The 55670-nt window shown below is 62.3% G+C and carries 54 protein-coding genes and 3 pseudogenes (1 of these 57 running past the window's edge); 15 read left to right on the plus strand and 42 right to left on the minus strand.

Features of this window, described 5'->3' with window-relative positions; all coding sequences use genetic code 11:
• Window positions 1–335 precede the first annotated feature (335 nt).
• Window positions 336–536: pseudogene (locus tag AC0ZT5_RS30770) on the plus strand (TetR family transcriptional regulator); the annotation flags it as partial.
• 18 nt (window positions 537–554) lie between these two features.
• On the opposite strand, the gene AC0ZT5_RS30775 reads toward AC0ZT5_RS30770, so the two are convergent.
• Window positions 555–2705, minus strand: a complete 2151-nt coding sequence (locus tag AC0ZT5_RS30775; protein WP_488499585.1) for a mechanosensitive ion channel family protein — start codon at window positions 2703–2705, stop codon at window positions 555–557.
• Between the two features lie 277 nt (window positions 2706–2982).
• On the opposite strand from AC0ZT5_RS30775, the pseudogene AC0ZT5_RS30780 reads away from it, so the two are divergent.
• Window positions 2983–3892: pseudogene (locus AC0ZT5_RS30780) on the plus strand (agmatinase).
• Window positions 3893–3919: 27 nt separating this feature from the next.
• Here AC0ZT5_RS30780 and AC0ZT5_RS30785 read toward each other — a convergent pair.
• From AC0ZT5_RS30785 to AC0ZT5_RS30815, 7 genes are all read right to left on the minus strand, one after another.
• Window positions 3920–4573, minus strand: a complete 654-nt coding sequence (locus AC0ZT5_RS30785; RefSeq protein WP_488499506.1) for a glutathione S-transferase family protein — start codon at window positions 4571–4573, stop codon at window positions 3920–3922.
• A gap of 56 nt (window positions 4574–4629) precedes the next feature.
• Window positions 4630–5502, minus strand: coding sequence for an aldose 1-epimerase family protein (locus AC0ZT5_RS30790; protein ID WP_488499507.1), 873 nt, complete (start codon window positions 5500–5502; stop codon window positions 4630–4632).
• A 174-nt stretch (window positions 5503–5676) separates the two neighbouring features.
• The gene (locus tag AC0ZT5_RS30795) at window positions 5677–6393 is read right to left on the minus strand and encodes a Bax inhibitor-1/YccA family protein (RefSeq protein WP_488499508.1); all 717 of its coding nucleotides are present in this window, start codon (window positions 6391–6393) and stop codon (window positions 5677–5679) included.
• A gap of 23 nt (window positions 6394–6416) precedes the next feature.
• Window positions 6417–7190: an anti-sigma factor family protein gene (locus AC0ZT5_RS30800; RefSeq protein WP_488499509.1), complete on the minus strand. Its 774-nt coding sequence runs from the start codon at window positions 7188–7190 to the stop codon at window positions 6417–6419.
• A complete protein-coding gene (locus AC0ZT5_RS30805) occupies window positions 7187–7720 on the minus strand; it encodes a sigma-70 family RNA polymerase sigma factor (protein WP_488499586.1) in 534 nt (177 codons plus the stop codon). Before AC0ZT5_RS30805 ends, AC0ZT5_RS30800 begins: the two co-directional genes overlap by 4 nt.
• Window positions 7721–7889: 169 nt before the next feature.
• Window positions 7890–8705: a phosphonoacetaldehyde hydrolase gene (gene phnX / locus AC0ZT5_RS30810; protein WP_488499510.1), complete on the minus strand. Its 816-nt coding sequence runs from the start codon at window positions 8703–8705 to the stop codon at window positions 7890–7892.
• Entirely contained in the window at window positions 8702–9859 is a 1158-nt protein-coding gene (locus tag AC0ZT5_RS30815) for a TIGR03364 family FAD-dependent oxidoreductase (RefSeq protein ID WP_488499511.1), read from the minus strand. Before AC0ZT5_RS30815 ends, phnX begins: the two co-directional genes overlap by 4 nt.
• Before the next feature lie 201 nt (window positions 9860–10060).
• On the opposite strand from AC0ZT5_RS30815, the gene AC0ZT5_RS30820 reads away from it, so the two are divergent.
• The gene (locus AC0ZT5_RS30820) at window positions 10061–11245 is read left to right on the plus strand and encodes an amino acid aminotransferase (RefSeq protein WP_488499512.1); all 1185 of its coding nucleotides are present in this window, start codon (window positions 10061–10063) and stop codon (window positions 11243–11245) included.
• 89 nt (window positions 11246–11334) lie between these two features.
• Window positions 11335–12159, plus strand: coding sequence for a nucleoside triphosphate pyrophosphohydrolase (mazG, locus tag AC0ZT5_RS30825; RefSeq protein ID WP_488499513.1), 825 nt, complete (start codon window positions 11335–11337; stop codon window positions 12157–12159).
• Between the two features lie 6 nt (window positions 12160–12165).
• Here mazG and hflX read toward each other — a convergent pair whose 3' ends face one another.
• The 8 genes from hflX to dusB form a co-directional block, all read right to left on the minus strand.
• Window positions 12166–13557 carry a GTPase HflX gene (gene hflX, locus AC0ZT5_RS30830; protein WP_488499514.1) on the minus strand — a complete coding sequence of 464 codons (1392 nt, stop codon included), beginning with the start codon at window positions 13555–13557 and terminating at the stop codon, window positions 12166–12168.
• Window positions 13558–13803 carry an RNA chaperone Hfq gene (hfq, locus tag AC0ZT5_RS30835; RefSeq protein ID WP_006202172.1) on the minus strand — a complete coding sequence of 82 codons (246 nt, stop codon included), beginning with the start codon at window positions 13801–13803 and terminating at the stop codon, window positions 13558–13560.
• 145 nt (window positions 13804–13948) lie between these two features.
• Entirely contained in the window at window positions 13949–14812 is an 864-nt protein-coding gene (locus tag AC0ZT5_RS30840) for a D-amino-acid transaminase (RefSeq protein ID WP_488499515.1), read from the minus strand.
• Window positions 14813–14913: 101 nt separating this feature from the next.
• Window positions 14914–16275 carry a nitrogen assimilation response regulator NtrX gene (gene ntrX / locus AC0ZT5_RS30845; RefSeq protein WP_095091615.1) on the minus strand — a complete coding sequence of 454 codons (1362 nt, stop codon included), beginning with the start codon at window positions 16273–16275 and terminating at the stop codon, window positions 14914–14916.
• On the minus strand, window positions 16265–18550 hold the full coding sequence (locus AC0ZT5_RS30850) for a sensor histidine kinase NtrY-like (RefSeq protein ID WP_488499516.1): 2286 nt from the start codon (window positions 18548–18550) through the stop codon (window positions 16265–16267). Before AC0ZT5_RS30850 ends, ntrX begins: the two co-directional genes overlap by 11 nt.
• A 129-nt stretch (window positions 18551–18679) precedes the next feature.
• On the minus strand, window positions 18680–20140 hold the full coding sequence (gene ntrC, locus AC0ZT5_RS30855; protein ID WP_184874312.1) for a nitrogen regulation protein NR(I): 1461 nt from the start codon (window positions 20138–20140) through the stop codon (window positions 18680–18682).
• Complete coding sequence (locus AC0ZT5_RS30860) at window positions 20137–21279, minus strand: two-component system sensor histidine kinase NtrB (protein WP_477288486.1); 1143 nt, start codon at window positions 21277–21279, stop codon at window positions 20137–20139. The genes ntrC and AC0ZT5_RS30860 overlap by 4 nt, the downstream gene beginning before the upstream one ends.
• Window positions 21276–22301 (minus strand): tRNA dihydrouridine synthase DusB, encoded by a 1026-nt coding sequence (gene dusB / locus AC0ZT5_RS30865; protein WP_488499517.1) that lies wholly within the window; start codon window positions 22299–22301, stop codon window positions 21276–21278. Before dusB ends, AC0ZT5_RS30860 begins: the two co-directional genes overlap by 4 nt.
• A gap of 231 nt (window positions 22302–22532) precedes the next feature.
• Here dusB and AC0ZT5_RS30870 point away from each other — a divergent pair, with 231 nt between their 5' ends.
• Window positions 22533–23762 carry a bifunctional 2-C-methyl-D-erythritol 4-phosphate cytidylyltransferase/2-C-methyl-D-erythritol 2,4-cyclodiphosphate synthase gene (locus AC0ZT5_RS30870; protein WP_488499518.1) on the plus strand — a complete coding sequence of 410 codons (1230 nt, stop codon included), beginning with the start codon at window positions 22533–22535 and terminating at the stop codon, window positions 23760–23762.
• Window positions 23759–24247, plus strand: coding sequence for a CinA family protein (locus AC0ZT5_RS30875; protein WP_488499519.1), 489 nt, complete (start codon window positions 23759–23761; stop codon window positions 24245–24247). The genes AC0ZT5_RS30870 and AC0ZT5_RS30875 overlap by 4 nt, the downstream gene beginning before the upstream one ends.
• A gap of 87 nt (window positions 24248–24334) precedes the next feature.
• Here the strand turns inward: AC0ZT5_RS30875 and AC0ZT5_RS30880 are convergent, their stop codons facing one another.
• The 11 genes from AC0ZT5_RS30880 to eno form a co-directional block, all read right to left on the minus strand.
• Window positions 24335–24793 (minus strand): type II toxin-antitoxin system RatA family toxin, encoded by a 459-nt coding sequence (locus AC0ZT5_RS30880; RefSeq protein ID WP_184874317.1) that lies wholly within the window; start codon window positions 24791–24793, stop codon window positions 24335–24337.
• Between the two features lie 114 nt (window positions 24794–24907).
• Window positions 24908–25873, minus strand: coding sequence for a lipoyl synthase (gene lipA / locus AC0ZT5_RS30885; protein ID WP_488499587.1), 966 nt, complete (start codon window positions 25871–25873; stop codon window positions 24908–24910).
• A 138-nt stretch (window positions 25874–26011) separates the two neighbouring features.
• Window positions 26012–26269, minus strand: a complete 258-nt coding sequence (locus AC0ZT5_RS30890; protein ID WP_095091622.1) for a GlsB/YeaQ/YmgE family stress response membrane protein — start codon at window positions 26267–26269, stop codon at window positions 26012–26014.
• 90 nt (window positions 26270–26359) lie between these two features.
• Entirely contained in the window at window positions 26360–27805 is a 1446-nt protein-coding gene (gene lpdA / locus AC0ZT5_RS30895) for a dihydrolipoyl dehydrogenase (protein ID WP_488499520.1), read from the minus strand.
• 15 nt (window positions 27806–27820) lie between these two features.
• The gene (locus tag AC0ZT5_RS30900; RefSeq protein WP_488499521.1) at window positions 27821–28459 is read right to left on the minus strand and encodes an SGNH/GDSL hydrolase family protein; all 639 of its coding nucleotides are present in this window, start codon (window positions 28457–28459) and stop codon (window positions 27821–27823) included.
• Complete coding sequence (locus AC0ZT5_RS30905) at window positions 28456–28878, minus strand: hypothetical protein (RefSeq protein ID WP_488499522.1); 423 nt, start codon at window positions 28876–28878, stop codon at window positions 28456–28458. The genes AC0ZT5_RS30900 and AC0ZT5_RS30905 overlap by 4 nt, the downstream gene beginning before the upstream one ends.
• 14 nt (window positions 28879–28892) lie before the next feature.
• Window positions 28893–30269 (minus strand): pyruvate dehydrogenase complex dihydrolipoamide acetyltransferase, encoded by a 1377-nt coding sequence (locus AC0ZT5_RS30910; protein WP_488499523.1) that lies wholly within the window; start codon window positions 30267–30269, stop codon window positions 28893–28895.
• Between the two features lie 18 nt (window positions 30270–30287).
• Window positions 30288–31673, minus strand: a complete 1386-nt coding sequence (locus AC0ZT5_RS30915; RefSeq protein ID WP_488499524.1) for a pyruvate dehydrogenase complex E1 component subunit beta — start codon at window positions 31671–31673, stop codon at window positions 30288–30290.
• Between the two features lie 15 nt (window positions 31674–31688).
• The gene (gene pdhA / locus AC0ZT5_RS30920; protein ID WP_477227108.1) at window positions 31689–32726 is read right to left on the minus strand and encodes a pyruvate dehydrogenase (acetyl-transferring) E1 component subunit alpha; all 1038 of its coding nucleotides are present in this window, start codon (window positions 32724–32726) and stop codon (window positions 31689–31691) included.
• A 194-nt stretch (window positions 32727–32920) separates the two neighbouring features.
• Window positions 32921–33244, minus strand: coding sequence for an FtsB family cell division protein (locus AC0ZT5_RS30925; protein WP_184874323.1), 324 nt, complete (start codon window positions 33242–33244; stop codon window positions 32921–32923).
• A 162-nt stretch (window positions 33245–33406) separates the two neighbouring features.
• Window positions 33407–34681, minus strand: coding sequence for a phosphopyruvate hydratase (gene eno / locus AC0ZT5_RS30930; protein ID WP_184874324.1), 1275 nt, complete (start codon window positions 34679–34681; stop codon window positions 33407–33409).
• A gap of 287 nt (window positions 34682–34968) precedes the next feature.
• Between eno and AC0ZT5_RS30935 the strand changes: the two genes are divergently transcribed.
• Window positions 34969–35094 carry a hypothetical protein gene (locus AC0ZT5_RS30935; RefSeq protein WP_488499525.1) on the plus strand — a complete coding sequence of 42 codons (126 nt, stop codon included), beginning with the start codon at window positions 34969–34971 and terminating at the stop codon, window positions 35092–35094.
• A gap of 55 nt (window positions 35095–35149) precedes the next feature.
• Here the strand turns inward: AC0ZT5_RS30935 and AC0ZT5_RS30940 are convergent, their stop codons facing one another.
• From AC0ZT5_RS30940 to AC0ZT5_RS30965, 6 genes are all read right to left on the minus strand, one after another.
• A complete protein-coding gene (locus AC0ZT5_RS30940) occupies window positions 35150–35515 on the minus strand; it encodes a PRC-barrel domain-containing protein (RefSeq protein WP_095091630.1) in 366 nt (121 codons plus the stop codon).
• Window positions 35516–35598: 83 nt separating this feature from the next.
• A complete protein-coding gene (locus AC0ZT5_RS30945) occupies window positions 35599–35802 on the minus strand; it encodes a dodecin family protein (RefSeq protein WP_019858016.1) in 204 nt (67 codons plus the stop codon).
• 121 nt (window positions 35803–35923) lie between these two features.
• A complete protein-coding gene (gene kdsA / locus AC0ZT5_RS30950) occupies window positions 35924–36769 on the minus strand; it encodes a 3-deoxy-8-phosphooctulonate synthase (protein ID WP_488499526.1) in 846 nt (281 codons plus the stop codon).
• Complete coding sequence (locus AC0ZT5_RS30955; RefSeq protein WP_488499527.1) at window positions 36766–37656, minus strand: VOC family protein; 891 nt, start codon at window positions 37654–37656, stop codon at window positions 36766–36768. The genes kdsA and AC0ZT5_RS30955 overlap by 4 nt, the downstream gene beginning before the upstream one ends.
• A 44-nt stretch (window positions 37657–37700) precedes the next feature.
• The gene (locus AC0ZT5_RS30960; protein ID WP_488499528.1) at window positions 37701–37991 is read right to left on the minus strand and encodes a Dabb family protein; all 291 of its coding nucleotides are present in this window, start codon (window positions 37989–37991) and stop codon (window positions 37701–37703) included.
• A 186-nt stretch (window positions 37992–38177) separates the two neighbouring features.
• Complete coding sequence (locus tag AC0ZT5_RS30965; RefSeq protein WP_280952844.1) at window positions 38178–38312, minus strand: hypothetical protein; 135 nt, start codon at window positions 38310–38312, stop codon at window positions 38178–38180.
• A 106-nt stretch (window positions 38313–38418) separates the two neighbouring features.
• Between AC0ZT5_RS30965 and AC0ZT5_RS30970 the strand changes: the two are divergent.
• Window positions 38419–38598: pseudogene (locus AC0ZT5_RS30970) on the plus strand (DUF1365 family protein); the annotation flags it as partial.
• 59 nt (window positions 38599–38657) lie between these two features.
• Window positions 38658–39914: a class I SAM-dependent methyltransferase gene (locus AC0ZT5_RS30975; protein ID WP_477290583.1), complete on the plus strand. Its 1257-nt coding sequence runs from the start codon at window positions 38658–38660 to the stop codon at window positions 39912–39914.
• Window positions 39915–39952: 38 nt separating this feature from the next.
• Here AC0ZT5_RS30975 and AC0ZT5_RS30980 read toward each other — a convergent pair whose 3' ends face one another.
• Together AC0ZT5_RS30980 and AC0ZT5_RS30985 are read right to left on the minus strand one after the other, a co-directional pair.
• Entirely contained in the window at window positions 39953–41932 is a 1980-nt protein-coding gene (locus AC0ZT5_RS30980; RefSeq protein ID WP_488499529.1) for a bifunctional 2',3'-cyclic-nucleotide 2'-phosphodiesterase/3'-nucleotidase, read from the minus strand.
• A gap of 148 nt (window positions 41933–42080) precedes the next feature.
• Window positions 42081–43346 (minus strand): NAD(P)/FAD-dependent oxidoreductase, encoded by a 1266-nt coding sequence (locus AC0ZT5_RS30985; protein WP_488499530.1) that lies wholly within the window; start codon window positions 43344–43346, stop codon window positions 42081–42083.
• A gap of 165 nt (window positions 43347–43511) precedes the next feature.
• On the opposite strand from AC0ZT5_RS30985, the gene AC0ZT5_RS30990 reads away from it, so the two are divergent.
• Both AC0ZT5_RS30990 and AC0ZT5_RS30995 read left to right on the plus strand, forming a co-directional pair.
• Entirely contained in the window at window positions 43512–44162 is a 651-nt protein-coding gene (locus AC0ZT5_RS30990) for a 5-formyltetrahydrofolate cyclo-ligase (protein ID WP_488499531.1), read from the plus strand.
• Between the two features lie 201 nt (window positions 44163–44363).
• The gene (locus AC0ZT5_RS30995) at window positions 44364–44777 is read left to right on the plus strand and encodes a hypothetical protein (protein WP_488499532.1); all 414 of its coding nucleotides are present in this window, start codon (window positions 44364–44366) and stop codon (window positions 44775–44777) included.
• Here the strand turns inward: AC0ZT5_RS30995 and AC0ZT5_RS31000 are convergent.
• A complete protein-coding gene (locus AC0ZT5_RS31000; protein ID WP_488499533.1) occupies window positions 44774–45247 on the minus strand; it encodes an Lrp/AsnC family transcriptional regulator in 474 nt (157 codons plus the stop codon). The genes AC0ZT5_RS30995 and AC0ZT5_RS31000 overlap by 4 nt on opposite strands.
• Before the next feature lie 155 nt (window positions 45248–45402).
• Between AC0ZT5_RS31000 and ald the strand changes: the two genes are divergently transcribed.
• The gene (gene ald, locus AC0ZT5_RS31005; RefSeq protein WP_488499534.1) at window positions 45403–46518 is read left to right on the plus strand and encodes an alanine dehydrogenase; all 1116 of its coding nucleotides are present in this window, start codon (window positions 45403–45405) and stop codon (window positions 46516–46518) included.
• Window positions 46519–46738: 220 nt separating this feature from the next.
• Here ald and AC0ZT5_RS31010 read toward each other — a convergent pair whose 3' ends face one another.
• The 5 genes from AC0ZT5_RS31010 to AC0ZT5_RS31030 all read right to left on the minus strand — a co-directional run bounded on the left by AC0ZT5_RS31010 (window position 46739) and on the right by AC0ZT5_RS31030 (window position 50701).
• The gene (locus AC0ZT5_RS31010) at window positions 46739–47206 is read right to left on the minus strand and encodes a DUF1203 domain-containing protein (RefSeq protein ID WP_488499535.1); all 468 of its coding nucleotides are present in this window, start codon (window positions 47204–47206) and stop codon (window positions 46739–46741) included.
• 100 nt (window positions 47207–47306) lie between these two features.
• Window positions 47307–47870, minus strand: coding sequence for a GNAT family N-acetyltransferase (locus AC0ZT5_RS31015; RefSeq protein ID WP_488499536.1), 564 nt, complete (start codon window positions 47868–47870; stop codon window positions 47307–47309).
• Between the two features lie 5 nt (window positions 47871–47875).
• Window positions 47876–48727, minus strand: a complete 852-nt coding sequence (sseA, locus tag AC0ZT5_RS31020) for a 3-mercaptopyruvate sulfurtransferase (protein ID WP_488499537.1) — start codon at window positions 48725–48727, stop codon at window positions 47876–47878.
• Between the two features lie 196 nt (window positions 48728–48923).
• Complete coding sequence (locus tag AC0ZT5_RS31025) at window positions 48924–49667, minus strand: alanyl-tRNA editing protein (RefSeq protein ID WP_488499538.1); 744 nt, start codon at window positions 49665–49667, stop codon at window positions 48924–48926.
• A complete protein-coding gene (locus tag AC0ZT5_RS31030) occupies window positions 49667–50701 on the minus strand; it encodes a cysteine synthase A (RefSeq protein WP_488499539.1) in 1035 nt (344 codons plus the stop codon). The genes AC0ZT5_RS31025 and AC0ZT5_RS31030 overlap by 1 nt, the downstream gene beginning before the upstream one ends.
• Window positions 50702–50928: 227 nt before the next feature.
• Between AC0ZT5_RS31030 and AC0ZT5_RS31035 the strand changes: the two genes are divergently transcribed.
• Window positions 50929–51750, plus strand: a complete 822-nt coding sequence (locus AC0ZT5_RS31035) for an SDR family oxidoreductase (protein ID WP_488499540.1) — start codon at window positions 50929–50931, stop codon at window positions 51748–51750.
• 96 nt (window positions 51751–51846) lie between these two features.
• Window positions 51847–52821 carry an alpha/beta hydrolase gene (locus tag AC0ZT5_RS31040; RefSeq protein WP_488499541.1) on the plus strand — a complete coding sequence of 325 codons (975 nt, stop codon included), beginning with the start codon at window positions 51847–51849 and terminating at the stop codon, window positions 52819–52821.
• 110 nt (window positions 52822–52931) lie between these two features.
• Here the strand turns inward: AC0ZT5_RS31040 and AC0ZT5_RS31045 are convergent, their stop codons facing one another.
• On the minus strand, window positions 52932–54344 hold the full coding sequence (locus AC0ZT5_RS31045) for a DEAD/DEAH box helicase (RefSeq protein ID WP_488499542.1): 1413 nt from the start codon (window positions 54342–54344) through the stop codon (window positions 52932–52934).
• A gap of 408 nt (window positions 54345–54752) precedes the next feature.
• On the opposite strand from AC0ZT5_RS31045, the gene AC0ZT5_RS31050 reads away from it, so the two are divergent.
• Window positions 54753–55670: the 5' portion of an acyl-CoA carboxylase subunit beta gene (locus tag AC0ZT5_RS31050; RefSeq protein WP_488499543.1), read on the plus strand. The gene runs 615 nt beyond the window's last position; only the first 918 of its 1533 coding nucleotides appear in the window; its start codon is at window positions 54753–54755; the stop codon falls past the right edge of the window.

A 55670-nucleotide genomic window follows, 5' to 3' on the forward strand; every position in this document is an offset into this window, starting at 1 on the left:
TGATCTCGCGTGGACTCACCAGCAAGCGCGCTGGCAGAGGCTGTCGCCGCCCGACAGAGATTGGAATCTCTGGGCGTCGCTCTCAAAGCTAAAGCCGCAGAGATCTACTGGATCGCCCCCGATCGGGCTGCGCAATCCCGACCAGCGGCGCCCGATCGGGCGCTTTCGTCCGCGCCAAGACGGTGCGCTTTCACGTCGAAGCGACATTTCTACTTTGCTAGGAATCGAACGCCCCTACCCTATGAGTGTCGCATTTCTAACTTGCCAGCGCTGTCTCAACTCTAACTTGCTTTAACATCTGATGTGCGGTAATGCCACCCGGCTAGAGCAATTGGGACGCAAATCTGAACGTCGCGATATGGTCACTCCGGACGAGCTTTGACCTTTCGGACGACAACAGGGCCGCCGCGCAGCAGCGCCTTGCGCATCTCAGCTACCCGACAATCGAACGCTCTCGTCTGCTGCTGGATGACGATTGGCTCGGCGCTTTCAGGAAAGGCCTCGACTTCCTGCTCGATGGCCTCGCTCCACGATAAAGTTCCGCCGGCCGACTTTTATTCCTCGCCTTCCTTGGCCTTAGCTTCCGCAATCTGTTTGCGTACCACCGCATCCCTGGCGGCAGCCGCACTTGCCCCATGGTCCTCATTGCCGGCTGCGACCTGCACTGTGGGCGAAGCAAACTCGATCCCGTTTGCCGCGAACGCTTCGCGGATCATGACATAGGCCCGGCGACGGATCGTGAATTGGTGTCCCGGCTTGGTCGTCATCGCGAAACTGAGGTTGATGCCATAATCGCCGAAAGCCTCGACGCCCTTCATCTTCAAGGTCTCGATGATCTGCGGACCGAATTCCTCATCTGCCAGCAGCTCGGCGCCGACCCCCTTGACCAGCTTTTTGACCTTGGCAATGTCCGTCTCGTAGTTGACCGAAATGAAGAACTTATCGATCACCCAGTCGCGGCTCATGTTCTGGACGGCGCCCAACGAGCCGAATGGAACTGTGAAGATCGGGCCGCGGTGATGGCGCAGCTTGACCGAGCGAATGCTGAAGGACTCGACCGTGCCCTTGTAGGTGCCGCTCTGGATATACTCTCCGACGCGAAACGCATCGTCGGTCATGTAGAACACACCGCTGATGACGTCCTTTACCAGCGACTGCGATCCGAAGCCAATGGCAACACCGAAGATGCCCGCGCCCGCGATCAATGGACCAATCTCGACGCCAAGGCCGGAGAGAACCATCATGATCGCAATGGCGGCAATGAGTGCGGCGAGAAAATTCTTCAGGATCGGCAGCAGCGTTAAAAGCCGCCCGCTGCGGGCAAGCGCTGCCTCGTCGCCGCCCTCCGTGCGGGCGCGATCGATGCGACCGCCAATGAGACCCTTCACAAGTTGCCAGATGAGATCGGCGGCGAGCAGCACCACGATACCGCTCAATACACCTCGGACGATGCGGTCTACACTTTCGTCGCCCATCATTCCGCTGGCGCGCAAACGCACGACGGTCGCAAGCCAGGCGACAGCGAGCCCGATGACGATCGCCCTCGCCCCACGCTCAACGAGCACTTCGAAGATGGCATTGATCGACTTCGTCGTCTCGTCGGAGCTGGCGAAAAACGACTTGGTGATTGAGCTGGTGGATCTCAGGATTGGTGGGAGGATCAAGCCATAGATGCCAATCCACAAAAGCGTGCTCATCCCCACGACCCACAAGAGCCAGAGCATGCAAAGGAAAAATGTCAGCAGCCATTCCTTGAGCCGATAAACCTTGGAAGCCCCGACCGCCGCCGGCCGCCGCCATACGGATTCGATCGACACCGCGAGGAGACCGAGACCGAGTATGTAGACGATGAGATTCCTGACGTTCGGCGTGAAGTGGAGGATGTTCATCTCGCCTGCGAGCGCCCATCCAAGGAAGAATACGCCAGCAAACAACGCGACGCGGCGGCGCCAGAAAGCCGCGGTGACATCGTCCATCGGAATGAGCCGGACCTTCGGCTGGTCTCCAAGGTTCAAATTGCCGTCCGCCGTGCCGAGAATAACTGACGTGATCCGCATGATCACGCGCCAGGCGATGACAGCGATCAGCAAAGGCAGCACCAGCGCAGAAAGCAGTGGTGGCCAGGTAAACGCCAGGAAGGCGCCGACACTGGCCATTGCGAACACGACGAGCGGCGCGATGGCGACGAACAACGTTCGGGCGATCACATGATGTCGGGCGGGTGCGCCCGATTCCGGGCTTTGAACTGGGTTGCGGCGGTGAGCCCTGCCGACGATCCGGCGGAAGATGAACTCGGCACCTAACCCAAGCGCCACAAAGGCCGCGAACAGGACGAGGATCGCTCCCGGCCCTCGCCCGTGAATCTCGGTCATTATCGTCGAGCTTGCGCCGGAAATCTCGTCGGGGACCTCAGGAACCGCATTGCCAATGCCCTGCAAATGCTCGCGAATGGCGTTGGACCAGACCATGAAGTCAGTGGCGGAAGCGCCCATTGGCATTGCCGAATCGGCCGCGGGTGCCGCGCCCTTCTCTGCGATCCACGCCTTGACTTCGGGATCGTTCAGCAATTTCAGCAACTGCTCGACTTTTTCAGGTGGAGGGGGCGGCGCCGCAGTCGTCTGCGCCCGGGCGATCGCAGTGAATGCGATCAGGGACGCCATCAGCATTGCAAACAACACGCCGGTTCTGCCAGCCCGGAAAACCATCACACTCATCTGCTGACCCCCGATGGACTCACTTTCACTATGCCCACAACATACTGCCTCACGAACAAAATAATGTAGCGATGCAATACGCCCGAACAGGGCCGGAATTGTCCGTCGAGGCGGAGTGCCAAGGGAGCTCGGCCATCAATCGCCAGTCCCCGTTCAGGTAAGGCAATCTCGCGTTTCAGCTGGGGTGGCGCGTTTCGCTCCACAGAGCTTCGCCAAACTGATACATCCGCATTCGACAAATTTCAGCCAGACCCATCATCAAGACCAAATGACAGCATCTCTCTTTCTCGGCTTCCCCGATCGCCTCGCCGATGGCCGAATCCCCAGTGCGGTGATCTTCGGAGCCGGTCACGGCAGCACTTATCCCGGCAAGGACAGCAGCGGCCATGCCTTGGCCGCCGATGCCATCCGCGCCGCGAGCCAGGGCGATGCCGCGCTCGTCGAGCACTGGGATTTCGATCTCGGCGGCCCGCTGTTCGACGGCAAGCCGGGCAACGGCATCGACACAGGCGATATCCCGACCATTTTGCATAACAATGCCGGCAACCGGACCCGGATCGAGGCGAAGACGCGCGAGGTCCTGGCATTGCCGGCCGTACCGATCCTGCTGGGCGGCGACTGTTCCGTGACCTTTCCCTTCCTCGCCGGCTTTGCGGATCACGGACCGGTCTGGATCCTGCAGATCGACGCCCATATCGATTGGCGCGACGAGGTGTCTGGCGAGCGTCACGGCTATTCGAGCCCGATGCGTCGCGCGAGCGAGATGCCGCATGTCGCCGGCATGGTGCAGGTCGGCCTTCGCAGCGTTGGCAGCGCAGGCATAACCGAGATCGAAGCGGCGCGGCGCTATGGCAGTCGCTTCGTGACCGCCCGCGAGATTCACGCCCAGGGCGTCGAAGCCGCGCTGCGGCATATTCCGGAAGGATCGCGGGTTGTTGTCACGCTCGACCTGCGACGCCCTCGATCCCAGCATCATGCCGGGCGTGGCGGCGCGTACGCCCGGCGGCCTGACCTACACGCAGGTGATCGACCTGATCACGGGCCTCGGGAGGCGGGCCAGGATCGCAGGATTCGACCTAGTCGAGCTCTATCCTCCCGCCGACATTGACGGCCTGTCGGCCCTGACCGCCGCGCGCATTCTCGTCAATGTGGTCGGCACCATCGTCCGGCAGGTTTGAAAGCCGGCTTCTTGTAGGATGTGCCCGCTAATCTGCTGCCGTTCGTGGGACGGGAGGCAATGCGGGCGCGTCCAATCCCTTGAAGGGATCGCGCCAGGCCTCGATCTCTTCAAGCCGACGATACCAGCGGCCGACAGAGGGATAGTCATCGAGCGGCAGTCTGGCGGCCTCGTTGAACGGCAGAAAGGTCGCCATGCGGAAGTCGGCGTAGGAAACCGAATTTCCGACCAGCCATTCCCGTGCGAAAAGCTCCGTATCGAGTATCGCGGCGGCCGTGCGGAAATGCGTCAGTCCATCCTCCACACGCTGTTGATCAATCGGGCCTATGCCGTACCGCTGTTTGGTGCCACGTTCGAAATGCACCGTGTCGCAAGCGAATGCGAAGTGCTCCTTGCCCCAACTCAGCCACCGGATCATCTCGGGCTCGTCATCGCCGGTGCGCCATAAATCCGAACGCACGTCGCGCGACAGCCGGCAGGCTATGGCGTCTGCCTCCCAGAGGCTATTTCCGCCGTCTTCCACAAGTATAGGCAATGAGAGATTGGGGTTTAGCAGGCGATATTTCTCTGCCTGCCCCGGAGCGAATGGCGAGGCGAATTCAAATTCGACATTCGCGTCGAGATACCGTGCCACCGCGACGGCGAGCCGAGGATTGGGATTGCGGCTGAAGTAGAGCTTCACTGGACACCTCCGGTGTGGCTGGCCAACGCTATTGCCTCAGTTGTCAATGACGGGCGTCACAACAGCCGGATCTGATAGCTCAGCACGCGCTTGGCGGCCGGCGCGATCAGCATCAGGCCCGGCTTGTCGACAAAATCGCCGTCGAAGCCCACCGGACTTGCGAAGCCGTGCCAGGGCTCGATGCACAGGAACGGCGCGCCGCCCGGCTTTGACCAGACGCCCAATTCCTGAAATCCCTGCCACGCCATCTCGATCGCCGGACCACGCTCTCCGGCATAACGCACGCTGGTGCTGGCGGGCTGGTCGAGAATGACCGCGTCCTGGTCGAACAGCCGCTCGGAGAGCGCGAGGATGTTGCCTTCGACGGGCGTCGGCTGCGGCGTTTTCAGCAGCAGGCCGTCCTTCAGGCGACGGACCGGAGCAGGCTCGGCAGCAGCGAAAGTCAGCTGGTAGTCCGTCTTGGCCAGGTCCGGCAGCAATGGCCAATTGAATGCCGGATGCGCCCCGATGGACGCCGGCATCGGCTCTTCGCCGGTGTTGGTTATGTCGAAGGTGACGCCAAGCTGCCGGCGGTCCAGCGTGTAGGTCACGGCGAGGCGGAAGGCGAATGGATAGTGCGTGCGGGTATCGGAGTCGTCGGCGAGAACCAGCGTGCAGGATTGTGGGCCGCTCTGGGCCCAGGCAAACGGCTTGTCGCGCGCGAACCCGTGCTGCGTCATCGGGTAGGTCTGGCCGCGATGGCGCAGTTGATCTCCGTTCAGCCGGCCGACGATCGGAAACAGCACCGGCGAATGGCGCCGCCACTCCGGCCCGGCCTGCCACAGGAACTCGAATCCGTCTGCATCTTGCAACGAAACCAGTTCTGCACCCTGCGCGACGATGGTTGCCGAGATGCCGTCGCCCTGAAGTGTTTGGCTGTCTTGTGCCATATGTCCTCGCGCGGCCGGTGTGCAGGCGGATGCCGCGGGCAACTTAGCAAAAGCCCTTGCGGACTCAAGGTGTGGCCGGCCTTGCCAGGTCGATTGTCGGCCGGAGGATCTCCCCCTCCGGCCATGTCTCCGTGTCCAGGTCTGGGCGGCGACCCTTGCCAGCCCCCTGCCCGGCTATTCGCGTTCGCCGGTGAAGTTCAGCAACAGCTGGAAGATGTTGATGAAGTTCAGATAAAGCGAGAAAGCACCGAAGACGGCCAGCTTCTGGCGCGATTCCGCGTCGAAATTCTCGGCATACTGCTCCTTGATCGTCTGCGTGTCCCAGGCGGTCAGGCCGATGAACACGGCGATGCCGATCACCGAGATGGCAAACTGCAGCGCGGTCGAGCCGAGGAAGATGTTGACGATGCTGGCGATCACCACGCCGATCAGGCCCATGATCAGGAACGACGAGAACTGGGTCAGGTCACGCCTGGTCGTGTAGCCGTAGAGGCTGGTGGCGCCGAACATGGTGGCGGCGATGAAGAAGGTGCGCGCGATGCTGGTTCCGGTGAAGACCAGGAACACCGAGGCCAGCGACAGGCCCATGACCGCGCAGAAGGCCCAGAACATCGCCTGGGCGCTGGCCGCCGACATGGTCTGCATCTTGAACGAGAACAGCATGACGAAGGCGAGCGGCGCCAGCATCACCACCCATTTCAGCGGGCTGGAGAAGATCGGCACGTAGAGTGCGGGCGTCGATGAGATCATGAAGGCGACCAGGCCGGTGACCACGAGGCCAACGCCCATATAATTGTAGACGCGCAGCATATGCTGGCGCAGGCCCTCATCGTAGACGGCTCCGGTTTGGGCGCCGGCGCCGACGCGGTATCCCAGATTGGGAGTGTTCATTTGGCGTCTCCTTTGTGGATCGGTCAGTAAAGCGTTTTGGCGAGCGTCTCGGCAGCGCGGTCGAGGTCGTGGACCTCACTTCGTCCGACCACCGCGTAGGCGACCTCGCCGATCTGGAAATAGGCCGATGAGATGTCGCCCGAAGGCGCGACAGTCGGCTTGACGACATCGAAATTTCCCGGCCGGATCGCAAACAGCGAGACCAGCCCCATCTCATTCGTCTCGACAGCCATTTCGACGCTCGGGCCGAAGCGCGACGGATAGATCTGCACGTCGCGCACCTTCCAGCCGTTGGGCAGCGACGGCATGACGATCGCGGTTGCGGCGCGGATCTCGCCGGCATTGTAGTTGGGTGCCTCGGGCTGCGACGGCATGGTCTCGCGCACCAGCGTCGTTTTGTGGGCGCGTACCGCCTCGTCGACATAGGCGGGCGGCTGCGGCGAGGCGACGACCTTGGTCACCGACATCGGCCCGATGATGCCGTTTGCCAGCCAGCCGGCGGCGACGAAGGCGGCCACTGCCGCCGCGCGCTGCAGCACGCCGAAGATGCGACCGCGGGAAAGCCCCCTCTCCAACCGCCGCGCGGCATCGGCGGTCGCCGGCCGCGCCATGCCCCCGGACCCGGCAAGCGCCACGCGCAGTTCGTCGCGGGTCCGCAGATCCGACATCACGCGCGCCGCCGCCTCCGGACGGGTGGACAAAAACGCCTCGACCTCGATGCGGCGGGTGACATCGAGCTGGTCGTCGACATAGGCGTCGAGGTCGGCATCGGCCACGGGATCGACAGTTCCGGTCATGACGGTCCTCCAACGATCCTGAGGTGGTTTTTCGTCTTCGAGGGCGCCGCGTCCTCCATCTCGCGCAGTGCGGCGCGCGCCCTGCCGATACGCGACATCAGCGTTCCCAGCGGCACGCCGCTGGCATCGGCCGCCTGCTGATAGGACAGCCCTTCGATGGCGACGAGATGCAGGGCCGAGCGCTGTTCTTGCGGCAGGCTGAAGAAGGCTTGGCGCACCTGCGCCAGGCGCACGGAGTGTTCCTGCGGCGCCGGTGTGGTGCCATCGGCAAGATATCCGGCCTGTTCGAGGCGAGCGGCTTCAGATTTGCGGGAGCGCATCTTGTCGATGAATGTGTTGTGAACGATCGACAGCAGCCATGCGCGCAAATTACCGCTAGATCGGAAAGTGGCGCGCCGTTCATACGCCCGCACCAGCGCGTCATGCACGAGATCCTCAGCGTCCGTGCTGTCACGCGTCAGCGAGCGCGCGTAGCGGCGCAGCGACCCGAGCTGCCCTATGATGTCAAAACGCGGCATCGACCGTTTCATGTCCTGTTTACGGAGCATCTGGGGATTTTAATCCCAGCCGCGCATTTTTTTCGCGTATCGCTGGAGGACATCGTTCGCAACCGTCCTCGCCTCGCCGGCAAAACCGGGCAATCCCCGCGATACCGGCGCAGGGTGCTGCAAAGCAGGTGGCACTCGTCCGAGTGAGCGATCAGGGCCTTTCGCCGCGCCGCAGCTTGCCTTCAATGGCGGCAATCACGGGCATCAGATCGGCAACGCCGTTGACGACGAAATGCGCGCCGGCGGCCGTGAGCTTGGCCGATGCCTCGGCCCGTTTCATCCTGAACACATCCGCAGCCATAGCCTGAGTCTCCGCCAGCGTGTGACCAAAGACATTGCCGGTCACCGCCACGCCGACGGTCCAGGCGCCCGCATTGATCCCCTCGCCGATACCGACCTCGGTGTCATCGACCTTGACACACAGCCACGGCGGATAGACGCCGAGTTCGGTCAGCGCTTTCCAGAGCATGAACGGCGTCGGCCTGCCGTCGGGCGTATCGCCGGTGCAGACCAGGCAATCCGGCGAAAAGCCCTGCGCGGCGGCAACCGGCAGTATCTCCGCCATGATGTCGCGCGTATAGCCAGTTGTCGTGCCGATCTTGAGGCCGCGCTTCCGCAGCGCCTTGACCACGTCGACAACACCGGGAATGACATCCGAGAACCGCGCCGCCACAGCCCGGTTATTCGGCACGAATACGTCATAGATGGCGTCGATGTCGGCATTCGTCGGCGCATGACCGTGCTGCTCGGTCCAGGCGGCGGCGATCCTGGGCTGTGCCAGCAGTGCTGCGATGTGCGGGCGCTTGGCCATTCCCATCGGTCCCCTCGCCTCATCGACGCTGATCGCCACGCCGAATTCGGCGAAGGCCTCGACAAAGACACCCATCGGCGCCAGCGAACCGTGATCGACGACGGTGCCGGCCCAGTCGAGGACGACGGCACGAAGCAAACCGTGGGTGGACATCATGCGATCTTCCTGGCGTCGGCCGTGGTTGAACCGAAAAGCTCGTCGACCACCTCTTCGGCGATCGCGAACGAGGTGCTGGCGCCGGTACCGCTGGTGATCATGACCAGCCGCACGCCCTCCCGCGGCGCGTCGGCGAACATTGAGTGGCCGGTTGCTGAGGCATAGATGCCGGTCCAGCGTTCCAGCACGGGCGGCGGCGGGCCACCAAAGACGGCGCTGAACTCCTCAAGGATGAGGTCGTCGACACGCCCCGAGGCGAACGGATCGGGCGTTGTCGCATAGTGGTGTGAATCGCCCACCACGAGCGTGCCATCGGCACTCTGGACGACGATCAGATGCACGCCGTTGTCTAGCGCGTCGCCTTGCTCCACTTCCAGCCGGCTTCGCAAAGCGGCGGCTTCCGGCAAGGCGGCGTAACCGCTGTAACGCGCCAGCCCAAGATCCGACATCACCGCTGCCGGCAACCGGAAGCCGGGATCGGCAAGGCGCATCATCTGCAATTTGCAGCGGGTGACGCCGTATCGCGCGATGCGATCGGGGTAAAGCGTGGCCAGATCGTCGCCCGGGCAGACGATTACCTTGTCGGCGAAAACCGGGCCCCGGCTGGTCTCGATATCGGGCGGCTCGATCGAGCGTACCGCCGTCTCGCGCCGGAATTGGACGCCATGCTTTTCGGCGAGGAAGGTTGCCAGCTGCGGGATGGCCTGGCGCGACTCGACACGCACATCGTGCGGGCTCCACAGGCCGCCGGCAAAATTACGGCCCGCCAGTTCTGGATGGTCGCGGCGAAGCATATCGGGTTCGAGCAGCAGGCAACCCTCGCCCATCTCGGTTTGAAGAAACGCCTCGACCACCGAGAGCGCTTCCGGACGGCGCGCGACGACGACCAAGCCGCGCTGGATGACTTTGATGCCGGCGGGCGCGGCCAGTTCCAGCCAGATGTCGCGAGATCGCATGGCACGGCGCCATACCTGGCCGCGTTCCTGACCACTGACCGTAACAAAGCCGAAATTACGCACCGAAGCGCCGTTGGCCTGAGCGTCGCGGTCTATGACGACGACGCTGAGACCGCGACGGACGGCGGCGAGCGCATGGGCGAGACCGACAATGCCGGCGCCAACGATGGCGAGGTCGAATTTTTCTTGCCGGCTCATCGTTATCTCACACCGTCATTCTCAGGCTTCGTGCTGGAAAGGCTATTCAGACTACGCCGATGTGACAGTAGCGTGTAGGTCCTGATGGCCTTGCCGTCTCGGACAACGTCCATGCACAGCCACGCCGAGGCGGCAGGAAAAGCTCTGGCGAAATACGTTCGATTTGCGTATCACTCCGCCGCGTCAACGGAACCTTTGCCAATGTTCGAAGATCTGCAGCCCGCCCCCGCCGACAAGATCCTTGCCCTGATCGGCCTCTATCGCGCCGATCCGCGTCCCGACAAGGTCGATCTCGGTGTCGGCGTCTACAAGGATCGCGATGGCAAGACGCCGGTCATGCGCGCTGTGCGCGAGGCCGAAAAGCGCCTGCTGCAGGGCCAGGACACCAAGACCTATCTCGGCCTGGCCGGCGATGTCGGCTTCAATGCGGTGATGGCCAAGCTTGCCTTCGGTTCAGGCGCTGACATGACGCGCATCCGCGCCGCACAGGCGCCGGGCGGCTCCGGCGCGCTGCGGCTGGTGGCGGAATTGCTGAAGCGGACGCGTTCGGACGCGACGGTCTGGCTTTCGGACCCGACCTGGCCGAACCACATGCCGGTGATGCGCGCCGCTGGCCTGCAGATCCGCGAATACCCCTATTTCGATGCTGCTTCGGGTAACGTTCGCTTCGACGACATGCTGGCAGCGCTGCGGACGTCAAACAGCGGTGACGTGGTGCTGCTGCATGGCTGCTGCCACAACCCGACCGGCGCCAACCTCGACAGCGCGCAATGGGCCGCCGTTGTCGATCTGGTGGTCGAGCGCGGCCTGCTGCCGTTTGTCGACATCGCCTATCAGGGCTTTGGCGATGGCCTTGAGGCCGATGCTCTCGGCTTGCGCCTGCTGGCCGCGAAGGTTCCGGAAATGGTCGTCGCCTCGAGCTGCTCGAAGAACTTCGCCGTCTACCGCGACCGCGTCGGCGCTGCGATGATCCTGGCCAAGGACGGCGCCCAAGCCGATCTGGCGATGGGTCAAATGCTATCGGCGGCGCGCGCCATGTATTCGATGCCGCCGGATCACGGTGCTGCCGCTGTGCGCATCGTGCTGGAAGACGCCGCGTTACGCGCGGACTGGGAGGCCGAACTCGAGGAGATGCGGCTGCGCATGCTCAGGCTTCGGGTCCAGTTCGCCGAGGCGCTGCGCCGGCAGTCCAATTCCGACCGTTTCGATTTCGTTGCCAGCCACCGGGGCATGTTCTCCCGCCTTGGCCTCACGGAAGCGCAGGTCGAGCGGCTGCGTGCCGAGCACGGCATCTACATGGTCGGTGACAGCCGCATCAACGTCGCCGGTCTGCCCGAGGACGGGATGGACGAACTTGCCAAGGCGATCGTTTCCGTTCTTGATTGACAGGCCGGGTACCCAGCACCTGTGGACAAGGCCCCCTCGCCGGCTGACAAAGTTGGCCGCGCGAGTAGCCGCGCGGTAGCATCGGTCGCATGACGCCATCGAATGACATTTCGCGCCTGATCGAGATCATGGCGGCGCTGCGAGCGCCGAAAACCGGTTGTCCATGGGACATCGAGCAGGATTTCTCGACCATCGCGCCCTATACGATCGAGGAGGCCTACGAGGTGGCGGATGCCATCGCGCGCGGTGACCTCGACGATCTGCGCGACGAACTCGGCGACCTTCTGCTGCAGGTCGTCTACCACGCGCAAATGGCCGAGGAGGCCGGTGAATTCGCCTTCGGCGATGTGGTCCGGGCCATCACGACGAAGATGATCCGTCGCCATCCGCATGTCTTCGGCGACGAGGAGGCCCGCAGCGCCGGCATGGCCAAGGGCATGTGGGAAAAGATCAAGGCCGAGGAAAAGGGTGAGAAACGAAGTGCCCGCCTCGCCCGCGGTCTCGACCCCGAGGACAATGGCAAAGGATTTCTGGACAGTATTCCGGTCGCCCTGCCCGCGCTGACGCGAGCGCTGAAACTGCAGGAGAAGGCCGCCCGCGTCGGCTTCGATTGGAGTGAGGCAGCGCCTATCCTCGACAAGATCGAGGAAGAGATTGGCGAGTTGCGCGAGGCGCTGGCCAAGGGCGACACCGCATCGATCAAGGACGAGTTCGGCGACATGCTGTTTGCCGTCGTCAATCTCGGCAGGCACCTCAAGCTCGATTCGGAAGCCGCGCTGAGCGGCACCAATGAGAAGTTCCGCTCACGCTTCCACTATGTCGAGCAGGCGCTGGAGAAATCCGGCAACACGCTGGACAAGGCGAGCCTGGCCGAGATGGAAGCGCTCTGGCAGGAGGCAAAAACCGTTAAGTAAGCGACGTTACCCTTTGGTTTTGGCGCGCAATCTGCTTTCGATCTCTTCGCGGGCGCTTTGCGTCGCCTTGAGCGAGATGGTGGCGCTGCCGTTGTCATTGTCGGTTCGCGAAACGACGTCGCCGTTGCGGTAAAGCCAGTCGACAAGACCGAACTGTGCCGGCTCGATCGTCACTGTCAGGTCCTCGAGTTCGCCCGCCATGCGCGTTTCGATGATCGCCTTCAGCGCATCGATGCCCTCGCCGGTCACCGCCGACACCGCAACCGGCGGCGCCTTGCTGGCGTCGGTGCCATCGGCAAGCAGCCGGTTCCTATTGCCTTCGTCGAGCCTGTCGATCTTGTTCCACACTTCGATGACCCGCTTGGCGTCGCCGGCATCGACACCGAGGTCGGCCAGGATGCGCTCGACATCCTCGGCCTGTGCGGCTGTATCAGGATCGGAAATGTCGCGCAGGTGGATGACGAGGTCCGCCTCGACCACCTCTTCCAGGGTGGCGCGGAAAGCGGCGATCAGATGCGTCGGCAGGTCCGAGATGAAGCCGACCGTGTCCGAAAGGATGATCGGCGTCCCATGCGGCAGGCGCACGCGGCGCAGCGTCGGGTCGAGCGTGGCGAACAGCATGTCCTGAGCCAGCACGCCGGCTCCGGTCAGCCTGTTGAACAAGGTCGACTTGCCGGCATTGGTGTAGCCAACGATGGCAACCACCGGAAACGGAACCTTCTTGCGCTTGGCGCGGTGCAGGTCGCGGGTGCGGCGCACGGTTTCCAGTTCGTGCTTCAGCTTGATGATCTTGTCCTGAAGCACGCGCCGGTCCGATTCGATCTGCGTTTCACCGGGACCACCGAGGAAGCCGGCGCCGCCGCGCTGGCGCTCGAGGTGGGTCCAGCTGCGCACAAGACGGCCCTTCTGGTAATTGAGATGGGCAAGCTCGACCTGCAGCGTGCCTTCCTTGGTGCGCGCGCGCTCGCCAAAAATCTCAAGGATCAGCCCGGTGCGGTCCAGCACCTTGGCATTCAGTTCCTTTTCGAGATTGCGCTGCTGCACCGGCGTCAACGGATGGTCGACGATGACCACTTCCGCATGACCCTCTTTGACGATTTCGGCGAACTCGGCGACTTTGCCGCTGCCGAGCAACGTCGCCGGGCGCGGATCGTTGACGGTCACCACCGCCGTATGGATCAGATCAAGGTTGATGGCGCGGGCAAGGCCGACGGCCTCGTCGTGACGAGCGTCAGCCGAACGCGTCAGCCGCGGACGGTTTGTGTCGTCGTCACCGCGCGGCTGGCGGGTAAGTACTGGCACGATGACAACGGCCCGGGGCGGGCCCTTGGCTTCCGTCCCGGGATGATGTGCTGGTTTTCCGCGAACTGGTGCGTCCGCGTCTTTCTCACGTGCCAATCAGGCGCCCTGGCTTTCCTCGCCATCGAACATCTGAACCGGCTGGCTCGGCATGATCGTGGAAATGGCGTGCTTGTAGACGAGCTGGGAATGACCGTCGCGGCGCAGCAGGACACAGAAATTGTCGAACGAAGTGACCACGCCGGTCAGCTTCACGCCGTTGATAAGGAAGATGGTGAGCGGGTTCTTGCTCTTGCGAACTGAATTCAGGAACAGGTCCTGAAGGTTTTGCGATCGTTCCGCCATTGTTCTTGTCTTTCGCCGATCCCCTTCGGTTTGCAAGCCAATGCGCCAAATTAACGGGCACATGTCAAGCGCGCAAACAACCTCTTGTCGTCAGTAACGACAAGCAGAACGAGATAAATTGATGTTCATTCCACCTGTGCGGTTATCAGGCTGGACTTTTTTCCGCAATGTCAAAAAAGGCCTGACGCAAGGAAAGTGTTACTGAGCCGGGGTGTCCATTGGCAACCGGATCGCCGTCGATGGCCACCACCGGCATGGCGATGGTCGTCGCAGAACTGATGAACGCCTCACGCGCTGCCTTGGCCTCGGCGACGGAAAAACCACGTTCCTCGATCTTCAAGCCGAGGCTGGCCGCCACCTCGAACATGGTCGTGCGGGTGATGCCGCGCAGGATGCCATGCTCGGCCGGCCTGGTGACCAGAACGCCATCCCTGGTGACGATCCAGGCGTTCGACGAGCCGCCTTCCTTGACCATGCCGTCGCTGTCGACGAACCATGCCTCCTGCGCGCCCGCTTCCTTGGCCTTCTGCTTGGCCAGCACGTTAGGCAGCAGTCCGACGCTCTTGATATCGACCCGGTCCCAGCGATTCTCCGGCACGGTGATGACCGCAATGCCGGTTTCAGCCCGCTTTGCTCCGGCGGCAGGATCGGCTTTCCTGGCTGTGACCACCAGGGACGGCCTGGTGTCCGCCGACGGGAAGACAAAGTCGCGGCTGGCGACGCCACGCGTGACCTGGACATAGACCAGGCCATTGGCGACATGATTGCGGTTGACCACTTCGCGCAGGATGAGCGGCAAGACACCGCGCGTCACCGGCCAGGCAATAGACAATTCGGTCAGCGAGCGGTTCAAACGGGCCAGATGGCGCGGCATATCGACGATGAAGCCACGCGCCACTTCGCAGACCTCGTAGACGCCGTCGGCGAACTGATAGCCGCGGTCCTCGATATGCACGGAAGCGTCCGCGTGAGCGACGTAGCGCCCGTTGACATAGGCAATGCGCGGCATTGGCGACCCCTGGATAATTCTCGGGCTTTCTTATGCGATTCCGCCGCTGCCGTAACCGGCAAATGGTTGGCACAAGCGCGGCTGACGAGACGTCGCGCCTGTCAGACGCCCAGCGACTTCAGCTTGCGGTGCAAAGCGGAGCGCTCCATGCCGATGAACTCGGCGGTTTTCGAGATGTTGCCGCCAAAGCGGTTGATCTGGGCGATCAGATAATCCTTCTCGAACTGTTCGCGCGCCTCGCGCAGCGGCAGCGCCATGATGTGCTGGTCGGATTGATTCGGCGTGCGCGGCATGACATCGCCGATCTCGGACGGCAACAGGTCCGCGGTGATCGGCGCATCGACGTCATCGCCGCGCGCCAGGATCATCAGGCGCTCGACATTGTTGCGCAGCTGGCGGACGTTGCCCGGCCAGTTGTGCGCCTGCAGCACGGCCAGCGCGTCATCGCCGATGCGGCGCGGCTTGATGCCGGCCTGACGGGCGATCTGCTTCATGAAATTGTCGACAAGGTAGGGAATGTCCTCGCGCCGCTCGGCCAGTCCCGGCACCATGACCGGAACCACCGCCAGGCGATGATAAAGATCCTCGCGGAAACGCCCGTCGGCGATCATCGCTTCGAGGTTCTGCGAGGTCGAGGAAATGATACGGACGTCGACCTTGACCCGCTTGGTGCCGCCTACCCGCTCGAACTGCTGCTCGACCAGCACGCGCAGGATCTTGTTTTGTGTTTCGCGCGGCATGTCGGCCACTTCGTCGATGTACAGGATGCCGCGATGGGCCTCCTCGAGCGCGCCGACCTTGCGCTCGACACCGTTCGATTCGGTGCCGAACAGCTCGATCTCCATGCGTTCCGGCGTGATGTTGGCGGCGCTCAATGTCACGAACGGCGCGCCCTTGCGTGCCGACAGCGTGTGGATGGCGCGCGCGGCCAGTTCCTTGCCCGAGCCCGACGGGCCGATAATCATGACGCGGCTGTTGGTCGGCGCGACGCGCTCGATGGTCTGGCGCAGCTGGCTCATCGCCGATGACATGCCGATCAGATCGAAGGTTTCGCCGCTGCGCAGCTTGAGGTCGGAAACCTCGCGCCGCAATTTCGAGGTTTCGAGCGCGCGCTCGGCAATGAGGATCAGCCTGTCGGCCTTGAACGGTTTTTCAATGAAGTCATAGGCGCCGCGACGAATGGCGGAGACTGCGGTTTCGATGTTGCCGTGACCGGAGATCATCACCACAGGCAAGGTCGGGTGCATCGTCTTGATCTCGTCGAGCAGCGCCAGGCCGTCCAGACGCGAGCCCTGCAGCCAGATGTCGAGGAAAATCAGCCGCGGCGCCCGGTCGGCGATCGCCGCCAATGCGCTGTCGGCATCGAATGCCGTGCGGGTTTCGTGACCTTCGTCGCTCAGGATGCCTGCGACGAGTTCACGGATGTCTTCCTCGTCATCGACGATGAGAATATCAGACGCCATTACCGACCTTTTCAGTTTCTCGTTCGTTTTCCGTCCTGCTTTCGCCGCGCGGAAGCGCGACCGCCACAGGCGGCAGGATGATGCTGATCATCGCGCCGCGCCCGCCGTGGAAATCCGCGGGCGCATCATGAAGTTCCAGCCTGCCACCATGGTCCTCCACGATCTTCTTGACGATAGCGAGACCGAGTCCGGTGCCCTTCTCACGTGTGGTCATATAGGGCTCGAGCAGCCGTTGGCGATTCTCGCGCGGCAGCCCTTTGCCATTGTCGATGACGTCGATGCGAATCGCGCCATTCTGGCGGCCGGCTTGAATCCGGATTATGCCGTGCGAACCATCCTTCTGTTCCAGCCCATCGATCGCTTCGGCGGCGTTCTTGATCACATTGCCGAAAGCCTGCGCCATCAGCCGGCTGTCGAACGTGCCCTTGAGCGGCTCGCTGCCGAATACCCGTTCGAAGGTGATGTCGGCGCGGCTGACCTCGACCAGGAACGAGGCCTCGCGCAGTGATTCGCGCAGGTCGATGGCCTTCATTTCGGGCTTCGGCATGCGGGCGAACGCCGAGAACTCGTCGACCATGCGGCCGATGTCCTCGACCTGCCGGATGATGGTGTCGGTGCACTGGTCGAAAACCTCGCGGTCCTCGGTGATGACCTTGCCGTAGCGGCGCTTGATGCGCTCGGCCGACAGCTGGATCGGCGTCAGCGGGTTCTTGATCTCATGCGCGATGCGCCGCGCCACGTCGGCCCAGGCGGAGGAGCGCTGCGCCTGAACCAGATCGGTGATGTCGTCGACCGTCACGACATAGGATTTTTCCTCCGCGCCGTCGTCGCCGGCCTCGATGGTGATCTGCACGTTGAAGGTCCGCTCGGCACCGGCGCGATAGAAAGTGACCTGCTCGCGGTAGACCGGTTTGCCGGACTTGCGGCCGATCTCGAAGACGCGGCCGACATGCGGCAGCACGGCGGAGAGGTTCTGTCCAAGTGCCGCATTGGCGGATATGGCCAGCATCGCCTCGGCCGAGCGGTTGACGATGGTGACGATGCCATAGGGGTCGACGCCGATGACGCCGGCAGTGACACCGGCAAGCACCGCTTCGGAGAAACGGCGCCGTTCGTCGATCAGGTCCTTGGCGGACAGGATCTCGTTGCGCTGTGATTTCAGTTCGAGAAGCATCTTGTTGAACGTGTCGCCGAGCGAGGCGACATCGCCGTCCGATGGCCTGACGGGAACCGCGACGTCGAGATTGCCGGTCGCCACCTCGTCGGCGGCGCCGATAAGCTGGCGAATCGGCCGCACCAGGCGATCGGCGACGGCGATGCCGGTCCAGATCGCGGACAGGATGATGATCAGCGTGAGCGACAGATAGGGCAGCGCGAAGGCCACCTGCGAGGTGCGCCTGTTATCTTCCAGCCCGCGATATTCGTCGGTGTTGGATCTGACGATCTGCCGCGCCTTGATCACTTCGGGATCGACGAGGCGAATGGTGTAGAGATACAGCCCATCGATCTCGCGCAGCTTGACGATAGCGCCCATGATGTTGCGCGTTTTCGGCTCGATCAGTACCGGCTTGCCGTCGGAGGCGCTGGCCACGGCGCCTTCCGGCGGCTCGGGCATGGCGAAATCGGTGTCGGTCTTGGCGCTCATGACGAATGAGCCGTCGGGCTTGATCAGCGCTGCATGGGCCAGCGACCGGCCCACGGCTTCCTTGTTCATCAGGTCGAGAAAGCCAGTCCGATCAAGGCCATAGAGCGTCCTTGACGCGTCGAGATCATAGGCCATCGACAGCGTCGTGCCCTGCAGGTTGCGGGCGTTTTCCTGGACATACGCATCGGCGATCGACAATGACGAATTGACGATCGTCTTGGTGCGGATTTCGAACCAGCGGTCGAGGCCGATGTCGAGCGTGATCGAGGCGATGATCGCCACCATGATGGCGGGAATTGCGGCGACCAGGGCAAACATGGCGACGATGCGCACATGCAGCCGCGAGGCCGCCTTGCCGTGCCGACGAGCCATCAGGATGCGGTGTACTTCGCGTCCGACCAGCGCGATGAGGAACAGGACGAATATGGCATTGAGGGCGATCAATGCGAGCGTCGTCGACTCGTTGGGCGTAATCGGCGTGGCGCCGACGAGGATGGTGAACGAGATCGCCGCCGTCAGCAGCGCGCCGCCGACCGCGACCACGCCGGGCAGCGCAAGCAGCCTGCGCCCGTCGCGTGCGCCGGGTTCGCTGAAAAGCGGTTGGTTGAGTGTCGGTGCCTGCGGAGCCATGTCGCCGTCTAGAGCCATCATTGCGTCGGATGTATGCAACGCATTGTGGCGATTATGCAACAAGTGTGACCGAGACGGAAATCTTTCGCGAGATGGTCCCCTGAAAAGAGCCCGGGCTCGGATCAGGGCTCAGGGCTGTCGCGATGATTTGTAGACGTTGACGCCGAGGTCGCGAATCTTCTTGCGCAGCGTGTTGCGGTTCAAGCCCAGCAGTTCGGCGGCCTTGATCTGGTTGCCTCGGGTTGCCGTCATCGAGGCCAGGACCAACGGATATTCGACCTCGGACAGAATGCGCTGGTAGAGACCGGCAGGCGGCAAATCGCCGGCAAACGAGGCGAAATAACGCTGCAGGAAATGCTCGACCGCCTGGCCGATCGACAGGTCGTCGGGAATGAGGTTGCCGCCGCCCGGCACCACCGGGCGCTCGCCGGTCTTGAGCTCCGCCTCGATGATCTCGGCCGAAATCTCGTCCTGCGAATAGAGCGCGGCGAGCCTGCGGACAAGGTTTTCCAGTTCGCGCACATTGCCCGGCCACGGGTAGCGCTTCATCAGTTCGATGCCGCCCGACGAAATGCGCTTGGTCTGCAGGCCTTCCATCTCGCCGAGCTTGAAGAAGTGCCTGACTAGGTCGGGCACGTCCTCGGAGCGCTCGCGCAGCGCCGGCAGCCTGAGCGGCACGACGTTGAGGCGATAGAAAAGATCCTCGCGGAAAAGGCCCTGGTTGATCAGCGTGCGCAGATCCTTGTTGGTGGCTGCGACGATGCGCACATCGGTCTTGATCGGCGTGCGTCCGCCGACGGTCGTGTACTCGCCCTGCTGCAGGACGCGCAGCAGCCTCGTCTGCGCCTCCATCGGCATGTCGCCGATCTCGTCGAGGAACAGCGTGCCACCCTCGGCCTGCTCGAAGCGACCGGTGGAGCGGTTCTGCGCGCCGGTGAAGGCGCCCTTCTCGTGGCCGAACAGTTCCGATTCGATTAGGTCACGCGGGATCGCCGCCATGTTGATGGCGACGAACGGGCCGCCGCGACGGCGGCCATATTCATGCAGTGCACGCGCCACCAGTTCCTTGCCGGTGCCGGATTCGCCTGAGATCATCACCGTCAGGTCGGTCTGCATCATGCGCGCCAGCATGCGGTAGATGTCCTGCATGGCCGCCGAACGGCCGACCAGCGGCATCGCGTCAGGCTGCTCTTCCGGCCGCGCATCGATCTTCGGCCGCCGCGGCTCGGAAAGCGCCCGGTTGACGATGTTGAGCAGTTCGGTCAGGTCGAACGGTTTCGGCAGATATTCATAGGCGCCGGTCTCGGATGCACGGATCGCCGTCATGAAGGTGTTCTGGGCGCTCATGACGATGACGGGCAGTTCCGGCCGTGCCTTCTTGATACGCGGCAGCATGTCGAACGCGTTCTCGTCCGGCATCACCACATCGGTGATGACCAGATCGCCCTCGCCCGCCGCGACCCAGCGCCATAATGTCGAAGCGTTGGAAGTGACGCGCACATCATGACCGACACGCGAAAGCGCCTGGTTGAGGACGGTGCGGATCGCCGCATCGTCGTCGGCGACGAGAATATTGCCGCGAACGGTCATTTGCGGTCTCCTTCGCCGTCTTCATCGGCGCCGTATGGCACTTCTTTCCAGGCCGGCATCAGGATGCGGAAAGTTGTCCCGCGCGGCGTCGATTCGCATTCAATGATGCCGCCATGCTCGCCGACGATCTTGGCGACCAGCGCCAGCCCCAGCCCCGAGCCGTTCGGCTTGGTGGTGATGAAGGGATCGAACAGGATCGGCAGGATGTCTTCCGAAACGCCGGAGCCGTTGTCGCGCACGCAGAACTCCAGTGGCAGCGATACGCGATCTTGCGTGCCCGGAACGGAAACGCGGATGCCCGGCCGGAATGCGGTCGACAGTACGATCTCGCCCTGCGGGTCGCTGCCGATCGCCTCGGCGGCGTTCTTGACCAGGTTGAGGAACACCTGGATGAGCTGGTCGCGGTTGGCAAACACCGGAGGCAATGAAGGATCATAATCCTCCATTATCTTGATTCTTTTGGCAAAACCGTTCTTGGCTATCGCCTTCACATGGTCTAGCACGACATGGATGTTGACGGGGTAGCGATCAATCGGCCGCTCGTCGGAAAACACCTCCATGCGGTCGACCAGCGACACGATTCGGTCGGTCTCGTCGGTGATCAGCCGCGTCAGCGCGCGGTCCTCGTCGGAAGCCGACAGTTCGAGCAGCTGGGCAGCACCGCGGATGCCGGAGAGCGGGTTCTTGATCTCATGGGCAAGCATCGCCGCCAGGCCGGTCACCGAGCGCGCGGCGCCGCGGTGCGTCATCTGCCGGTCGATCTTGTCGGCCATCGACCGTTCCTGGAACATCACCACGACGGAGCCCGGAAATTCCGGCACCGGCGCGACATAGAGATCGACGACCTTCTCGATGCCGAGGCGCGGCGACGACACGTCGACCCGGTACTCGTTGACTGGAGCGAGGCGTTCGCGCACCTGATCGACCAGCGTGAGCAGCGGGCTGCCGAAGGGAATGAGTTTCGACAGCGTGTTGCGGGCCAGCATGGTCGCGCTTGAGCGGAAAAAGTCCTCGGCATCGGCATTGGCGTAGGTGATGAACCCTTGCTCGCTGATCATGATCACCGGGCGACGGATGGTGTTGAGCACGATCTGGGCAGCGTCCGCCATTTCAACACCCTGGCCAGCGGCGGCGATCATGCGGCGCTCCGCAGGTTCGATGGTTGCGCATAGCGGGAAAACAAATCGCGTAGCAAGGCGATGACGCGGGCGGGCTCGAATGCCGTCAGTATGGCCTTTCGGCTGTCGTCAGCCACGCCGCCGGCATAACGGTCGAGATACCAGCCAAGATGCTTGCGTGCCTGACGCAGGCCACTCTCGACGCCATAGAGCGCCAGCATGTCCTCGTAGTGGGCCACGACATAGTCGGCCAGCGCCATCCGGTTCTGCGGCGCCTTGGCTGCCTCGCCCGTCGCGGCCGCCGCGATGCTGCCGGCGATCCACGGCGCGCCATAGTGCGCGCGCCCGATCATCACGGCATCGGCACCGGATTGATCGAGAATGGCAGCCGCTTCCGCCGGCGAAGAAACATCGCCATTGGCGACGACCGGGATCGATACGGCTTCCTTGACGCGGGCGATGGCGCGCCAGTCGGCCTTGCCCTGATAGAACTGGCAGCGCGTGCGGCCATGCACAGTCACCATCCTGACGCCGGCCTGCTCGGCGCGGCGCGCCAGCATCGGGGCGTTGAGCGCGCCTTCGTCCCAGCCCAGCCGCATCTTGACCGTGACCGGCACCTTGACCGCGCCAACCACAGCGTCGATCAACGTCAGCGCGTGGTCGAGATCCAGCATCAATGCCGAGCCGGCATAGCCACCGGTGACCTTCTTGGCCGGGCAGCCCATGTTGATGTCGATGATGTCGGCGCCCTCGCCAGCGGCGATGCGCGCGCCTTCGGCCATGTGCGCTGCCTCGCGCCCGGCAAGCTGCACCATATGAACCGGCAGGCCGGAATGACGAATGCGCAGGTCGCAGCCGGCCCTGCCTTTGGCAAGCTCGCCGCTCGCTACCATTTCGGATACGACAAGACCGGCGCCATGCGCGTGAGCCCGCTGCCGGAACGGCTCATCAGTGATGCCCGACATCGGCGCCAGGAACACGCGATTGCGGATTTGCACACCGCCGACGTCGAGCGGCGCGGCCAATTTGGTCAAATCAGGCATGCACAAAAACCAAGCATATTAGTTCGTTGCACATTCTCTAGCCAGAACCGTCGCAATGTGCAACGCGGAATGACGTCACATTGAGGCGCAATTGGGAAAATGCTGGACTTCTGAATTGGCGCCAGACGCCCCTTGGAAGGCGCAAAGGACGCCTTGGAAGTTCATATTTGGCGCACGATCTTTTCCGAAAACCGATTACACTTTTCGGGATCGTGCGCTAAGCCAATCGGCATGACTGACGCAAGTGAAAATCACGCTTCGAGTGCGGATGCCAAGGTCGCCGTGGTGATTGTCGCCGCCGGCCGCGGCGCTCGTGCCGGGCAGGCCAATGGGCCCAAGCAGTATCAAAGCATTGGCGGCCACGCTGTTATTGCCCACACGCTGGAGATTTTCCTGGCCCACCCGCGGATCAGCGATGTTGTGGTCGCCATTCATGCGGACGATCACGAGCTGTTCCGGCAGGCGGCAGGCGCCAACGCCGAGCGGGTCATCGCCATCATGGGCGGGGCGACCAGGCAGGCTTCCGTGCGGCTCGGACTGCTTGCACTGAGAGGCCATGCGCCGGGCCGGGTTCTGATCCACGACGCCGTCCGCCCGTTTGTCGATGCGGAGTTGATCGACCGGACCGTCGACGCCATCGGCGAGCGCGAGGGCGCGCTGCCCGCCCTGCCCGTCGCCGATACGTTGAAGCGCGAGTCGGCCGCTGGCGTCGTGGGAGAAACCGTTTCCCGCAACGGACTTCACGCGGCGCAAACGCCACAGGGCTTTCCGTTCTGGCCCATTCTTGCCGCGCACGAGAAAGCCCATCACCTGGGAAAAATGGACTTCACCGACGACGCCGCGATCGCCGAATGGGCGCATATTCCGGTAAAGATCGTCCCGGGTTCACCGGACAATGTCAAACTCACCTGGGCACGGGATATTGCAATGGCGGACCAGCGGCTTTCCGGCGAACGTGCGCGCTTCCCCGACATCAGAACCGGCAACGGCTACGACGTGCACGCCTTCGAACCTGGCGACCACGTCACCCTGTGCGGCGTCGCCATCCCGCATGACAAGAAACTGTCAGGCCACTCCGACGCCGATGTCGGCCTGCATGCTTTGACCGATGCGCTGCTTGCGACCTGTGGCGCCGGCGACATCGGCACGCATTTCCCGCCGTCCGATCCGCAGTGGAAAGGCGCCGCCTCGCGCATCTTCGTCGAACATGCGGCGAAAGTTGTGCGCGAGCGCGGCGGCCGCATCGCCAACGCCGACATCACGCTGATCTGCGAGGCGCCCCGCGTCGGCCCGCATCGCGAGGCGATGACGGCGGCCCTGTCACAAATGCTGGCAATTTCCCCTGATCGCATCTCGATCAAGGCAACAACCAACGAAAAGCTCGGCTTCGTCGGCCGCGAGGAAGGCATAGCGGCCATCGCCACCGCCAGCGTGGTATTTCCCGGCGAGGTGCCGGAATGACCATTGACGATCTGGCAAATGCGCTGCTTCAGGCCTGTCAGCAGCGCGGCATCATGCTGGCAACGGCGGAAAGCTGCACCGGCGGCATGATTATCGCAACGCTCACCGACATTGCCGGCTCGTCCGCCGTGGTCGATCGCGGCTTCATCACCTATTCGAACGAAGCCAAGATGGACATGCTCGGTGTTTCCCCCACCACGCTTGAGGCGCATGGCGCGGTTTCACGCGAGACGGCGATTGAAATGGCAAAGGGCGCCCTCGCCCGTTCGCGCGCCAAGCTGACGCTGGCGGTCACCGGCATTGCCGGGCCCGGCGGCGGCTCGGTGGAAAAGCCTGTCGGCCTGGTCTGGTTCGGTGTCGGACTGGACGGCGAGACCGTGACCGCCGAGCGCCGCCTGTTTGCCGACAAGGGTCGCGATTTCATCCGCCGTGAAACAGTTGGGCATGCGCTGGAACTGGGACTGCGTGCGCTCGGACAGAGTTAAGGCGCGACGCGCTTTAACTCTTTGTAGTTATGCGTAGTTATGCCCGTCGTTGTTCCCAAACCGCTGCGCACTTTTGGGCGACATGCATCACGCCGACGATGCAACGCCGTAGATGACGTCGGCGCGCTTCTCGAAAGCCTCAGCGAACATGCGGAAGGCGCGATCGAACATGGTTCCCATCACCGCGCCCAGAATACGGCTCTTGAACTCATAGTCGATGAAGAAGCGGACAGTACAGCCGCCGCCATCGGGTTCGAAGCGCCAGACATTGCTTAGATATTTGAACGGGCCATCGATGTATTTCACGTCGATGGTGTTCTCGTCGGGTTTCAGCAGCACCTGCGTGGTGAAGGTTTCGCGGATTGCCTTGTAGCCGATGCTCATGTCGGCGACGAGAACGGTGCGTCCGTCACGCTCCTTGCGCGAGCGCACCGTCAGCGCTTCGCAAAGCGGCAGGAACTGCGGATAGGTTTCGATATCGGCAACCAGTGCGAACATTTGTTGCGGCGTATGGGCGACCCGGCGGGTGGCTTCGAATTTCGGCATGAAACCGGCTCTAAAACGCGTTGCGTTGAAACTGATTCATGCGACGCGCTTTGGATTCCTTGTTTTTATGCATGTCGTTCTCCCAAAACCGAGGTCACTTTTGGGCGACATGCATTAGAGCGATTTCTTGAGAAGCGCTTCCCGCGCCGCACGCAGCCTAGCGAAATCGTCGCCGGCGTGATGCGACGAGCGCGTCAGCGGGCTCGACGCCACCAGCAGAAACCCCTTGGTCCGGCCGATCGTCTCGAAGGACTTGAACTCCTCGGGCGTGACGAAGCGGATCACCGGATGGTGCTTCTTCGACGGCTGCAGATACTGGCCGATGGTCATGAAGTCGACATTGGCCGAGCGCAGGTCGTCCATCAATTGCAGGATTTCGTTCCGCTCTTCGCCCAGACCCACCATGATGCCGGACTTGGTGAAGATCGATGGGTCGAGTTCCTTGACCCGCTGCAACAGCCGGATCGAATGGAAATAACGAGCGCCCGGACGAACCGTCAGATAGTTCGACGGCACGGTCTCGAGATTATGGTTGAAGACGTCGGGCTTGGCCGCCACGACGATCTCCAGCGCGCCTTCCTTGCGCAGGAAATCGGGCGTCAGGATTTCGATCGTCGTCAACGGCGTCGCCACCCTGATGGCGCGGATGACCTCTGCAAAATGCTGCGCACCGCCATCGGCGAGATCGTCGCGGTCGACCGAGGTGATGACGACATGGGTCAGGCCCATCTGCTTGACCGCGTGCGCGACGCGGGCCGGCTCGTCGGGATCGAGTGCGGTCGGGATGCCGGTGGCGACATTGCAGAACGCGCAGGCGCGTGTGCAGATCTCGCCCATGATCATGAAGGTGGCGTGCTTCTTCTCCCAGCACTCGCCGATGTTGGGGCAGCCGGCCTCTTCGCAGACGGTCACCAGCTTGTGCGACTTCACGATCTCGCGGGTCTCGGCATAGCCCTTCGAGACCGGCGCCTTGACGCGGATCCAGTCGGGCTTGCGCAGCACGTCCTGATCGGGCTTGTGGGCCTTTTCCGGATGCCGCAAGCGCGGTGCATTGGCGATCGTATCGAGGACAGTGACCATCTGGAAACCTGGTTTGTTCGCGACCGCCGGTCCGGCGTCCGCTGTCATAACGTCATCTAAGACTTTTCAACTCAAAGCAAAAGGCCGCCACAGTGCATGCCGCAGCAGCCTATTTCGCATAGCAGCGCTTCGGCGATGTTAACGGCGCACCAGACGTCCGACCCAGATCAGCAGGCAGGCGCCGATAAAGCCGGTGATCAGATAGGCGGTCCAGCCGATGCCAAAGACACCGACGTTGAGCGCCTGCAGGATGGCGTTCAGCACGATCGCGCCGACGATGCCCAGAACAATATTCATGAAGATGCCGGTGTTGCTCTTCATGACCATTTCGGCGAGCCAGCCTGCCAGGCCGCCGATAATGATTGCTGCTATCCAACCGACGCCATTCAAGTGCATATGCGCTCTCCTTGTGTGATGGGTGAAAATGCATCCGCAAACGAACATCCTTGCCGCCGGGTTCCATCGACTACCCGCGCGCCCGATTTATCATGCGTTCAGCGCGCGGCCATAGGCGTCGAGCACGCTTTCCTTCATCATCTCCGAGAGCGTCGGATGTGGGAAGATGGTGTGCATTAGTTCTTCCTCGGTCGTCTCCAGGTTCATCGCCACGACAAAGCCCTGGATCAGTTCGGTCACCTCGGCGCCGACCAAATGCGCGCCGAGCAGCTGACCTGTCTTCTTGTCGAAGATGGTCTTCACGAAGCCCTGGTCCTCGCCAAGCGCGATCGCCTTGCCGTTGGCGGCGAACTGGAAACGTCCGACTCGGATATCCCAGCCCTCGGCCTTGGCCTTGGCCTCCGTCAGGCCGACGGAAGCGACCTGCGGATTGCAGTAGGTGCAGCCCGGAATCTTGAGCTTGTCGGTGGCATGCACGCCGGGAAAGTTGGCAATCTTTTCGACGCACACCACGCCCTCATGCTCGGCCTTGTGGGCAAGCATCGGCGGGCCGGCGACATCGCCGATGGCATAGATGCCGGGCACATTGGTCTTGCCGTAGCCGTCGACGACGATACAGCCGCGGTCGGTCTTCACGCCGAGCGCCTCAAGCCCAAGGCCCTCGATGTTGCCTTGCACGCCGACGGCCGAGATCATGCGGTCGGCGGTGATCTTCTCGACCTTGCCATCCTTCATCTCGACATGCGCGGTGACCGAGTTCGCACCCTTCTCGACCTTGGTCACCTTGGCTTCGAGGATGATCTTCATGCCTTGCTTCTCGAACTGTTTTTGCGCGAATTTCGAGACTTCGGCGTCCTCGACCGGCATCACCGCCGGCAGCAGTTCGACAACCGTAACTTCGGCGCCCATGGTGCGGTAGAAGGAGGCGAATTCGATGCCGATGGCGCCTGAACCCATGACCAGCAGCGATTTCGGCATCTCCTTCGGCACCATGGCCTCGAAATAGGTCCAGATCAGCTTGCCGTCCGGCTCGATGCCGGGCAGCGCGCGCGGTCGGGCGCCGGTCGCCAGAATGATGTGCTTGGCGGTGTAGGTGCCCTCGCCCTTGATGCCTTTCGGCACGGGCGGCTGCGGTTCCATTGGTGTCTTGGCCGTCTTGGACACGACGATCTCACCCGGCTTCGAGAGCTTGGCCTCGCCCCAAATCACGTCGACCTTGTTCTTCTTCATCAGGAAGGCAACGCCGCCATTCAGCCGCAGCGACACCTTTCGCGATCGATCGACCACGGCCGACGTGTCGACGCTGACCTTGCCGTCGAGCTTCAGCCCGTAGTCCTTCAGATGATCCGAATAATGCATGATCTCGGCCGAGCGCAGCAGCGCCTTGGTCGGGATGCAGCCCCAGTTGAGGCAGATGCCGCCGAGATGCTCGCGCTCGACGATCGCCGTCTTGAAGCCAAGCTGCGCGGAACGCACCGCCGTGACATAGCCGCCCGGGCCGGAGCCGATGATGATGACGTCGTAGTTCTCAGCCACGATTTTCTCCTTGATTCACGATTCCAGCATGCCGCGCACGACCGGCGCTAGAGCCGTGCCGATGGTGCGCGTGTTTTCGGCATCGAGATGGACGCCGTCGAGCGGTGTACATCTAGCGACGCCCGCTGCATCAAAAAAGCCGCAGCCCATCTCGTTGGCGGCGGTTTGATAAAAGCCAGCGAGCTTGGGCGACTCGATTGCACCGGTTCCCAACATTTCGGCGTAGTCTGCCTTGCGGGTTTCCACGATATGCGGCGGCGCTACCAGAATAATCCTGGGAGCGGCACCGCCGAACGGATAGGCGTGCCCCCGCACGATTTCTACGAGGCGTCGCATGCCATAGGACGCTATGACTGCGCTGCCATGAATCGAAGGCTTCATGTCGTTGGAGCCAAGCATGATGACGATCAGATCGATCGGCGAATGCGTGCTCAGGATCGTCGGCAATATCCGCGCGCCGTTTCGGTCGGCGCCCGACAAGAAGTCGTCGTAGGCCGTGGTGCGGCCGCCCAGTCCCTCGGCAATGACATGGAAGCTCGGTCCGAGTGCTCTCGCCAGTGTGGTTGGCCACTGGTCTTCAAATTCATGTCGACCCAAAGTCTCCGGGTCGTGTCCCCAGGTCAGCGAATCGCCGTAGCACAGAATTGTCTTCATGCACCCACACCTACCTGTGCCTTGGTTAAACCGCGTCTCACCCGCCAGCGCACGAACAGCCATTGCACAACGACGGTCACCAGCCCCGGCAGGCCAAAGCCGACCACCATGGGAATGTCCTTCTTCACCACCGCGACACCGCTGTCGGCGTAGAGGATCAGCGCGACCAGCAGGGCAAGCAACACCGCAAACACGATCAGCAACCACTTACCCGTCCTGGCCACCGCCGCGACCGGATCCGTCATGAACTGCGCCACGAAGTAGACGAAGGTAACCATGAAGGTCACCAGCACCGAGAACATGAAAACGAGGATGTATTCTTCCTCCGCGCCAGTGGCGATGGCCAACCACTGCGCGACCAGCCCGCCGGCCAAACCGGAAAGAATGAAAGCGAAAAGGCTGGTGAAGAATGTCCGCACCACCCTTTCCCTTCCTAGACCAGCATGCCCATCGGGTTCTCGATCAGGCGCTTGAAGGCGACCAGCAATTCGGCCCCCAGCGCTCCGTCGACGGCGCGATGGTCGGTCGACAGCGTCACCGACATCACGGTGGCGATTTTGATCTCGCCGTTCTTGACCACCGCCCGCTCCTCACCGGCGCCGACCGCCAGGATCGTCGCATGCGGCGGGTTGATCACCGCGGCAAAGTCCTTGATGCCGAACATGCCGAGGTTCGACACCGCCGTGGTGCCGCCCTGATACTCTTCCGGCTTCAGCTTGCGGCTGCGCGCCCGGCTGGCTAGGTCCTTCATCTCGTTGGAGATGGTCGACAGCGTCTTTTCGTCCGCCTTGCGGATGATCGGCGTGATCAGGCCGCCGGGGATCGACACCGCAACGCCGACATCGGCATGCTTGTGCTTCACCATGGCGCTTTCGGTCCACGACGCATTGGCATCCGGCACCGCCTTCAGCGCCAGCGCCATTGCCTTGATCACCATGTCGTTGACCGACAGCTTGTAGGCCGGCACGTCACCCTTTTCAGTCTTCTTGACTGGCGCTGCCGCATTGATCTGCGTGCGCAGCGCTAAGAGCGCATCGAGTTCGCAGTCGAGCGTCAGGTAGAAATGCGGGATTGTGGTCTTGGCCTCGACCAGGCGGCGCGCGATTGTCTTGCGCATATTGTCATGCGGGACCAGTTCGTAGGAGCCTTGCTCGAACAGTTTCAGCACCTGCTCGTCCGACATCGCCTTCACCGGCGCGGCGGCAGCAGCCGGAGCCGCCGGAGCGCCTGCAGGCGCTGCCTTGGCGGCAGGCTTGACGCCGCCACCGGCAATCGCCGCATCGACATCGGCTTTCACCACGCGGCCATGCGGGCCGGTGCCGGTCACGGCAGACACATCGACACCGGCTTCCCTGGCGATGCGGCGCGCGAGCGGCGACGCAAAGGTGCGCTCGCCAGCGGCATGGCCGTTGGCGGCCGGACCCGCTACTGCCTTGGATGCGGCCGCAGGCTCGGCCTTTGGCGCCTCAGCCTTCGGTGCTTCCGCCTTCGGAGCCTCCGTTTTCGGCGCTTCCGCTTTCGCTGGCGCAGCAGCGCCACCGCTGTTCGCAGCGGCGCCGGCGTCCTCGCCTTCGGCAGCGAGCACAGCGATCAGCGCATTGACCTTGACGCCCTCGGTGCCGGCCGGAACGACGAGCTTTGCAACCGTGCCCTCGTCGACAGCTTCGACTTCCATTGTTGCCTTGTCGGTCTCGATCTCAGCAATGACATCGCCGGGCGAAACCTTGTCGCCCTCCTTGACCAGCCACTTTGACAGATTGCCCTCTTCCATCGTGGGCGACAGGGCCGGCATGGTGATGTTGATTGGCATTTTGTCCTCCCGCCCGGTTCAGCGATACGTGACGGCTTTAACCGCCTCGATGACCTCGCCGACATTCGGCAACGCCAGCTTTTCGAGGTTCGCCGCATAGGGCATCGGCACGTCTTTGCCGGCAATGGTGATGACCGGGGCATCAAGGAAATCGAAGGCACGCTGCGACACCTGGTTGGCGATGTGATCGCCGACCGAGCTCTGCGGATATCCCTCTTCCACGACGATCAGCCGGTTGGTCTTCTTGACCGAGGCGATGACCGTGTCGAGGTCGAGCGGGCGGATGGTCCTGAGGTCGATGATCTCGGCATCGATGGCCATGCCGCGCAGCTCGGCTTCAGCCTTGACCGCATAGGTCATGCCGATGCCGAAGGAGACGATGGTGACGTCCTTGCCGGTCTTGTGGATGCGCGCCTTGCCGATCGGCAGCACGAAATCATCCAGCTTCGGCACGTCGAAGGAATGACCGTACAGGATTTCGTTCTCGAGGAAGATAACCGGGTTCGGATCGCGGATCGCAGCCTTGAGCAGACCCTTGGCGTCGGCAGCGGTGTAGGGCATCACGACCTTGAGGCCGGGAATGTGGCTATACCAGGCGGCATAGCACTGCGAATGCTGGGCTGCGACGCGAGCGGCGGCGCCGTTCGGTCCACGGAACACGATTGGCGCGCCCATCTGGCCGCCCGACATATAGAGCGTCTTGGCAGCCGAGTTGATGATTTGGTCGATCGCCTGCATGGCGAAGTTGAAGGTCATGAACTCGACGATCGGCTTCAAGCCGGCCATCGCCGCGCCGACGCCGACGCCGGCAAAGCCATGCTCGGTGATCGGCGTGTCGACGACGCGCCGCGGCCCGAACTCCTGCAGCAACCCTTGCGTGATCTTGTAGGCGCCCTGGTATTCGGCGACCTCCTCGCCCATGACGAAGACATCGCCGTCGCGGCGCATTTCCTCGGCCATCGCGTCACGCAGCGCTTCGCGCACCGTGGTCGAGACCATTTCCGTGCCGGCCGGAATGTCCGGATCGGTGGCGATTTCGGTCTTCGGGGCGGCTGCGACCGGTGCTGACGCCTCGCTTTTGGCCGCCACCGGCACAGGTGCCGCTGTTTCAGTCTTGGCGGGCTCTTCGCCGATGCCTTCGCCGGCTTTGTCGACGTCTTCGCCGTCAACCGCGAGCACGGCGATCACTGCGTTGACCTTGACGCCTTCGGTGCCGGCAGGAACCACGATCTTGGCAAGCGTGCCTTCATCGACGGCTTCGACTTCCATCGTCGCCTTGTCGGTTTCGATCTCGGCGATGACGTCACCGGCGACGACCTTGTCGCCCTCGTTCTTCAACCACTTGGAAAGATTGCCCTCTTCCATGGTCGGCGAGAGAGCGGGCATGAGAATTTCGATCGGCATGTCCTTGCCCTCCCGTTACAATACGATATCGGTCCAGAGCTCGGACGGATCCGGCTCCGCGTCGTTCTGGGCAAATTCGGCGGCGTCCGCGACGACGTCGCGAACCTCCTTGTCGACGGTCTTCAATTCGTCCTCGGTCGCCCACTTCTTCTCGATCAGCCGCGCCTTGACCTGCTCGATCGGGTCATGCTCGGAGCGCATCTTCTGCACTTCTTCCTTCGAGCGGTACTTCGCCGGGTCGGACATCGAGTGGCCGCGATAGCGATAGGTCTGCATTTCGAGGATCAGCGGGCCGTTGCCGGCGCGGCACCATTCGGTGGCCAGATCACCAGCTGCCTTGACGGCGCGGACATCCATGCCGTCGACCTGGAGGCCGGGAATCTTGAACGATGCGCCGCGATGGGAAAAGTCCGTCTCCGCCGATGAGCGCGAGACCGAGGTGCCCATGGCATAGCGGTTGTTCTCGATGATGTAGATCACCGGCAGCTTCCACAGCGAGGCCATGTTGAAGCTTTCATAGACCTGGCCCTGATTGGCCGCACCATCGCCGAAATAGGTCAGCGACACATTGTTGTTGTCGCGGTAGCGATTGGCAAAGGCGAGACCAGTGCCGAGCGACACCTGCGCGCCGACGATGCCGTGGCCGCCGTAAAAATGCTTCTCCTTGGAGAACATGTGCATGGAGCCGCCCTTGCCCCTGGACAGGCCGCCACGACGCCCGGTCAATTCAGCCATGACGCCGCGCGGTGAAAGCTCCATCGCTAGCATGTGGCCGTGGTCGCGATAGGCGGTGATCATCTGGTCGCCTTGGATCAGCGCCATCTTCATGCCGGTGACGACCGCTTCCTGGCCGATATAGAGATGACAGAAGCCACCGATGAAGCCCATGCCGTAAAGCTGGCCGGCCTTTTCCTCGAAACGGCGGATAAGCAGCATGTGCCGGTAGGCGGCAAGCTCTTCATCCTTGGTGAATTCTGCAGGCTTGGGGGCCGAAAGCCCCATTTTGCCGTCGGATTTGGATTTGGCAGGCGCTTTTCTGGCTGCGGTGGCCATGCATCACTCCCTGTTGGCGTCTCTTTGCGGACATTAGGGCAGGATCAAATCCGCCCTGGGGAGATCAGCTCCTCCCCACCGATTTTGGAGAGGCTAACACGCGCTAGAGCGTTATGCCATGCCGAAATTGCATAGCTCACATGCGTCTAAGCGATTAAAATCATTGAAAATATTGGCTATTAACTGAAAACTGGTTACTTCGCCGAGACCGGCAACATGATGGTGATTTCGTCAGCCTGGGACAGATTGAGCGCCTTGCGCGCCTGCTCGTCGAGCATGTCCTTCTCGATCGACCCTTCATGCATGAGCCGAACGCGCCGTTCGAGCTCCATCCGGCGTGCCTTGATCGCGTCGAGCTGACCTTGCAGCGCAACCGTCTGGGCTTCCAGCTGATATTTCGAGTTGATGCCGAATTCGCCGTGGTAGGCATGAAACCCGAAATAGGCGAGGAACGCCACGCAGAGCGAAGGAATGATCAGCCGGCCGGTGTTTCTCTGCTTGTGCTGACGCGTCCACATGATCCAGGTCCTCGCGGCCGCGAACTCCTACGGCTCCCCATCTTTTTCGCCCGATTGTGCTTAACGGACGGTTACGGATGACCGGCTGCGCGAGACCGAAATGAAAAAGGGCGGGAATGCTCCCGCCCTTTCATCGATATCCCATGCCTGGGTGTTTCCGGATCAGCCCTTGACCACCGACTTGCCGGCGTAGCTCGCCTGCTTGCCGAGCTCTTCCTCGATGCGGATCAGCTGGTTGTATTTGGCCATGCGGTCCGAGCGCGACAGCGAGCCGGTCTTGATCTGTCCGCAATTGGTGGCAACGGCGAGATCGGCGATGGTCGAATCCTCGGTTTCGCCCGAGCGGTGCGACATGACGGCGGTGTAGCCGGCCTTGTGCGCGGTCTCGACGGCGTCGAGCGTTTCGGTCAGCGAGCCGATCTGGTTGACCTTGACCAGGATCGAATTGGCGACGCCCATGCGGATGCCGTCACGCAGCCGTGCCGTGTTGGTGACGAACAGATCGTCGCCGACCAGTTGGGTCTTCTTGCCGATCAGGTCGGTCAGATACTTCCAGCCTTCCCAGTCGTCCTCGGCAAGGCCGTCCTCGATCGAGATGATCGGATAGTCGGCTGCGAGCTTGGCCAGATACTTGGCCTGGGCCTTGGGATCGCGGGTCTTCTTCTCGCCTTCATAGACGTAGTTGCCGTCCTTGAAGAACTCGGTCGCGGCGCAGTCGAGGCCGAGCGCGATCTCTTCGCCGGGCTTGAAGCCGGCCTTCTCGATCGATTCCATGATGAAGTCGAGCGCCACCGGCGCGCTCTTCAGGTTCGGGGCAAAGCCGCCCTCATCGCCGACATTGGTGTTGTGGCCGGCATCCTTCAGCTTCTTGCGCAGCGTGTGGAAGATTTCCGACCCCCAGCGAACGCCTTCGCGCAATGTTGGCGCGCCGATCGGCAGGATCATGAATTCCTGGAAGTCGATCGGGTTGTCGGCATGGGCGCCGCCATTGATGATGTTCATCATCGGCACCGGCAGGACATGCGCCTTGGTGCCGCCGACATAACGGTAGAGCGGCAGGCCGGCTGCATCGGCCGCGGCCTTGGCCACGGCCAGCGAGACGCCGAGGATGGCGTTGGCGCCGAGCCGGCTCTTGTTGGGCGTGCCGTCGAGCTCGATCATGGTCTGGTCGATATGGATCTGGTTTTCGGCTTCCATGCCGCCGATGGCCTCGAACAGCTCGCCGTTCACCGCTTCGACAGCCTTGAGCACGCCCTTGCCGAGATAGCGGGCGCCGCCGTCGCGCAGTTCGACGGCCTCGTGGGCACCGGTCGAGGCGCCCGACGGCACCGCAGCGCGGCCCATCGAGCCATCTTCGAGAACGACATCGACCTCGACGGTCGGATTTCCACGGCTGTCCAGGATTTCACGCCCGACAATGTCGATGATGGCAGTCATTGCGATGTCCTCGATTGATCTGAAGAAGGGTCGCGCACGTCTTAGCCAAAGTGCCGCAAAAGGCAATCGGCCCGGTTGCAATTATTGCCGTGGCGTCAGCCCAGAGCTCGTCGCGCTTGAACGGAATCAGGCGACGCATGCCGTTCTCCCAAAACCGGGGGCTACTTTGTGGCGACATGCATCAGACGATTCACGAAGCGCAAATCGCTGTCATCATAAGTCATGTGCGGCGGATGTACTTCCGGCTATGGTGCGGGTGCGCGGGGCGAAACAGGAGGAGTTTCGCCATGTCCCAGTTGAGTGGTATCGTGAGTCTGTTCCTGATCGCGGCGGCGTTTCTGACGTCGTGCGACAATCAGCAATCGCCACCCAAGGCAGCAGGGCCGCTATCGGCCTTGCATGTCAGCGAATAGGCGCTGCATCGAATCCAAAAGGCCCCGCCTGAACGGGGCCTTTTGTTTGCAGGCGTCAATGCCAGTAAGGCGTGACCTTGTAATAGTCATAGGACGCGTCGCGCGCCGTCTCGCCATCCGCGCCGGCCAGTTCGTTGATCGAATAGGCGGGCGCTGCTTTTAGCTGTTCCTTGGAGAACGGAACGACATAGCCGCCCTTGTCCTCGTCATAGTCGAGGCTCGCCCACGGAATGGCGTGATACTTCTCGCCGATGCCGAGAAAACCGCCGAAACCGATCACTGCAAACATGATGCCGTTCGAGGTCTTGTCGAGCATGATGTCCTCGATGCTGCCAATGCTCCTGCCCTCGGTGTTGTAGACTGACGTGCCGATGACGCGCGAAGCGGCAATGGCTTCGGTGTGGCCTGTCTGGGTTGTCATGATGTGCTCCTCATTGTCGTTGATCCATGCTTTGACAATGAGGGGCGCGGGCGAAAGTTCCCGACTTTTTCGGCGGCAGCCGGTTACTCCGCGAGGATGAATGTGACCTTCATGTTGACGCGATAGGCAGCGATCTTGCCGTCCTCGACGACGATCTTCTGGTCCTGGATCCAGGCGCCTTCGACGTTCTTCAACGTCTTTGCGGCACGCGCAATCCCCTTCTCGATGGCGTCCTGAAAGCTCTTCTTCGACGATGAGGTGATTTCGGTGACGCGGGCGACAGACATGGCTTCCTCCTGCCAAAACGCTCATTTGCGAGGCGAGCGTACAGCCGGCTTATGTCTTCCACAAGCGCTGGCGCCATGGGGCCATTGTCAGTTGCCGACGCTGGAACGTCCGTGGGACGCTTCAGTGACCCTTGGCGATACGATCGAACGCCATCAGTCTTTCCAGCAGTGCGGGCATATCCTTCAGCGGCACCATGTTCGGGCCATCGGAAGAGGTCGAATTGTCTGGATCCTGGTGGGTCTCGATGAACACGCCGGCCACACCAACGGCGACAGCCGCCCGGGCCAGCGTCTCGACAAAGCGACGCTCGCCGCCCGAGGAGCCGCCCTGTCCGCCCGGCTGCTGAACCGAATGCGTGGCGTCGAAGATCACCGGTGCGCCGATCTCGGCCATGATAGGCAGAGCGCGCATGTCGGACACCAGCGTGTTGTAGCCGAACGACGCGCCGCGCTCGGTGGTCAAAACATTGGCGTTGCCGGAACCGGTGATCTTGGCAACCACGTTCTTCATGTCCCAGGGAGCCAGGAACTGTCCCTTCTTCACGTTGACCACCTTGCCGGTCCTGGCGGCGGCGACCAGCATGTCGGTCTGGCGCGACAGGAAGGCCGGAATCTGCAGGACATCGACATGCGGCGCGACGATCGCGCACTGTTCCTCGGTGTGGACATCGGTCAGCACCGGCAGCGAAAATTCCTTGCGCAGTTCGTCGAAGACGGGAAGTGCCGCTTCCATGCCCGCACCGCGCGTCGCCGACAGCGAGGTGCGGTTGGCCTTGTCGTAGCTGGTCTTGTAGACGAGGCCTATTCCAAGCTTGCCGGTCAGTTCCTTCAGCGCGCCGGCCATGTCGAAGGCATGCTGGCGCGATTCAAACTGGCAAGGACCAGCGATCAGCGACAAGGCCGCGTTGTTGTCGAAGACGACATTGCCGACGGTTACCGTCGAATTGGGCGTCAGGGGCTTGCTCATTGGATCTCCCAGAAGATGAAAGCCGCGCCCTGTCCGGATGCCGGCTGCACGACAATATCATTGCCCGCTATATCGTGGTTGACGGAGTTGGCTGCAAGCAGCCTCGAGGTGATATCGACGCTGGGAACCGAAAAGACCACGGCGGCGAAGCGAAGGTCCGTCGGCGCGCCGGCCGGCAAGCCAAAGCGTGCCGTGAAAGACGCCGGGTCAAGCACGCTCAAGGCTGAATTCGACAAATGAAACGCGACGCCTTGCCCACCGTCGGCCGGATCGTCCACCGCCAAGGAAATCAGCCGGCGCTGCTCGGCAGGCCGGTCGCTGACCGCCACGATCTCGACAATTCCCGTGGCGCCGTTGGCGTGCTCCTGCAAGGCAGTCCGATCCACGTTCGGCGCGTTGACCCGTTCGCAGGCAAATAGGAAAGCATCCGTAGCGTTGCTATCGGATGCAAAGGCGAGCTTGAACGATGCGATGTCGCTTCTGCCCGCCGTGTCGGTGAACGCGCGCGAAAAGCTCAGCATGTCTCCCGCGGAGATGCCGGCTTCGACATAGCGTGCCTGGTCGGCATCTGCGTTGCTGGTCCCCAGGACCACGGCGGAAAACCCCTCGTCACCGTGCCTGTTGCGATAGATACGGTCGCGCGCGACGAAAACATTGCCCTCGGCAATGGCCGCCGTCGCGGCCTGTTCGTCGCCGACCGCGAGTGGCTCGAGATAGGTGCCGTCGGCGAGGAAGACACAACAGTTTTCGGTTCCGAAGGGATGAATGCCGGTCGGGGCAACCACGAAGCCGAGCGCGGTGAGCCGGGCTCGTGCCACATCGAGGTTCTGTGTCGGCAGCACCAGATGATCGAGCGGATGAGTGCCGGCGGCTGTTGTTCGGTTCATGCAGGCGCGATGTGCATCATTCCGCAAACCGGTTCAAGCCTCAATCAGGCGCCGGCCACGACATCGGCGGAATAACGCAGCTCGCGCAATGGTTTGACCCTGCTGGTCGTCTGCGCATAGAGCGGGTGCGCCTTGTAGGCGGACAACGCAGCGTCATCGGCGAACTCGGCATAGACGACCACATCGATCTCGTCCGACAGCGGGTCGACCTTGGTGTTGATGGTCACCTCGAAATGGCTGGAATGGGGAATGTTGCCGAGCGCCAGCAGGCCGGTGCGCACGGCCTCCACATCCTCCTTACGCCGCGCGCTGAAGAAAACGATATGCCGGATCAACCCCGCCTCCTCGATCGAAAGCGCGTCAGGCGACGCGCTTTACGTCTTTGCTTTTATGCATGTCGCCGCCCCAAGACCGGAGCCGCCTTTGGGCGACATGCATTAAGTGCCGCGGTCTTTTGTGACGTCAGGACGGCCGCGTCAATCGACAAGGATGTCGCGGCAGCGCTTCATGAGGGACGGGCGCTAGCTCTCGCCGGTGACGGATCGCACGACGTGCGTGACACCCCTTACCGCGGTGTCGAGGTATCGGCCCTGATTGTAGAGCCCATCCCAGATCAGGAAAAAGGTGATGGCGGCAATGACGATTACATAACGCATGGCTAAAGCTATCGCACAGGCACGGCTGCAACCATAGGCGTTTTAGGCGTGTTCGGCCTTTGCTGTGTAAAAGCCGGATCCACCACAGCGAGCGCCTCCACTTGGCACAGCCCGGCTTGCAGCCTGCCTCTTGATGTTCCCCCTCATGACGTGGAAGATTGTGGCAGGGATTCACTGGGAAGCGCTGAAGCTCTGGTTAAAGGGCGCGCGCTTTCGTTCGAGCCCGCCTGTCGCCGAACCGGTCAGCTGCCGGGATCAGGCACAGGCGTTCGAACCTGGCGAATGAACCGCGAGAACCGAGGCTCGGCAATTTGCGCCGACACCGCGGAAGCCCAGGGGCGTGAGATGGCACACAAGGAACATCATGGTCTGGCGTCGAGCGACGCGGTCAGGCTGGACGAATTCAATTTCGCCGAGATCGTCAAGGGCTTGCCGGCGAAGGCGCGCATGGTGCTGTCGGCGGCAATGAACCTGCCGCGCGGATCGCTGAAGGTCCGGATGCCGGACGGACGCGCCGTGCTGGTCGGCGGCAAGGGACCGGGCCCGGACGCCGAACTGGTGCTCAAGAACTGGCGTTTGCCCGGCCGTGCCTTTTCCGGCGGCACGATCGGCCTTGCCGAATCCTACATGGACGGCGATTGGGAAAGCCCTGACGTCACCAGCTTCCTGGAGCTGTTCGTGGTCAATTCGGCCATCGGCGAACGCGTTGCTGGCGGCGCCAGCTGGCTCATCAACACCGTCCAGCGCATCCGACACTGGTTCAACGAGAACACGCGAACCGGCTCGAAGCGCAACATTTCGGCGCATTACGATCTTGGCAACGCCTTCTACAAGGAATGGCTCGATCCGAGCATGACCTATTCCTCGGCACTCTATGCCAACGGCGCCAACGACCTCGAAAGCGCCCAGGCCGCCAAATATCGCGCACTGGCCAAGGATACGGGGATCGGACCGAAGGATCACGTGCTGGAGATCGGCTGCGGATGGGGCGGCTTCGCCGAATTCGCGGCACGCGAGATCGGCTGCCGTGTGACCGGGTTGACGATCAGCCGCGAGCAGCACGACTTCGCCAAGGCGCGCCTCGCCAAGGCCGGGCTTGCCGACAAGGTCGACATCAAGCTGCAGGATTATCGCGACGAAACCGGCACCTATGACCGTATCGCCTCGATCGAGATGTTCGAGGCGGTCGGCGAGAAGTACTGGCCGGTGTTCTTCAGCAAGATGAAGGCCTGCCTGAGGCCTGGCGGCACCGCAGGCCTGCAGATCATCACCATCAACGAAGCCGCCTACGACACGTATCGCGCAAGGCCGGATTTCATCCAGCGCTATGTTTTTCCGGGCGGCATGCTGCCGACGCCGTCGATCCTGAAGGCACTCGGCAACGATCATGGCCTTGCCCATCTGCGCGAGCGCGTGTTTCCGGACGACTACGCGCGCACACTCGCCGAATGGCGCCAGCGGTTCTGGGCGTCATGGGAAAAGATCGTCCCGCTCGGCTTCGACGACCGCTTCAAGAAGCTCTGGGAATTCTACCTGCATTATTGCGAGGCCGGCTTCCGCGCCAGCTACATCGACGTGCGCCAGGTGGTCTACAAGGCATAGGTCCACGTTGCCTTGGCGGCGCGGACCTAGGCCGACGATCACAGAAGGATTCGGTATTTCGCAAATCCCGCTTCGCCCTCTCCTACCGGCTCGATCTTCAGCGACTTCACCTCGGCAATGAAATCCTTGGCCCTGGCGCCGGTCTCGAACACGACGCTGGTTCCAGGCAGCGGCGCGAACGACCAGTTGCCATCCGCCGACGGGTTGATCGTGCCCTCGCTGACGATGTAGCGAACGATCACGTCGCGATTGGTGTCCGGCGCCTCGTAGATGATCTTCGAGGCATTGATGTCGGGGAAATTGCCGCCACCGCCGGCCCGGTAGTTGTTGGTCGCAACGACGAATTTCTGTTTGGGATCAATTGGCTTGCCGTCAAACATCAAGTCAACGATGCGATTGGCGCCGGCATTCGCCAGTCCCCCCTTGGCATCGTATTTCGGCGGCTGCGACAGGTCTATCTTGTAGGTCACGCCGTCGATGACGTCGAAGTTGTAGGACGGGAAGTCGGTGTTGATGAGGGCCTGGTCGGCCTTGCCCGGTTCGATCCGGTTGAAGATGCCGGCGGACATTTCCAGCCATTCCTTGACCTGCGCGCCGGTGATTTCGACGGCCCGCACGGTGTTCGGGTAGAGGTAGAGATCGGCGACGTTCTTGATGGCGATGTCGCCTGCCGGCACGTCTGTATAGTAGTCGGCGCCGCTGCGTCCGCCAGCCTTGAAGGGTGCGGCGGCCGACAGCAGCGGCACGTCCTTCCATTGCGTGTTCTTGAGAATATCCTTCAGGTACCAGGTCTGCGCCTGGCTGACGACCTGCACCGACGGATCGTCGGCGACCAGGGCGAAATAGGAATAAAGCGGCGCCGAGGTCTTGCCGACGGGACGGCGCACGTAGGCCAGTGTTGCCTGGTCGTCCTGCTCGAGTGCTGCAATGATGCGCTTGTCGTCGGGGACGATCGGCTTGGCCTTGTTGTCGACGCGTTCAAAGATCGGCCGCGCCTCGGATGTGGCGGAAACGACCTTCCATTTCGACCCGTCGCGCTCCAGCATCAGGTCGATCAGCCCCATATGCGAGCCCCAGAAGCCGCCCATGACGGAGGGCTTGCCCTGCAGCGTGCCCTTTTGCGTGTCGACGCCGTCCAGCGACTGGAAGTCCTTCTTGCCGGGGAAGACCAGATGCTGGTGACCGGTGAACACCGCGTCGATGCCGTCGACACCGGCGACGAAGAACGATGCGTTTTCCATCATGTCGCCCTGCTTCACGTCGATGCCGGAATGCGAGAGCGCAATCACGATGTCGGCGCCTTCCTCTTTCATCTGTGGCACCCAGGCCTTGGCCGCCTGGACGATGTCGCGCGTCTTGACGTTGCCCTCCAGATTCTTGAGGTCCCAGACCATGATCTGCGGCGGCACGAAGCCGATGATGCCAATCCTGATCGGCTGCTCGGCGCCTGACCCGTCCTTGATCTTCTTGTCGAGGATGGCATAGGGCTTGAGATAAAGCTTGTCGTCACGCGGGTTCGCGGCAAGCTCGGTGCCACGGATCAAATTGGCGCAGACAAAGGGGAAATTGGCGCCAGCCAGCACCTTGTCCATGAACGACAGGCCGTAATTGAACTCGTGGTTGCCCAGCGTCGAGCATTCGTAGCCGAGCAGGTTCATGGCCTTCATGATCGGATGCAGGTCGCCGTCCTTCATGCCCCTCTCATAGGCGATGTAATCGCCCATCGGATTGCCCTGCAGCAGGTCGCCATTGTCGATCAGCATCGAATTGAAGGCTTCCTTGCGCACTGCATCGATCAGCGAAGCCGTGCGCGACAGGCCCATCGTGTCGTTCGCTTTGTCGGCGTAGTAATCGTAGGGCAGCACGTTCACATGGATGTCGGTGGTTTCCATGATCCGAAGATGGGCCTGGTTGGCCTGGGCGCGGGCGGAGAACGGATGCAGCATGATCAACGCTCCTGCGGCGGCGGCACCGCCAAGGAGATCGCGGCGGGAGACGGGATGGAGCAGTCGAGACATGTTTTCTCCTTCGACAAAGTGACAAGCCCTGCCCCGAAGCGAACTTGGCGCTGAAAACCATCCGAGTCCATTCAAGAAGTCGAGCGCATAACGCCGCCACTCGATCAGCAACAGATGACGTGCGGATGAACGGTCTGGGGAGACGAAGTCAGCCCTTGTCGTCGTCGCCTTGCGTGATCAGCCGCGCACTGCGCTGGCCCGTCGCGTAGATCCATAGCCAGCTCAGTGAAACCGCAAGCCGGTTGCGAAAGCCGATCAGGAAATAGATGTGGGCTATGCCCCACAGCCACCAGGCCGCCCAGCCGGTCAGCTTGATCCAGCCGAAATCAATCACGGCGGCGCGCTTACCGATCGTGGCGAGGTCGCCGTCATGCCGGTAGCGGAACGGCCGTGGGCTGGTGTCGCCGGCAAGCCGCGCCTTTAGCGTGGCGGCAACATGGCGGCCCTGCTGCTTGGCGGCCGGAGCCACGCCGGGAACCGGCCGCCCGTCCGGCCGCAGCACATGCGCGGCATCGCCGACGACGAAAATCTCCAGGCTGCCCGGCACGCTCAAGTCAGGCTCGACGAGCACCCTGCCCGCCCGATCCGCCGCCGCGCCGAGCCACTCGGCGGCCGGCGAGGCAGCGACGCCCGCCGCCCACAGGATTGTCCCTGCCGACAAGTGCTTGTCGCCGAAGACGACACCTTCGGCGTCGCACCGCGTAACAGCCCTGCCGAGTTCGATGGTCACACCGAGCCGCTCGAGTGCCTTCATCGCATAGTCGGAAAGTTTCGGTGCGAAATTGGCCAGAATTCGGTCGCCGGCCTCGATCAGCACGACACGCGTTTGCCGTGTATCGATGTTGCGGAATTCACCGCGCAGCGTGTCATGCGCCAGTTCGACGATGGTGCCGGCAAGCTCGACGCCGGTCGGCCCGCCACCGACGATCGCAATGGTCAGCAGCGCGTGGCGCTTGGCGGGATCGGCCTCCCGCTCGGCCTTCTCGAAGGCCAGCAGAATACGCCGCCGAACCGTGGTGGCATCCTCCAGCGTCTTCAGGCCGGGCGCGAAAGGTTCCCATTCGTCGTGGCCGAAATAGGCGTGGCGCGCACCGGTGGCGAGCAGCAGCGTGTCGTAGGCGACAGCACTGCCATCATCGAGCAGCACGCGTTTGCCGGCGCGATCGACGCCGACGACATTGGCAAGCAGCGTCGTCACATCCTTGCGCTTGCGCAGGAGGTGGCGGACAGGCCATGCAATTTCGGACGTCGCCAGCGCCGTGGTCGCCACCTGGTATAGCAGCGGCTGGAAGAGGTGATGATTACGCTTGTCGATCATGGTGATGCGAACCGGCGCACCGGCAAGCGCTCGGGTGAATTCGAGACCGCCAAAACCCGCGCCGACAACAACGACATGGTGGCTGGCCTGGTTCATCTCATTCACCGCTAACGGGCAAGATCGCCTAACCTAGATGTAGGTACTTTTGTGCATCGCAGCAACGCAAGGGTGGTGCCTGAGACTCGTCGTCCTATGTCGTGAACGCACATGTCGTATCGTGTTACGAGGTATAGCGTGATCAAATACGCGATGAGGTAAAGCATGGCTAACGATCATGACGACCAAGGCCCGGCGCAATATGCCTCTCCTCCCTGCTTCATGCATGAACTCGATCCCGCGTTTCAGACACCACTAACCGATTGGACCGACGTCCGGCGCTGGCGCAAGGCCGAGCGCGAACGCCTGATCGCCGCGCGTCTCGCCGTTTCGGCCGACGCGCGAACGGTGATGTCGCAGCGCATTGCGCAAGGTCTCGACGCAATCGTCGGCGAGATCGTCGGCCGGATGGTCAGTCTCTACTGGCCGTTTCGCGGCGAGCCGGACCTGCGCCCATGGATGGCGTCCGTCAATGCGCGCGGCGGCCGCACCGCCCTGCCCGTTGTCATCGAGAAAGGTCAGCCGCTGATCTTTCGCCCCTACGCGCCGGGCGACCGGCTGGAAAAAGGTGTCTGGAACATCCCGATCCCGGCCGAGGGCGATCCGGTGCTGCCGGACATCGTCATTGCGCCAATCGTCGGCATCGATCCTGGACACTACCGCCTGGGCTATGGCGGCGGGTTCTTCGATCGCACGCTGGCGGCGATGCCGTTCAAGCCGCTGGTGATCGGCGTCGGCTACGAACTGCAGCGCATATCCACCATCTACCCGCAGCCGCACGACATCCCGATGGATCGGATCGTCACCGAGGCCTAACACCCTGTTTGGAAAATGAGACCGGCTGGATTTCTGTTTCGCTGCGAAGCAGCGCAAATGTCATGTGACAAAAATCCGACTTGGTCGATAAATAGTCTGATCTTTAAGGGAACCATGCTGCGGCGTTTCGACATGCGCTCCGGGCGGATCCAACAGTGTCCGGTAGCTCCCAGGATTGGCTGCTTCGCAACGGATGATAAGATGATCGGACGAACCATAGCGGCTGCCCTTGCAATTGCGTTTTCGTTTTCGCCTTCGCAGGCGCAACCACAGCACCGTTTACCGAGCGGCTATAAGTGGGGCCGCTGCCTGCTTACTGTTGACGGTCAGACTCGTATATCCGGAAGATGCTACTATCAAATCGAAAAGGGCGGCGATTTTAATATCCAGGGGCCTCGGCAAGTTTTTGCAGGTATCGACTATCCTGATACGCATAGCGGGGCTGGTGAAATGTCCAAAGACTACTGGGCAGTTGTATACAAGGACGGTGATCTTTGGGAAGGCTATAGCAACTCGGACGTTTCCGAAACTCACGGTGACGAACGCTGGGAAGACCTTCGCCGCGAAGGCGCATGCTATGTTGGGAAGGGCGTCCGGGTATGCCTATGGCGTTAAGCCATTTCCGGCTTCATGCCCATCGCCGTGCGGTCGATGATCTCACGCAAGGCGAATGACGAGTTGATCTTGGTCACATGCGGCATCGCCGACAGCCATTCCTTGTGGATGCGTTCGTAATCGACGAGATCCTTGGCCGCGATGCGCAGGATATAGTCGTATTCGCCCGACATCAGGTGGCATGACAGCACATTCGGGCAGCGCTTGATGGCCGCCTCGAAATCCGACAGCGTCTTCTCGAACTGTCCTGACAGCGAAATATGCACGATCGCCGTCATCTGGTGGCCCAGTGCGGCATTGGAAAGCCGGGCGTGGTAGCCGCGGATGGTTCCGGATTTCTCCAGATTGTCGAGCCGGCGCGAACAGGCCGACTGCGACAGGCCAACCTTCTCGGCCAGTGCAGCATTCGGTATCCGGCCATCCTTCTGCAAAGTCTCGAGAATGGCGATATCGATCCTGTCGAGCGGCATTTTTCGTGAATCCTGCGAATATCCACTGTTTTGCGCAACGATTATCGAAAACCGCCCGTTGGCGCAAGCGCATTCGCAAACACCTGCGCAGCGATTCGTGGTTCACTCCACCTATACAGGGAACGAGCCCAAAAGGGCCGGATCAGGAGAAGACAATGCGCGTCGGCTGCCCCAAGGAAATCAAGAACCACGAATATCGCGTCGGCCTCACGCCGGGCTCGGTCCGCGAATATGTCGCCCATGGCCATGAAGTATTGGTCGAGACCGGCGCCGGCGCCGGCATCGGCGCCGATGACAACGCCTACCGCGCGGCAGGTGCCGTGATCGCCAAGACGGCTGCCGACGTGTTCGCCAAGTCGGACATGATCGTCAAGGTCAAGGAGCCGCAGCCCAATGAATGGGCGCAGCTTCGCGAGGGCCAGATTCTCTATACCTATCTTCATCTGGCTCCGGATCCGGAGCAGACCAAGGGCCTGCTCGCCTCCGGCGTGACCGCAATAGCCTACGAGACCGTAACCGACGACCGTGGCGGCCTGCCGCTGTTGGCACCGATGTCGGAAGTCGCCGGACGGCTGTCGATCCAGGCCGGCGCAACGGCGCTACAGAAGGCCAATGGCGGCCGCGGCGTGTTGCTGGGCGGCGTGCCCGGCGTGCTGCCGGGCAAAGTCGCCGTGCTCGGTGGCGGCGTCGTCGGCCTGCACGCCGCCAGGATGGCGGCGGGTCTTGGCGCCGACGTCACCATCATCGACCGCTCGATCCCGCGCCTGCGCCAGCTCGACGACCTCTTTGCCGGCCGGGTGCACACCCGCTACTCGACCGTCGAGGCGCTCGAGGAAGAGTGCTTTTCGGCCGACATCGTCGTCGGCGCCGTGCTTATTCCGGGCGCCGCCGCACCCAAGCTGGTTTCGCGCGAAATGCTGTCAGGCATGAAGAAAGGCTCGGTGCTGGTCGACGTCGCCATCGATCAAGGCGGCTGCTTCGAGACCTCGCATGCCACCACCCACGCCGAGCCGACCTATGAGGTTGACGGCGTCATCCACTACTGCGTCGCCAACATGCCCGGCGCGGTACCGGTCACGTCGGCCCACGCGCTCAACAACGCGACACTTCACTATGGCCTGCAGCTTGCCGACAAGGGCCTGAAGGCGCTGATCGACGACCACCACCTGCGCAACGGTCTCAATGTCCACAAGGGCAAGATCACCAACCGCGCGGTCGCCGAGGCACTCGGCTACGAACTGGTTGAGCCGAAAGCCGTTCTCGCGGCCTGATTCCATTTCAGAATTCCTCCGTCAGCCCGCCGGTTCATTCCGGCGGGTTTTTTCTCGACCTGACGACGGGCAACAAAAAAGCGGAGCCAAAGCCCCGCTTCCTCGATATCGAGATTTGCCGCCGGTTCATCCGCGGTCGGCAAATCGATCGACAATCGCTTTCTATCGCGCCTATGCGACGGGAGTACGACAGCCCTCTCCGGCTGGCAGGTCCAATGCCTCAGGCGCGCTCGATACGGCACTGGTAGCAATTGTTGCGCGCCGAGCGGACATGGACGTAGGCGATATCGTCGCGTTCGAACAAGGTTTCGGCTCGCACCGCGATCGCCGCTGTCGGGATGACGCCGCCGCTGCCGTAGACGATACGATTATCCCTGCCATAGCCGCGCACGATGTAGTCAGGGCTTTCGAGAATCTCCGGAAGCAGCTCGGTCTCGGCGGCGCGGTCGCATTCTTCTGCGTGCAGGAAGATCGGCCCGGTTTCGGCATAGGGCTGAAGGTCCGGGAATGGCCGGTAAGCCAGAACGAGGTAGGCGTCACCGGCGGCGATGTTCTTCAGACAATGCCGGCAAGGCATGCCGTCACCGTCGGAAATCTTTCGCTCGGGCGTGTGGCCGTAAGCATCGGGACCGCCAAACTGCAGCGCCCTGACATCCTGGGTCGGCAGAGCCTTGAACTGAATGGTCATGGTGAAATCTCCGGTGTCGGTGGCCGGAAATTATGCCCTCAAGTCCGCGCTTCCCACCCGATTCTTGCGAGTTGGCGGATGGTTCAGATTTTAGCTCATGTCACGGCCGCATGACGCTGGCCGAGCGTTCACCGAAAGGCAGCGGATGCACGATTTCCTTCTTCTGCGCAACCGGTGCAAAGCCGAGCTTCTGGTAAAGCGGCAGAGCCGCAGGATGATCGAGCGTGCAGGTCTGCACCGTCACCCGCTTCGGCCCGTACGACCACGCCGCTGCAATCGCCGCACCCAGGAACCAGCGGCCGATGCCTTGCCCGGTCGCATGCTCCATCATGCCGAAATAGGCGAGTTCCACCTCTTCCGGCAGATGCGGCTTGAGGTCGAAGAAGCCGGCCGGCGCGCCGTCGAGATAGAGCACCCTGATGTCGCGGTCCTCGCGGTGGATACCGGCCGAAAGCTCGTCGTCATCCAGCCTCAGCACATTGACCCAGTGCCATTTGCGCCCGACCCGATCCATCAAATAGCGGTAGAAATGCAGGGGAATTTCCTTGGTCTTCAGCAGCGCGACCTGACGGTTGTAGGGCACCGGCGGCGAATAGGCCGGCGGCACATGCATCTCGAGAAACGTCACCGTGACTTCGATGTCTTCCAGCGCGCCGTTTTCCATCGTCCTCATTCCTTGCCGGTCACGACGGGCGTGTCGGAGAGCCCACCCCATTCCGTCCATGAGCCGTCGTAGAGCCTGTTGTCAGTATGGCCAAGCGTCTCCAGCGCCAGCGTCGCCACCGCGGCTGTAATGCCGGAACCACACGAAGTGATGACGGGTTTCGACAGATCGATGCCGGCCCCCTCGATCACCTTGCGCAGACGGTCCTTCGACAACAGCTCGCCATTTTCCGACAGCGCCGAATAGGGCAGATTGCGCGCGCCCGGCATATGGCCGGAGCGGATACCGGCACGGGGTTCAGGCTCCGTGCCGGTAAAGCGGCCCGGTCCACGGGCATCGGCGATCTGGCTTTCTCCGGTATCGACGATCCGGCGCATTTCGGCGAGGCTGGCGACGCGACCGGCGTCGAAATCGGCATGAAACACGCTTGGCGCGATCTTGGTCGGTTCGGCCGTCACCGGCCGGCCTGCCGCTTTCCAGCCATCGAAGCCGCGGTCCAGAATATAGGTCTGGAAGACACCCATCACCCGGAACATCCACCACGCCCGAGGCGCCGAGAAGAAACCTGGACCGTCATAGACGACTATGGTGTCGTCGGCCGAAACGCCCATCGATCCGACATATTGAGCAAAATGCCGCGGTGACGGCAGCGTATGCGGCAGCGGCGAATCCGGATCCGAAACCGCATCCTGATCCAGGAACCGTGCGCCCGGAATGTGGGCAGCCTGGTATTCGCCGCGCGCATCGCGCTTTTGCGCCGGGAGATACCAGGATGCGTCGATGATCGTCAGGCCCGGCTCGCCGAGGCGCTGCTGCAGCCAATCCGCGTCGACGGTGAAAGGACTGTCCTCGGCCATTTTATCTCCTGCTCGCCCTTTGGCGGTGATTGTCCGATTAAAGCGCGTCGCGTTGAAGCGAATTCAGGCGAGGCGCTTCAAGTCTTTGTTTTATGCATCTCGTTATCCCAAAACCGGGACCACTTTTGGGCGACATGCATCAGGGTTTTTATGCATGTCGCTGTCCCAAAACCGGGCCACTTTCGGCGACAATGCATCAGGTCACCGGCATCGGGCCGAAGCGGATGCGGAAGCGCCTGTTCTCGCGGCCCTTCTTCTCGATCTTGCCGATATGGATTTCGCCGACTTCACCGGTGCTTTTGACATGGGTGCCGCCGCAGGGCTGGCTATCGACCGAAGCGTTGTCACCGATGCAGACCAGGCGAATTTTACCGGTGCCAACCGGCGGCCGGACGTTCTTGGATTTCACCAGGCCGGGATTGGCCGCCAGTTCCTCGTCGCTGATCAGCCTGGTGAAGATCGGGTGATCGGCCCGCACCAGATCCATCAGGCTCGCCGTCACGTCTTCCCTAGTGAAACTGGCATCGGGAATATCGAAATCGACGCGGCTGTCATCCTCGGAAACGGACGCACCCGTGATCGGGAACGGGCAGACCACGGTGAGCAGGTGACAAGCAGCATGCATGCGCATCAAAAGATGCCGGCGCTCCCAGTCGATCGCCAGGCGCAAGCGTTCACCGACCTCTGGACGCCTCTGTTCCAGCGCCGGCACATGGATGATCTCGTCCTTGGTCTCGCCCGTAATGGTGGCGGCGATGACGATGCGGCTGCCGTCGACTCGTTCCAGATGGCCGATATCGCCCGGTTGGCCGCCCGATGTGGCGTAGAAGATCGTCCGGTCGAGAATGATGCCGCCGCGGTCGTTGACGGCAACGATTGTGGCGTCCGCGGTGCGCAGATAGGAGTCGTCGCGAAACAGCGCTTCGGTTCTGTGCGCCATTACGCGACCTTTTCGAACGGCACCGAAATTGTGCTCCGCAGCTCCATCCAGCCCGGTATCGGCAGGTTCTTCTCGCGCAGGAATTCCGGGTTGAACAGCTTCGATTGATAGCGCGTGCCATAGTCGCAAAGGATGGTCACGATGGTGTGGCCGGGACCCAATTCGCGTGCCAGCCGGATCGCGCCGGCTATGTTGATGCCGGTCGAGCCGCCGACGCAAAGACCTTCCTCCTGGATCAGGTCGAAGACGATCGGCAGCGCATCCTCGTCCGGGATCTGGAACGAAAAATCCGGCGTGAAGCCATCAAGATTGGCGGTGATGCGCCCCTGCCCGATGCCTTCGGTGATCGAGCTGCCTTCGGACTTCAACTCACCGCTGGTGTAGAAACTGTAGAGCGCGGCCCCCAACGGATCGGCGAGCGCAATCTTGACGTCCTTGCTCTTGGCCTTAAGCCCGAAGGCAACGCCGGCCAGCGTTCCGCCCGAACCGACCGCCGAGACAAAACCGTCGACCTTGCCGCCGGTCTGGTTCCAGATCTCCTGCGCCGTGGTGCGGATATGGCCGTCACGGTTGGCGACATTGTCGAACTGGTTGGCCCAGATGGCGCCGTTCGGCTCCGTCCTTGCCATCTGCTCGGCCAGCCGCCCCGACAGTTTCACGTAATTGTTGGGGTTCTTGTAAGGCACCGCAGGCACCTCGATCAGCTCGGCGCCGAGCAGCTTGATAGTGTCCTTCTTTTCCTGGCTCTGCGTGTCGGGAATGACGATGACGGTGCGGTATCCCAGCGCCTTGGCGACCAGCGTCAGCCCGATACCGGTATTACCGGCCGTCCCCTCGACAATGACACCGCCGGGCTTCAGCAGCCCGCGCTGCTCGGCGTCGCGGATGATGAACAGGCCGGCGCGATCCTTGACCGACTGGCCCGGATTCATGAACTCGGCCTTGCCCAGGATCTCGCAACCGGTTTGTTCAGACGCTTTGTTGAGGCGGATCAGAGGCGTGTTGCCGATCACGTCGATCACAGAACGGGGCATTCAGGATTCCTTGTGTAGCTGCGCCGAAACCGTAGAAACCCGAAGCTTCGGTTTCAAGGCAAGAATTTGTCTGGACCAGTCGCATTTGCGGCACTGTTATCGCTGCCGACGCTTCTCAATATCGCCTTCATGCCCCACAGTTGATTTCCTCACTGTGATGAAAGCACTCTTTTCATTCGATTTCTTCATCGCTAGAGCAAGGTACGAGCAAGTTGACAGGGCGCAGCATGACACTCTATCGGGCCAATCCGAAGCACGGCGTCGCCTGGATCACGGGCGGCAGCAGCGGCATCGGCCGTTCGCTGGCCAGGGATCTTGCGTCGCAGGGCTATGCCGTCGCGGTGACGGCGCTCGATGACGATCCGATCGACACGCTTGTCGTCGAGACCGCGCAGATGCCGGGCAGTGTCAAGGCCTTTCCCTGTGATGTCACCGACGAGCCGCGCATGGCAAGAACGGTCGCCGCGATCGAGAAGGAACTCGGGCCCATTGTGCTCGCTGTCTTCAATGCCGGGAACTACATTTCGACGCCGGGTGAAAATCTTGTCGTGAACGACTTTCGCCGGTCCTTCGATGTCAACTATTTCGGCATCATCAACGGCCTGGTGCCCGTCATCGAGCGAATGCGTGTGCGGGCACGCGGCCACGTCGTGCTGGTCGGCTCGGTCACCGCCTATTTCGGCTGGCCGACCACGGCCGCCTATGGCGGCACCAAGGCGGCGATCAACATCCTGGCCGAGTCGCTGAAATATGACTTCGACAAGATGAATGTGCGTGTCCAGGTGATCAACCCGGGCTTCATCGATACCCCCCTGACCGAGAAGAACATGCTGCCGATGCCGGGACTGATGCCCGTCAGCCGCGCGACGCGCCGCATGGCGCGGGGCATCAAATCCGGCGGCTTCGAAGTCACCTTCCCGCGCCGGCTGAGCTGGCCTCTGAAAGTGCTCAGCCTGCTACCGAGGCCGCTGTGCAGAGGGGTGATCAGCCTGATGACCAGCTGGAAGGCGCGGCCGCTGCACTACGACCGCAAGCCACAAAGCGAATAGAACGCCATCTAGAGTGGCAGGCTCCGCCTCCGGGCCGGCCGTTGCCCATTTGTGATCACCACCATAGGCTGAGAAATTGTTCGTTTGGAGTCTGCGATGGGGCGACGGATCGTGCTTGCTGTGCTGGGCCTTGTCGCTGTCCTCGCACTGGCTTTCGTGCTTGGCCCGCGCGTCCCTGTCGATACCACGATCCATTTCGATCCCTCGGTCATCGGCGATGATCCGCAGGCCTATGTAGCGGAGACAGAGGCCGCCATACCCGGAATCCGTGACGGGCTGGAAAAGGAAATCGTCTGGGCCAATCCGATGGTGCATGCGAAGACGCCACTGTCGATCGTCTACATCCACGGCTTTTCCGCATCGAAGGGCGAGGTCCGCCCGCTGCCGGACGAGGTGGCCGACCAGCTCGACGCCAATCTGTTCTACACCCGCCTTACCGGCCACGGGCAGGATGGCGCGGCGATGACGCAAGGCAGCGTCAATGCCTGGATCAACGATTATGAGGAGGCGCTCGCCATCGGCCGGGAGATCGGCGACAAGGTGATCGTCATCTCGACCTCGACCGGCGGTTCGCTTGCGACATGGGCGGCAACGCAGCCGGGCGCGTCGGACGGGGTGGCGGCGATTGCGTTCATCTCGCCGAATTTCGGCGTCAGGGCGTCCGGCGCCGAGATCCTGACCATGCCCTGGGGCAAGCAGATCGCCGAGCTCGTCGGCGGCAAGGAACGCAGCTTTCCGACCCGCAACGCCCTGCACGAGAAATTCTGGACGCACAGATATCCGATGGCCGCGACGCTGCCGATGGCGGCGGTGACCGAGCTCGCCTACGCCGCGCCGGTGGAAAAGGCGACCATACCGGCTCTCTTCATCTTCTCCGATTCCGATAGGGTTGTGCGCGAAAACCGTACCCGCGAAATCGCCGGGCGCTGGGGCGCGCCGCATGAACTGGTTCCGGTCGACGACACCGGCGATCCAGACAACCACGTCATCGCCGGCGATGCGCTGTCGCCATCGACCACGGCCTTTCTGGCGCAAAGGATTGCCGTCTGGGTCGAGGCGGTGGCCAAGTAACCTCCAGACGACAAGTAGCCTCCAGACGAAAAGGGCGACCGAAGCATCGCTTCAGCCGCCCTTTCCATGTCAGTCACGGCAAGCCTAAGCTTGACCAATTACAACGCGGCTTACGCAGCCCGCGCCGCCGGACGCTTGCCGCCGAAGCGGCGCTTGTTGTTGCCCTTGAAAGGCTTGGCGCCTTCCGGCTTGCGCTCGCCAGCGAAGGCCGGCTTGTCGCCGAAGCGCTTCTTGCCAAAGCCGTTGCCCTTGTTCTCGCCCCCGGGCCGCCTGCCGTCGCGACGACCATTTCCGTTGCGATCATTGGCCGGCTCGAAGCGCTCGTTCTTTTCAGCTGGATTGCGCTGCGGATCGGGGCTGCCGAGATGGTCGGCAACGATCGGCAGTTTGGTGCGGATGATGCGCTCGACCTGACGCAGCTTGCTGTTTTCGGAAGGATCGCAAAGCGTGATCGCGATGCCGTCCATGCCGTTGCGGCCGGTGCGGCCGATGCGGTGGATATAGCTTTCGGCTTCGTCAGGCAGGTCGAAATTCACGACATGGCTGATGCCGGGCACATCGATGCCGCGCGCCGCAATGTCGGTCGCTACCAAGATGCGCACCGAGCCCTCACGGAAATCGTTCAGCGCCTTCTGACGGGCATTCTGCGACTTGTTGCCGTGGATGACGGCGGCCCTGAAGCCGTCGCGCTCAAGGTCCTTGGTCACCCTGTCGGCACCGTGCTTGGTGCGCGAAAAGATGATGACGGACTTCATCGCCTCGTCGGCGAGCATCGTCGACAGCACCTGGCGCTTCTGCTTGGTGCGGGCAAAGACGACGCCCTGCACGATCTCGGCCGCAGCCGTGCTCTGCGGCGCGACTTCGACGCGGATCGGGTTCTTCAGCAGACCCTTGGCCAGTTCGGCGATTTCATTGGGCATGGTCGCGGAGAACAGCACCGTCTGACGATCGGGCGCGGTCGCCTTGGCGATGCGCTTGACGTCGTTGATGAAGCCCATGTCGAGCATGCGGTCGCCCTCGTCCAGCACCAGCCATTTGGTGTCGGCAAGCATGAGGTCGCCTTCGCGCACCAGATCGGTCAACCGGCCGGGCGTCGCGATCAGGATGTCGACGCCGGGCGCAACCTTCTTCACCTGGCTGAAGCGCGAGACGCCACCCAGCACGAGAGCGGTCGAGACATGCGCGCCCTTAGCGAGGATCTTGATGGTGTCCTCGATCTGCACGGCAAGTTCGCGCGTCGGTGCCAGGATCAGCGCACGCGCCGTCTTCGGCCGGCGCTTGGTGCCGAGAGCAATGATCTTCGACAGGATCGGCAGCGCGAAGGCCGCGGTCTTGCCGGAACCGGTCTGGGCGATGCCGAAAATGTCACGGCCCTCCATCTGCGGCGGGATCGCCTGCGCCTGGATCGGCTTCGGATCGGTAAAGCCGGCGGCGTGGGTCGCCTTGAGCAGCGCGCCGGTAATTCCAAGTGCTGCGAAACCAGAGAGTTCCCCAGTACCGAGCAAAGTATTTTCGTTGGTCAAAATAATCTTCTTTCACGCGGCCTCAGGCCGCAAACATCAATGGCGGCAGGGCGCAACCTGCCGTCGGATAAATTGTCATGAAACGACAAGGCGGGCGGACGGTTTCGTCCACTCGGCTGCGCTGTCGTGCCCGCAGGCATCATGCCACGGGGCTTTTTCGCCGCTTTGTGATGTACCGGAAAGAGGGCCGATATACCGGAAAGAGGGAAAACAGACGCAACCAGTCTCATTTGTCGAGAAGGCCGGATTGTTGCCGGCCCAAGCGCCTATGTCGCCGCATATGGCCCAGTTCGCGGCCAAATGCAAGGGGCGTCATGCTGCAGCGCAACAAAACCATGGCGCAAGCGGTGCTTGCGCTCGCTTGCCGGCACGATTACCACGAAATGCCGCTGGCCTGGGAGGTAATCGATGAAGGACGTGCTGAAGGAACTCGAGCGCCGCCGCGACATCGCTCGCATGGGTGGCGGCCAGGCCCGCATCGATGCGCAGCACAAGAAGGGCAAGCTCACTGCGCGCGAACGCATCGAAGTGTTTCTCGATGAAGGCTCGTTCGAGGAATTCGACATGTATGTCGAGCACCGCTCAACCGACTTCGGCATGGAGAAGACCAAGATCGCCGGCGACGGCGTCGTCACCGGCTGGGGCACCGTCAACGGCCGTCCGGTTTACCTCTTCGCCAAGGACTTCACCGTGTTCGGTGGCTCACTGTCGGAAGCCCATGCCGAAAAGGTCATCAAAGTGCAGGAGATGGCGCTGCGCAACCGTGCGCCGATCATCGGCCTCTATGATGCCGGCGGGGCGCGCATCCAGGAAGGCGTGGCCGCACTGGGCGGCTATGCCGAGATCTTTCAGCGCAATGTGCTCGCCTCCGGTGTCATTCCGCAGATTTCGCTGATCATGGGGCCTTGTGCCGGCGGCGATGTCTATTCACCGGCGATGACCGACTTCATCTTCATGGTGCGCGACACCTCCTACATGTTCGTCACCGGGCCGGATGTGGTGAAGACCGTCACCAACGAGACGGTGACCGCCGAGAGCCTCGGCGGCGCCTTCGTCCACACGACGAAATCCTCGATCGCCGACGGCGCCTATGACAATGACGTCGAGGCGCTGCTGCAGATGCGCCGGCTGGTCGACCTGCTGCCCGCCTCCAACACATCGGAACTTCCGGAGATCGAATGCTACCAGTCGGTCACCGACCACGATCTGTCGCTCGACCGGCTGATCCCCGACAATGCCAACAAGCCGTACGACATCAAGGAGCTGATCCTTAAAGTGGCCGATGAAGGCGATTTCTTCGAGATCCAGCAGAACTTCGCCAAGAAC

It is taken from the genome of Mesorhizobium sp. CNPSo 4670, from assembly GCF_057784235.1.

What these genes read in the sequence shown, in the direction of transcription:
- AC0ZT5_RS30775 (WP_488499585.1), bottom strand. Translation starts at nt 2,705, where the DNA reads ATGGTTTTCCGGGCTGGCAGAACCGGCGTGTTGTTTGCAATGCTGATG.
- AC0ZT5_RS30790 (WP_488499507.1), bottom strand. Translation starts at nt 5,502, where the DNA reads ATGGCACAAGACAGCCAAACACTTCAGGGCGACGGCATCTCGGCAACC.
- AC0ZT5_RS30795 (WP_488499508.1), bottom strand. Translation starts at nt 6,393, where the DNA reads ATGAACACTCCCAATCTGGGATACCGCGTCGGCGCCGGCGCCCAAACC.
- AC0ZT5_RS30800 (WP_488499509.1), bottom strand. Translation starts at nt 7,190, where the DNA reads ATGACCGGAACTGTCGATCCCGTGGCCGATGCCGACCTCGACGCCTAT.
- AC0ZT5_RS30805 (WP_488499586.1), bottom strand. Translation starts at nt 7,720, where the DNA reads ATGAAACGGTCGATGCCGCGTTTTGACATCATAGGGCAGCTCGGGTCG.
- phnX (WP_488499510.1), bottom strand. Translation starts at nt 8,705, where the DNA reads ATGATGTCCACCCACGGTTTGCTTCGTGCCGTCGTCCTCGACTGGGCC.
- AC0ZT5_RS30815 (WP_488499511.1), bottom strand. Translation starts at nt 9,859, where the DNA reads ATGAGCCGGCAAGAAAAATTCGACCTCGCCATCGTTGGCGCCGGCATT.
- AC0ZT5_RS30820 (WP_488499512.1), top strand. Translation starts at nt 10,061, where the DNA reads ATGTTCGAAGATCTGCAGCCCGCCCCCGCCGACAAGATCCTTGCCCTG.
- mazG (WP_488499513.1), top strand. Translation starts at nt 11,335, where the DNA reads ATGACGCCATCGAATGACATTTCGCGCCTGATCGAGATCATGGCGGCG.
- hfq (WP_006202172.1), bottom strand. Translation starts at nt 13,803, where the DNA reads ATGGCGGAACGATCGCAAAACCTTCAGGACCTGTTCCTGAATTCAGTT.
- AC0ZT5_RS30840 (WP_488499515.1), bottom strand. Translation starts at nt 14,812, where the DNA reads ATGCCGCGCATTGCCTATGTCAACGGGCGCTACGTCGCTCACGCGGAC.
- ntrX (WP_095091615.1), bottom strand. Translation starts at nt 16,275, where the DNA reads ATGGCGTCTGATATTCTCATCGTCGATGACGAGGAAGACATCCGTGAA.
- AC0ZT5_RS30850 (WP_488499516.1), bottom strand. Translation starts at nt 18,550, where the DNA reads ATGGCTCCGCAGGCACCGACACTCAACCAACCGCTTTTCAGCGAACCC.
- ntrC (WP_184874312.1), bottom strand. Translation starts at nt 20,140, where the DNA reads ATGACCGTTCGCGGCAATATTCTCGTCGCCGACGACGATGCGGCGATC.
- AC0ZT5_RS30860 (WP_477288486.1), bottom strand. Translation starts at nt 21,279, where the DNA reads ATGATCGCCGCCGCTGGCCAGGGTGTTGAAATGGCGGACGCTGCCCAG.
- dusB (WP_488499517.1), bottom strand. Translation starts at nt 22,301, where the DNA reads ATGCCTGATTTGACCAAATTGGCCGCGCCGCTCGACGTCGGCGGTGTG.
- AC0ZT5_RS30870 (WP_488499518.1), top strand. Translation starts at nt 22,533, where the DNA reads ATGACTGACGCAAGTGAAAATCACGCTTCGAGTGCGGATGCCAAGGTC.
- AC0ZT5_RS30875 (WP_488499519.1), top strand. Translation starts at nt 23,759, where the DNA reads ATGACCATTGACGATCTGGCAAATGCGCTGCTTCAGGCCTGTCAGCAG.
- AC0ZT5_RS30880 (WP_184874317.1), bottom strand. Translation starts at nt 24,793, where the DNA reads ATGCCGAAATTCGAAGCCACCCGCCGGGTCGCCCATACGCCGCAACAA.
- lipA (WP_488499587.1), bottom strand. Translation starts at nt 25,873, where the DNA reads ATGGTCACTGTCCTCGATACGATCGCCAATGCACCGCGCTTGCGGCAT.
- AC0ZT5_RS30890 (WP_095091622.1), bottom strand. Translation starts at nt 26,269, where the DNA reads ATGCACTTGAATGGCGTCGGTTGGATAGCAGCAATCATTATCGGCGGC.
- AC0ZT5_RS30900 (WP_488499521.1), bottom strand. Translation starts at nt 28,459, where the DNA reads ATGAAGACAATTCTGTGCTACGGCGATTCGCTGACCTGGGGACACGAC.
- AC0ZT5_RS30910 (WP_488499523.1), bottom strand. Translation starts at nt 30,269, where the DNA reads ATGCCAATCAACATCACCATGCCGGCCCTGTCGCCCACGATGGAAGAG.
- AC0ZT5_RS30915 (WP_488499524.1), bottom strand. Translation starts at nt 31,673, where the DNA reads ATGCCGATCGAAATTCTCATGCCCGCTCTCTCGCCGACCATGGAAGAG.
- pdhA (WP_477227108.1), bottom strand. Translation starts at nt 32,726, where the DNA reads ATGGCCACCGCAGCCAGAAAAGCGCCTGCCAAATCCAAATCCGACGGC.
- AC0ZT5_RS30925 (WP_184874323.1), bottom strand. Translation starts at nt 33,244, where the DNA reads ATGTGGACGCGTCAGCACAAGCAGAGAAACACCGGCCGGCTGATCATT.
- eno (WP_184874324.1), bottom strand. Translation starts at nt 34,681, where the DNA reads ATGACTGCCATCATCGACATTGTCGGGCGTGAAATCCTGGACAGCCGT.
- AC0ZT5_RS30935 (WP_488499525.1), top strand. Translation starts at nt 34,969, where the DNA reads ATGTCCCAGTTGAGTGGTATCGTGAGTCTGTTCCTGATCGCGGCGGCG.
- AC0ZT5_RS30940 (WP_095091630.1), bottom strand. Translation starts at nt 35,515, where the DNA reads ATGACAACCCAGACAGGCCACACCGAAGCCATTGCCGCTTCGCGCGTC.
- AC0ZT5_RS30945 (WP_019858016.1), bottom strand. Translation starts at nt 35,802, where the DNA reads ATGTCTGTCGCCCGCGTCACCGAAATCACCTCATCGTCGAAGAAGAGC.
- kdsA (WP_488499526.1), bottom strand. Translation starts at nt 36,769, where the DNA reads ATGAGCAAGCCCCTGACGCCCAATTCGACGGTAACCGTCGGCAATGTC.
- AC0ZT5_RS30955 (WP_488499527.1), bottom strand. Translation starts at nt 37,656, where the DNA reads ATGAACCGAACAACAGCCGCCGGCACTCATCCGCTCGATCATCTGGTG.
- AC0ZT5_RS30965 (WP_280952844.1), bottom strand. Translation starts at nt 38,312, where the DNA reads ATGCGTTATGTAATCGTCATTGCCGCCATCACCTTTTTCCTGATCTGG.
- AC0ZT5_RS30975 (WP_477290583.1), top strand. Translation starts at nt 38,658, where the DNA reads ATGGCACACAAGGAACATCATGGTCTGGCGTCGAGCGACGCGGTCAGG.
- AC0ZT5_RS30980 (WP_488499529.1), bottom strand. Translation starts at nt 41,932, where the DNA reads ATGTCTCGACTGCTCCATCCCGTCTCCCGCCGCGATCTCCTTGGCGGT.
- AC0ZT5_RS30985 (WP_488499530.1), bottom strand. Translation starts at nt 43,346, where the DNA reads ATGAACCAGGCCAGCCACCATGTCGTTGTTGTCGGCGCGGGTTTTGGC.
- AC0ZT5_RS30990 (WP_488499531.1), top strand. Translation starts at nt 43,512, where the DNA reads ATGGCTAACGATCATGACGACCAAGGCCCGGCGCAATATGCCTCTCCT.
- AC0ZT5_RS30995 (WP_488499532.1), top strand. Translation starts at nt 44,364, where the DNA reads ATGATCGGACGAACCATAGCGGCTGCCCTTGCAATTGCGTTTTCGTTT.
- AC0ZT5_RS31000 (WP_488499533.1), bottom strand. Translation starts at nt 45,247, where the DNA reads ATGCCGCTCGACAGGATCGATATCGCCATTCTCGAGACTTTGCAGAAG.
- ald (WP_488499534.1), top strand. Translation starts at nt 45,403, where the DNA reads ATGCGCGTCGGCTGCCCCAAGGAAATCAAGAACCACGAATATCGCGTC.
- AC0ZT5_RS31010 (WP_488499535.1), bottom strand. Translation starts at nt 47,206, where the DNA reads ATGACCATTCAGTTCAAGGCTCTGCCGACCCAGGATGTCAGGGCGCTG.
- AC0ZT5_RS31015 (WP_488499536.1), bottom strand. Translation starts at nt 47,870, where the DNA reads ATGGAAAACGGCGCGCTGGAAGACATCGAAGTCACGGTGACGTTTCTC.
- sseA (WP_488499537.1), bottom strand. Translation starts at nt 48,727, where the DNA reads ATGGCCGAGGACAGTCCTTTCACCGTCGACGCGGATTGGCTGCAGCAG.
- AC0ZT5_RS31025 (WP_488499538.1), bottom strand. Translation starts at nt 49,667, where the DNA reads ATGGCGCACAGAACCGAAGCGCTGTTTCGCGACGACTCCTATCTGCGC.
- AC0ZT5_RS31030 (WP_488499539.1), bottom strand. Translation starts at nt 50,701, where the DNA reads ATGCCCCGTTCTGTGATCGACGTGATCGGCAACACGCCTCTGATCCGC.
- AC0ZT5_RS31035 (WP_488499540.1), top strand. Translation starts at nt 50,929, where the DNA reads ATGACACTCTATCGGGCCAATCCGAAGCACGGCGTCGCCTGGATCACG.
- AC0ZT5_RS31040 (WP_488499541.1), top strand. Translation starts at nt 51,847, where the DNA reads ATGGGGCGACGGATCGTGCTTGCTGTGCTGGGCCTTGTCGCTGTCCTC.